Genomic DNA, 57,245 nt, shown 5'->3' with positions numbered 1-57,245 from the left:
GAGGAGCACGCGGAAGAAGTGCGCCGCGACGAGGAGAAGATTGCGCGCCACAGTGTTTGACAGCTACGCGGTTCTCGCGTTGTTTTTCGGAGAACCCGGCACGGACCAAGTCGAAAATCTGCTCCACGAGGCTGCCACCACCAATCGGCCCGTGCTGATGACCGCGATGAACTGGGCCGAAGTGCTCTACCAGATGCGGCGCAAACGCGGCAACGAAGGAGTCGCGACAGCTAAGTTGTTCGAGGCGACGATGCCCTTCGACGTCGTCCCCGCTGACCGTGATCTCGCCGAGCTTGCTGCCGAATACAAAGCCGCGCACAAGATGTCACTCGCCGACGCTTTCGCCGCCGCCCTGGCCAAGCAGAAAAAAGCCGAACTCGTCACCGGCGACAAGGAGTTCAAGCCATTGGAGCAAGAGCTAAGGAAGATTACATGGCTTAAGTAGATGAAACGCTGGGCATGAATAACAAACAAAAAGAAGAACTGTGTCTTGCCCTGATGCGTGCAGACAGTGAAGCGGCGCTTGTTCAAATCCTCACCGACGCGGGTTATTGGCAAAGCAAACGATGCTGGCGACTTTACGGAGACAGGGAGAATAATTTCAGCACAATCGGCAACCAACAAAATCGGCCCGATGCCGCCCTAGTCGAAAAGTTGGTAAATTCAGTAGATGCCCGATTAATGCATGAGTGCCTAGCTTGCGGGATAAACCCACAATCACCGGCCGCGCCACAGACAATTCGCAACGCCATCTCCCAATTCTTTGAGGATGGTCGCACTAGCGGCAGTGTTTTCGGTGGGCAGGTTAAGACTTGGGATAATGAAAGGCGGCGGGAGGTTGCCCGCGGAATCACGCTCGCCGCAACCGGAGTTAAAGGGCAAGAAGGTGACCCCTGCCTAACAATTGCTGACGAAGGAGAAGGGCAAACACCACGTAATTTTCCAGAGACGTTTCTCTCTCTTGAAAAGTCTAACAAGCTTCGCATTCCTTTTGTTCAAGGGAAGTTCAATATGGGTGGGACAGGCGTTTTGGAGTTTTGCGGACGGCAAAATCTTCAATTCATTTTGAGTCGACGAAGTCCACGCATACTTAATGGGAATTTCAATCATCCAACCGATGACGAGTGGGGATTTACTGTCGTACGTCGTGAAGACCCTTTAGGAAACCGCCGAAGCTCATCATATACTTTCCTGGCTCCCGTTGGCGCAGATGAGAAGCCTCAACAGGGGGAAGTTCTCACGGTCGCTGCAGAAAAACTACCGTTCTTCCCGGACGGAGCAGTGCCTTATGCGCGCGAGTCTGAGTGGGGAACACTGATCAAGCTTTACGAGTATTCACTTCCCGGTCATCGCACCCATATCCTACGCAAGAGCGGCTTACTCGCCCGCCTTGAATTGCTGCTTCCCGAACTTGCATTGCCAATTCGTTTGCATGAATGCCGCCCCGGATACGGTGGCCACGCGGGTAGCTACGAAACAACGCTTACCGGACTCAGCGTACGCCTAGATGAAGGCGGGCGCGCAGAGAATCTTGAAATGGATTTCCCTGTGTCCGTCGAGATGACGTGTGCTGGCGAGCCAATGACCGCAACCATTTTTGCTTTTAAAAAAGGTCGTGCAGAGACCTACCGCAAGTCTGAAGGTATTATTTTCGCGGTAAACGGTCAGACACATGGATACCTCACGGTGGAATTCTTCCGCAGAACAAAAGTCGGACTTTCATACCTTGCTGATTCGATACTCGTAATCGTGGATTGCACCGGCATTACTGGGCGCGGCCGCGAATTGCTGTTTATGAATAGCCGCGATCGCCTGCGTGACGGTGATCTTCGCAAGCAAGTCGAACAAGAACTTGAAGATTTACTAAAAAACCAATCGGGCTTGAAAGCCCTGCGTGAACGACGGCGCCGTGAGGAGATCGAATCTCGCATTGAAGATTCGAAACCTCTTGAACAAATCTTGGAAACGTTGCTTAAACATTCCCCGACGCTGGCGAATCTTTTCCTATTTGGAAAGCACGCGTCGAATCCTTTCAAGCAGATTAAGGCCGGTTCAGAAGATAAGCCCTACGAAGGCAAAACATATCCCACCTATTTTAAGTTCAAGGGGAAAGACCCTGGCTACGAATTGAGCCGAGAGGCGCACGTCAACATGCGCTGTCGGATTGCGTTTGAAACCGACGCGGTGAACGATTATCTCGGTCGCAGCATTGATCCCGGTACATTCACTCTGTTTGTATTCGACGGCCTATTGCGACAACAGGCAAAGAATTTGGGCTTCGCGAGTAATGTGAATCTCCAAAACGGGATTGCGACTTTAAGTGTCAAATTCCCTGAAACCTGCAAGGTTGGAGACAAGCTTAGGTTTATCGCAGTGGTGAACGATGCAACCCAAGCCGAGTCCTTCGAAAACAATTTCTCTATTCTGCTTCAGAAAGCAACCGAGGCATCGGGAGGTAAGGGGGATAGGCAAAGGCCTCCAAAAGAAGATGATGGAGAGGATCGCGAGATGCCTGGCGGTCTTGAGTTACCCGAATGCATTCGGGTCACAGAAGAACAATGGAATACTTACAATTTTGACAAATACACCGCACTTGTCATCAAGGACAACGGGAAGGGAGCTGACTCGCAGACCAGCGAATCAGTGAAAGTCATCTATGATTTTTTCCTCAATGCAGATAATGTCCATCTTCAGCGATTTCTAAAGTATGAGTTGAGATCTGGTGATGACAACAGGGTGGCCAAGTCGCGTTTCGAGTTGGGAATGCTGTTAACAGGATTAGCAATAGCTTATCAAGACAGCCTTGACCGCAAGCACGAAACAGCCCAGGACGAAGCCGGAGAAACCATTCTGAAGGAAAGCGTCGAACAGCGAGTAGCTAGTGTCACAAGAGCTTTCGCACCGTTTCTGCTACCAATGATTGACGCGCTCGGCGCGCTGGACTCTGATAGCGTGCACGTGGCAGATACGTCCGGCGAATCCACTTAGTGAATCGTCAGGCCAGTTTGTGAAACAGAACGACTTCTTTGCTACTTGCGATTGTACCTTTCCGATTTGCGTACCATTTACGATTGGGAACGGAACGCCATAATCTACCATCGTCCGAATTAGCTAATTCAGGAATCCTTTTCTCGGTAAATCCGACGCTTTCCATCGTACGAAGGTACATCGGTAGTTGCCATGTCGGATCGGAAAACGCGACCATTTGAACAACCAAGGTTTTCTGGCTCGCAACCCGTGCTACAGATTTGAACGCTGCACTCAATTGGTCGAAGTAGGTCTTAAGCCCTGGCTCATGCCGATCTCCGAACGTATAGAACGATGTACCGCTACCATCTTTGCCGTTAGCTATCCAGTACGCCGCTGGTGTCTCCTTCCGACCTTGAATCTGCCACCGATGATAGAGGATATGCACGCCGGGATACGGCGGTGAAGTGAGAACGAGGGTCGGTGTGGAATGGGCTGAGAACGCAGGATCGAATTCGATGCCGACGACTGACCGAGGCAAGCAAGTGGCCGTTGTTTCCGAACGTCCATGTTTACGGACGGCATGTGCATATTCCCTCGCACCGTGGCTCATCGCATTCAAATCGCTTAAGAATCTCCTGCGGAATTCCACGGCTTTCGGGATCTCTTTGCGACAGTCCAAAGCCCATTGCGCAGTCTTTAACAATACGCATCGAGCGAAGCAGCGTTGTTTCGCAGTTCGCAAATCGCGGAGCCGTCCGAGAGCCAGCTCCAATGTCTTACGAATTGGCCATGTTCTCCTACCAGAAATGTTTCGATGATATCCATCTGCAGCCCACCGATTCGCAGGGGCTGGCGGATTGTGAAGGTTCAATTCGGGCATCAAAGCGTACGCCCAAACGCGAACCTCAAGAAGGTCGGCATCTGACAAAACCGTCGTCTTTGCTTCGGAAATAAACACCGCAAGGCTGTTTATGTCTGTGCCGATAGCTCTTCTGCCTAATGCACTCGCCTCCACGAGCGTTGTCCCGCCGCCCATGAACGGGTCGAACACGGTCTCGCCGGGTTTTGTGAATGCCTTAATCGCAGCTCGTACAAACTGCGGAGAAAATCTGGCAGGATAACGATAATATCCGTGACTAAGGCCCACCACCGGCTTTTTGCTGTGGACGGCCTCTAAAAATACGTCACGGGTAGATGCCTCCAGCATGGCGTCCCCCATTCTTACCTCCTTGTACTACTAATTGTAGCACACCTGTCAACGGGCCGCTTTGCCAGATCACTTGGGGATCGGCGTGTGGCGCGCGTTCTGGGCGAAGAAGATGGCCGGCAACATCGCACGTGACCGCTTCGTGAACCGTGAACTGCGCAAGGCCGGTTGGCGCGTCATCCGCATCTGGGAACACAGCCTCCAAAATCCCGTCGGTGTCATCGCGCGGATCGCGAAGGCACTTAAGAGTTAGCCCGCCCCTCGCCGCAAGCGGCTGCAACCCGCCTCAACGCAGGCTGGTAACCACTGGTGTGCAGTGTCAGGTGTACTGGACACGCGTGTCCATCTTGTACAGGTCGTTGGACATTCACGTAACGCGGATTCCGTGACCGCGAAAAAAAACGCGGCGGTTACCTCTCTTCACAACCCACGCATCGAACGGACGTTACGGCGTCCACTACTGGTTACCTCCGGCGCCTTGTATTTCTTGGCACGGGGCCCGCTAATACCAAACGGCAAGTAGACGAGGTGAGCTTGGAGTTGCGATAGCAACACGGGCACATCGAGCGGTTAGGGTATCGGTATAGGGGTCGGTAGTGGGATCGGTTGAGGGAAAAGCTAACATGATGAATATTCCGTTTCGATGTGCCCCCGCAGTCACCCTGCGGGTTTGGGTCGCCCTGGTTGGTCTGGCAATGGCCTCCTCCTCCATGACGTCCGTAAATGCCGCGGTGAGCTTTAGCGGAACCGCCGCAGGCAACGGCGCCGGCCAGACCAACAAGGCGACCGTCACTTTCGATCTCACCATCTCGGGTACGACCACCAACCTCCTCGTGACGTTGACCAACCTCGGCACCTACAAACCCAATGATCCGCCAGACATTCTCACGGGCGTCTTCTTCACGATCCCGGGCGATCCAACACTGTCAAAGATTTCAGGTGTGTTGGCCGCCGGTAGCGTTGGCGTGGAAGACGGCCATAATTTGACGGTCCCTGGCGGTGTCGTCGGTGGCTCCTGGGCTTATAAAGCCGGGTTGACCGGCACTCCGCTGGGCGCGAACGAAGGAGTTGCCGCGGCCGGCTTTAATCCCCTGTTTGGTTCGGGAGACCTTTTCCCGGGCGCCATGCTGACGGGGGATGACGGCGCGCCCGACGGAATCGGCGGAGGATTGACCACGTTGGTCGACGACGGCAGCCAGTATAATGGCGGCACCTCAGGGCGGCCCTACATCAAGAATAGCGTCGTGCTTACGTTGGGCGCTGTTCCCGCCAGCTTTACGTTGGGCGGGATCACGAACGTGAGTTTCGCTTACGGATCGGCGCCCGACCAGACGTTCCCAGCGACAGCAGTGCCGGAGCCGGGCCCCATGGTGCTCGCGGGCGTGGGCATCGTGTTTGTGATTGCGCTGGGTCGTAGGCGGCGCTAACACAATCACTGATAGGGTGGCGCTGCCGCGCTGCCGATGCCGCGAACGTTCTGTTTCCCTTTTGGAACTCCTTCCAGCAGTTGACCCTGCAATGAAAACGTTATCATTTGAACTTTTGCGTCGCTTTTGGAAGTCGAGCGAGTGTATCATCAGCGGGGATCAGGGAACCGGTTCACGATGACTGCACCACGGGCTTTCGCCAATTCTTTCATTCGAATCAAACGAGTGTTTTTGACTTCAGCCGTCGGCGGCTCCTTGCTTCTCGGATTCCTCGGGGCGTGGACACCCATCGCGTACGGCCAAACCTTGTCGCTCGTCTGGAGTGATGAGTTCAACAGCGCCGTAAACTCCAACGTCGATACCACCAAGTGGAAATTCGACACCGGTGCCGGCGGCTGGGGCAACAATGAGTTGCAGACGTACACCAGCAAGACCAACAACGCGTACGTCGCCGGCGGCTTCCTCCACATCCGCGCGCAAAGAGAGAACACCAGTCCCGTCACCATAAGCTCCGCCCGCCTGAAGACCCAGGGCCTTTTCGCGACGCAATACGGTCGCATTGAGTGGCACGCCAGGCTCCCCGCCGGCGCCGGCATGTGGCCCGCGCTCTGGATGATGGGAACCAACATTAACACCCAACCCTGGCCAAAGTGTGGCGAAATCGATGTCGTGGAAAATGACGGGGCCAATATATTTTTCGACCAGGGAAGCATCCATTCCGGCGGGAACCTGGGCGACTCGACGGGTATTTTCAACTTCACCGGTGGCGACTCGGTCACCAACTTCCATGTTTATGATTTGGATTGGGTATCCAACTCGATCAAGTGGTCTGTCGACAACGTGCTTTACGAGACCCAAACCAATTGGACCACCTCTGCTTCGGGCAAGTCGTATCCATTCCCCTTCAATCAGGGTTTTTTCCTGCTGATGAATCTCGCGACTGGCGGGAATTTCGTTAACAATCCGAGCACGAACGCCGTCCTTGCCAGCCTGCCCAACGAATTCCTCATCGATTACGTCCGCGTTTACCAGTTCGTCCCGATAGTGAACCCCTTGATCGTGGCGATCTCTCCTGTCACCGGCTGCGCAACGGGTGGCACACCGATTACTGTTAGCGGGGTGCATTTCAAAAACGGTTGCACCATCAGCATGAACGGCGTGAACGCAACCGGTGTCACCTTCGTCAATTCCAACACGCTGACGGGCGTTACCGGTCCCAACCCTCCGGGCACCTACACCGTCATCGTCAAGACTCCCGGCCTACCGCCGACCTCCCTCACCAACGGATTCACCTACGCCAGCCCGCCCCTTTTCGAGGGCCCAGACAGCGTCACCCCGGCGATCGAAGGTGCGACACTGTCTTGGTCCGACGCGTCAGGCACGGACCCGTTTACCTACGGCGTATACGAAGCGACCAATAGCGGCGGGGAAGTCAGTCCTCTGCTGACCACCAATGCGTTGTCGGTATTCATTCCTCTCTATCCCGGAAGTAACAGTCCCATCACCTACTTCTTCAAAGTGAATGCCGTGGACGGTTGCGCGGCCTCCGATACCAATCAGGTCGAGCTGGCCGCCCAGCCGCTCCTCGACCCGACCAAGAGCCAGGTCGGCGACGGGATCCCCAATGGATGGAAACAGCAATACGGCTTGAATCCCTTCGATCCCACCGTGGCCGCTGCCGATCCCGATGGTGATGGAGTATCCAATCTACAGGAGTTTCTTCTTGGAACCAGCCCGATCGACAGCAGTTCCCCCTTCCGTGTTGCGGGGATCACCTTGCAGGGCCCGGACGCGCTTATCACGTGGTTGAGCGTCGGCGGAATGACGAATGCCGTGGAGTCCACACCCGATCCCGGTGGCAGCTGGTCCAACATCAGCGGAAGCATCGTCATTACGGGCACCGCCCTAACCACGACGAACTATCTCGACGCGGGCGCCGCCACCAACACTCCCGCCAACTACTACCGCGTGCGGCTGGTGCCGTAGGCCTCAAGCTAAAAGCAGAATTTTCCCTTGAGGGTAATGGAACCGAAGATGTCGTTGTGGAACTGGCCCTTGAATTCCTCGGTGCGGATGATGTGCTCGTAGGTAAGCTCGATGTGGCTGCAGAATTGTAGCGCGAATCCAAAACTGACGTCACCGACGAGGGGGTTTTTGTCGACGCTGGGACCGCTGCTGTTAAATGAGTTGCCGTCGAGGGTGATGTCGTGGCCGACGGCGCGACCGTCGACGCCGCCGAAGAGGTAGCCGAAGAACGGGGGCGTGTGGCGGGTGAGGCCGCCGTTGACCGTGGCAGGCGAGTTGATGATCTGCACGCCGAAATCCTCCGGCAAATTGTAGCCGAGACGCATCGTGGCGCCGGCGGTGGCGAAGATTTGCACGTTCCCGAGTTCGCCGCCGATACGCGGGATGACATCGATGTATTTGGCCGTGGCGGTCGTGGGGGACCAGCGCCAGAGGCGGGCGTACTTCAATTCCAGGCCCGGTTCGTTGTCGAGTTGGTTGCGCCAGCCTTTGGGGATGTCCTCGGTGCCAAAGTAAAAGTGGTGGACAGCGATCTGGGATGGCCCGGCGAGGGAGTAAGGGCCGACGACGCCAAGGTCGATTTCGAAATTCTCCATGACGGCGAGGCTGGGGGCGAGTTCGCCGCGGCGCTGGTAAGCGACGCCGGTGTACAGCCAGCCGGCGTAGGGTCGGTCGTTGGTGATGGCAGCGCGGGAAAGAATGTTCGAGGGAGTGTAGATGTTCTGGCCAAGCATGATCCAGCCGAGGTCGCCTGCTTGCGGGTTGATTCCCCAGGCGGGGAGGAGGCGGTCGAGCCGGGCGGTCGTGTTGGTCATGAAATCGTCGCCGCCGAAGAGGGAAATTTTCAGGCCCTGCGTGTAATGACGGTCCTGATGCGGCCCGAAGGGATTGGAGAGTGAATCATTCTCCTCGGTGATCGCGAGAAAGCCGGTCTGGTCTTCGGTCGTGGCGGAGGCATTAAGGAGCCGGCCCGCGCTGATGAGGAAAAAGGCAATCAAGCTGAAAGTCGCACGGCGTCTGGGGCGCAGGGCCCGCAGGAGTTGATACATGGGGGCGGAGTGTACAACAGGGCAACGGTGATACAACCTTTTTCGGATTGCGAACGGCGTCGTTATTTCCTGCCAAGAATGGCCCGCGCGGCGGGACTGTCCTTCATGGGAAGTTTTGTCCGGCGGATCCCATCGAACTTGAACAGAGCACCGGCGACGGCGGGGGCCGTGGGCACGAGACCGATTTCGCCGACGCCCTTGGCGCCGTAAGGGCCGGCGGGTTCATTCTCCTCGATAAAGATGCATTCGATCTCCGGCACATCCTTCGCGCGGAGGATGCCGAGCGAGCGCAAGTCTTTGCTCACGATCTGGCCGTCCTTGAGTAGCAATTCCTCGGTCAACGCGTAGCCGAGGCCCATGTGGATCGAGCCTTCGATCTGGCCCGCGAGCAGCAACGGGTTCATCACTTTGCCGACATCATGCGCCGCCACAACTTTCTTCAGCCGGCCGTCGTCGTCAAGGATGACGACCTGCGTGGCGAATCCGTAGGTGATGTGCGTCTTCACGTCTGGGCCGGTGTAGCCGAGCGGATGCGTGTCCTTCACGACGAACTCGCCGTACCATTCCTTGCCCGCCAGTTTCTTCAGGTCTTCTTTCGTCGCGCTCTTCGCCTCGCGTCCCCCGCCTTTCATCAGCGCAGTCAGGTCGGGCTTGAACTTCGCGCACGCCGCCCGCACTGCCTGGCACCCGAGCAACGTCCCGCGCGAGCCGGTGGTCTGGGCGCAGTCCAGCGCATAACGCGTATCGGTGACGACGCGCACGAGGCGCGGGTTAAGGCCCGTTTCTTCGCAGAACGTCTGGAGTTGCACGGTGAAGAGCCCCTGCCCCATCTCGGTGAAGCCAGTGCGCACGACGACCGTGCCGTCTTCCTCGACGCTGATCATCGCGCGACCACCGTCTTCGCCGCCGTTGCCGATGCCGACATTCTTGATGCCGCAACCGATCCCCGCGTATTTGGCGTTGCGGTAGACATCCTTGACCGCGAGCAATGTCTTTTTGAGACCAACGCTATGCCGAAGCACCTGGCCTGTGGCGAACATGTCACCAACCTCGAGCGCATTGCGCCAACGAATTTCCCAACCGCCGATGCCGACTTTTTCAGCAAGCATGTCGATCACCGTCTCGATGGCGAACGCGGCCTGGTTCGCGCCGAACCCGCGCATGGCGCCGCACGGCGGATTATTGGTGTAGGCGCCGACGGATTGAATATCGACAACCGGGACTTTGTACGGGCCACACGCATGACCACCCGCGCGTTCGAGGACCTTGGTGCCGACGGAGGCGTACGCGCCCTTGTCGCCGACAGCGCGGACCTTGACGCAAGTGAGATGTCCGTCCCTGTCACAGCCCGCCCAGTACTCGAACTTGATTGGATGGCGCTTCGGATGGAAGCGCATGCTCTCCGCGCGCGTAAACGTCGCCTTGACGGGCTGCTTGGTGAGCCAGGCCATCAGCGCGACATGCTGCTGCATCGCCAGGTCCTCCTTGCCGCCGAACGCGCCACCATTACTGACGAGTTCGACGTAAACCTTCTCGTGTGGCAGACCAAGGACGTCCGCAATCTGGTCGCGATCATCGTACACGCCCTGCCCTTGCGAATACACAATGAGTTCCGCGCCGTTGGCAAGCGCCGTGAGCGCAGCCGCCTGTTGCTCCTTCGACAGATTGCCCAGCCGCGCGCTCGTCGCGCCGTTCGTCAGGGGGATTGCCAGGCAGGATTCCGGCTCAAGGAACGCATGTTCGATGTGCTGAGTCTGCACCTTGGTATGGACCTGGTGCGCCGACGCCTGCCACGCGCTCTCGAAGTCGCCGCGGCTGATGCCGGTCTGGCAGAGCTTGTTCAGTTTCGGCGGATGTACCAGCGGCGCATCCGGGGCCATTGCGTCTTCGGGCGCGAGGACAGGCGCGAGGACTTCATAATCTATTTTGATAAGCTTTGCCGCCCGGCGAGCCGTGCGCTCGTCCACGGCGGCGACCATCGCGAGGATGTCGCCAACGCAATGCGTCACCTCGCCTTCGCCGATGAACACGGGCCAGTCCTTGTAAATAAGGCCGACGCATTTTTCACCCGGCACATCTTGTGCGGTGATGATCTTCGTGACGCCCGGCTGACTCGCGGCCTCCTGCGTGTCGATTTTCAGCACTTTCGCGCGCGGATGCGCCGTGAAGACGAACGCTCCGTGCCAGAGCCCCGGCATTTTCAAGTCATCAATGTAGTTCTTGTCGCCCAGGGCCTTGTCGGCACCCTCGAACATGGCAAAGGACGTACCCACGCGGCCCGATTGGTCCAGTTCTGGGAATTTTTCACCCTGGCGGACCCTTCCCGCGAGTTCGACGGCGTCCAAAATCTTCGTGTAGCCCGTGCAACGGCACAAGTGCGGGCCGAGCCAGCGAGCAATATCCTCGCGGCACATCGCGGGATTCTGATCGAGCATCCATTTCGCCCGCATGGCAATGCCGGGGATGCAGAAACCGCATTGGAGGCCGCCCGTCGCCACAAAGGCGCGGGCGAGAAGGTCGCGCTCAGCCGGCGCCAGACCCTCGAGTGTGGTGACTTTTTTCCCCGCGGCGGTTTTGGCCTTGACGACACACGAAAGCACCACCTTGCTGTCAACCATTACCGCGCAACAACCACATTGGCCCATCGGTTGACAACCGTTTTTGGGGGAAACGATATCGAATTGCTCACGAAGAAGGTTCAACAACATCAACTCATCGTCGATCTCCGACGAAACGAGTCTGCCGTTGAGCGTGAACTCGATCTTGGTAGCGGTTGCGACCGGCACAACCTAATCATACAACCTTCCGCGACTGCGGTTAAAGCTTATTTCGGTCCGCCGAGTAGCCGGGAAATACAGACCAGGCCGACAACCATGTGATGCTCGTCTCGATATGGGATCTTGCTGGTTACGGCCCGCGCTTTACGTCCGCTCCGATCGGTCAAATCTTCTTCGCGGTGGAGGAGCGGCACTCCGGCTGCCAGTACGGCTTCATCATCGGCATGCAGGGGTGACGCCAACTCTCGCGGATAGAAATCGAACACTGTCTTGCCGATGACCTCGTCGAGTATGCTGACGCCCAGGAATGCCCGATGGGCGGCATTGTCAAAGACGTAGCGGCCTTTCAAGTCCTTGACGAACACAAGGTCGGGAAGATTGTCAACCAGCGTGTGTAACACGTTGTGCTCTTTGGCCAGCGCCTGCTCGGCCCGCTTGCGGTCCGTGATCTCACGCGAGATCCCAAAAGTGCCGACGATGTTGCCGTCCTTGTCGCGCAGCGGCAGTTTGGAGGTGGAGACCCATCTTTCCGTGCCATCCGCGAGGGGAGAGCTTTCCTCCATGCCGATAAGCGGCTGGCCCGTCTGAATGATCTGCCGCTCGTCAGCGAACGCCTCTTCGGCGTGCTCCTTGGCAAAGAAATCAAAGTCCGTCTTTCCGATGGCTTGCGCGGGATCGCTGAGACCGAATCGCTTGGTCTGCGCGCTGCTGGATCGCAGAAAGCGCCCTTGTGAGTCTTTGAAATAAATACTGTCCGGCACGTTGTCCAACAGCGTCCGCAACAGGAATTGCTCGTGCGCCAATTCACGCGTGCGCTCTTGCACACGCTGCTCAAGTTCGTCGTTCGTCTGGCGCAAAACGATCGCTTCACCACCATACCACGCCGCCACCAGCGCCAGTAGCGTCACCAGCGCCAACCCGACCAGGCTTTTCCTTAGCCCGCGGTCGGCCGCTGTAAATGCGATCGCCGTGGGCATGCTCGCAATCACATAGGCGTCGGCACCCGCATGCTTGCCGCCGATTGGGTAAAACGCGTAGATATGCTCGACGCCCGTGGAGTCGCGCCGTTGTTCTGATCCTCGTCCATGATACGACGAGACCTCTTTGATCTGGGCGGCCTCGACGGCGATGTGCCCGACGCGATTATCCGAGGCACCGGTCTGCGCGAGGACGACACCGCCGCGGTCTACCAGCGCCAGTTCCACACCTTCGGGTGGCAGGGCGAGACTGATCTGCCGGGTGAGGTGATTGAGATCGAGCGAAGCGAACAAGACACGCTGCACCTGGCCGCCGGGGCCAACAATCGGGTACCCGAAGTTGAGCGACGGTCGACCACTTGACCCGCCTGCCTGATATTCGCCAACAGTGAAATCGCGCGTCTTCATCGCCTGCTGAAACCACTGGCGACCGGCGACAGATTCTTGGTCCTTTGACGTTGCCGCGCTGTAGAACATGTGCCCGTCGGGCATCGCCACGCCGAGGTCAGAGTAAAACCGGCTCTCTTCAAGAAGTTTCCCCAGGACCGTGCCGCCGCGCACCGGATCGTCGCCCCGAAGCTCGGGAAACTGCGCGAGTGCGACGAGCAATTGATGCACGCCATCGAAGACACCCGCGTTCTCTGCCGCAGCCAGGCGCGCAATGCGCGCGACATCCTCGTGGGCCTGCGCGATGGCCGCATCACGCTGTTCACGGCTGTTGTAGTAGATCAACGCAAGGGAGGGAACCACGGCAAGCAGAACCACCAACACGAGTCGCACACGCGAACTGCTGCGGGAAATACGATTCATGGCAATCTCCTTATCACGTCACGGGCCTCACCACCACCGTAATTTAGCTTAGCAAACCACCCGGGAGAACGCAATCCTCATTAACTGCCAAACGGAATCAGCCCACAATACGTGTACCGGTCCTGCCGGCAAGAGCCGTGGGAAGAACTTCGGGACACGTGATGAGAGCTTCCACGCCACCTTCCTCGATGAATCGGATGCAGGCCTGGATCTTCGGCAGCATCGAGCCGGGTTTGAAATGGCCCTCGGCAATATACTGCTTGGCTTCCGCAATTGTCAGGCGGTCGAGCGTCTTCTGGTCGGGCTTGCCGAAGTTGAGGCAAACCTTCTCGACGGCGGTTGAAATCACGAGCAGGTTGGCGCCAATTTCCTTCGCGAGGACAGCGGAAGCGAGATCTTTGTCAATGACGGCGGCGGTACCATGGAGATTCCCTTGTTCATCCTGCACCACGGGGATCCCGCCCCCACCCGCCGCAATGATGACATAGCCCTCGTTGACCAGGTGTCGGATGACTTCCGCCTCGACGATCCGGACCGGCTTTGGGGACGGTACAACGCGCCGCCAGCCACGGCCGGAATCTTCGACCATCGTCCATTTCTCAACACGCATCCGGTCTTCGGCATCTTCCTTCTTGTAAAACTGACCGATGGGCTTGCTCGGTTTCTGGAAGGCGGGGTCGTTCTGGTCCACCAGCGTTTGCGTCACGATCGTCGCGACCGACTGTTTCCGGTGGCGCCGGCGGAACTCGTTCTGCAACGCCTGCTGGATTTGATAGCCAATGGCTCCTTGCGTGTCCGCTCCGATGGAATCCAGCGGCACTTCATGAAGGATCCCTCGCGAATGTTCGCTGCGCAGCAGGATGAACCCGACCTGCGGGCCGTTCCCGTGGGTGATGACAACACGAAAACCTTCCTCGACCAGGTCGGTGATGTGGCGCGCGGTCTCAACCACGGCCGCATACTGGTCGGGCACGCTCATGTGCTGATCGTCTTTGATAAGGGAATTGCCGCCAATGGCGATGACGATGGTTTTCATAATCCGGGATTCGAATGCCGGTAGGTTATCCCTTGACATAAACTTTGCCCAGTGAATTGTGTATTCCAACCGCAAAAATTGTTGCAAGACGCGGAATGTTGACTAGAGTGCATCCCTTGCAGCGCGTGAGATTCGCTGGGGTTTACGGAAATGAATTGTCGCATAACCTTCATGGTGTTTTGGGGAATCATGGTTTCGGCGTGGCTCGTGCCGTGCGCGCGGGCCACCGATGAGAAACAGGGTCCCTTCTTTGCTATTACAGAGGAGAATGACCTTTTTTCGAATCCGTTGACCGCGGACCATACCGATCGGCATTACACACAAGGCACGAAGTTGACTTACCGGGACGGGGACGACGAACTGCCGCAGTGGGTCGCCAGCATGAGCGCCGCGTTCCCTCCCTTGTGGATCGATGCCTCGACACAAAACGTCGGCTACGTCTTTGGACAGAACATCTATACGCCACAGGACATCCTGACTAATGCGCTGATCAAGACGGACCGTCCTTATGCCGGCTGGCTGTACGGCGGCATGTTCCTCCAACGGCGCGGCGACACGGGCGATGCTCGGATACCGGTACTGGAGAGCTTCGAAGTCGATCTCGGCATCACCGGCCCCGCCTCGCTGGCCGGCGCGACGCAAGTGAACTTTCATAACTGGTTTCTCGCCAGTGACGTCCCGAGAGGCTGGCACAATCAACTCGATAACGAGCCGGGCCTGCTGCTGAAATACGAGCGCTTATGGCGGTTGTCGCTCAACGACCAAACCGCTCGCTACGTCGACGTGATCCCGCATGTTGGTACGGAGGTTGGCAATATTATGATCTTTGGGGACCTGGGTGCCGCCCTGCGGGTCGGCGTGAACCTGCCCGATGACTTCGGTGTGCAGATCATCGATGCGCCGGCATCGTTGGACGGCGGAATGACACCCCACACATCGCCGTTCTCCTGTTACGCTTTCGGCGGCGTCGATGGACGCGTGGTGGGCCAGAACTTGTTTCTTGACGGTAACACACTCCGCAACGGACCGAGTGTCGACCGTATCCCCTGTGTGGCGGACTTCAGCTGCGGCGTCGCGATAAGCGTGTTCCGTCACCTTGAGGTGAGTTACACCCGCGTGATACGCACCCACGAGTTCGTCGGCCAGAAGAACGCCGACGTCTTCGGTTCGCTGACCGCGAAGGCGATGTTCCGATTTTAACCTGACGCACGGATCGCTGCCGCGATTAGCGGTGTCGAGCGTCATCCCCGTGATCCCCGAACCAAACACCATCGTGTTGGTCGCGGACGGTCTGTTGGACCGTTCGCCTCGACGGGGTAAAGCACGACAACGAAAACCGAGCAGGGCCGTGAGCCGCATCGGTGTACGTCTTCGCGATCAACCGCAGGTCGCAGTGGCGCATCAGCTCCATCGTGGGGCCGGATTCAATACCCGATTTCGCGCATATTCCACTCGCCGCCTTGACTATCCGTCACAGTGTAGCGCGCAGAAGGATCCAGCGTGGGACTGCCGTCCACGAGAAAGCAATAAACGTATCGCCCGCGGGCTAATTCCATACGAAGATTCCAGACACCATCAAGGCCCTTATGCAGGGCACGGGTTACTGGTTTCGCATCGTCCTTGATTAAACAGATGAGCACCTGTACCTCCCGTGCCTGGGGGGCATTAATTCGAAACATCGCATGTTCGGTAATCGAACTGTAGGCAGGTCGCATGACAGGAGATGATCTTAAGTTGGTTTTGGGCTTCCTTCCGGCCTAGTCGGCGCAGGAGGAAGAGCTGTTCGTGGTGGATCATCCTGACTATCGCGAGAGGCTTTTTTGAACTCTTTCATGGCCTCGCCGATACCACGGGCCAACTCCGGCATTTTCTTGCCTCCAAACAGCAAGAAAACGACGATCAGCACAAGGAAGATGTGCCACTCACTTATAATTGCTAATACAGGTGTCATGGGTTTCTCCTGACAAACGGACATACGCTCCGATTGCGGTATTTCTTACACCCCGCGTTGGGCCTGATCGGCTTCCGCTGCCATCTCGAGTAGCAGATCCGTAAACGCTTGCGGCTGGCCGATGAACAGCCCGTCCGCAATGAAGCTGTTGATGACACCCGTGGCATCCAGCTGTCCTGGACCCGTGGGGCGAATGATGGCGCAGGGAGGGAGTTGTGGGCTGATAAACTCGCACGGCTCCGGCATGATGAGGTTGGCCTGCAACGTCTCCGGCTGGCCTGTCGTGAGGTCCGTAAACGTCACCGTTGAATTGTTCACGGGGTCAAAATCGGTCAACGGAGTCGCATTGCCCGCCTTGTCCTGCCAGGTTTGAAAGTGCATGATCTCGGATCCGCCGATACTGAGGAGGATTTGCAGGACTTCCAAGCTGGTGACCTTCTGAGCCAACGTCGCGTACAGGCTGGTGCCACCTTGCTCGATATACGCAAAGTGAAATCCCGCCGTGAAGGCAATCGCTTTGAGGTGGTTGGAAAGCGTTTGCGAGCTCTTACTGCTAAGATGACTCTTGGCAAGGTCGGCATTGCTTCGGGGAATTGCCGTATGCTGCCCCACTGCCAGACTCGGGACCGCTTGAGCGAACGCAGCGCCGAAATCGGGATTTGTTGTACTGCGGTACCGAGTCCACCAACTGGTGTCCACCGTGAGTTGCATAAGGTTCGTGAGTCGTCCGATCTGCCGTGCCCCGGTCGCTGTGCTGCTTGGCAAAGTCCGAAACTCATCGAAGTTGACGGTTGGCGCATTCTTCGACGCCAGGTACGCGTTCAGGAACGTTGCGTGGCTGATCTCGTCATCGGTATTGTCGTGGATGTATTGGGGCATATCGCCGTCAAGAAGTTGAAGGGCTGCCGCGTACAGCGGATTCCCCCCGTTGACTCCTGAGACTTCTCCGTCCTGGGTTCCTCCAAGTTCAGAGTACTGCACCCACAGATCGGTCTCGATGGTCTCAGCCGCAGCCAAAAGACGGAGAACCGCGATGTCTCCCTGCGTGAGACCGCCTGCCCCATCCTGACCGAAGGCCGAAAACGCCTTTCCGAGCAACCCACCGCCTACCGTCGCCGCGCCTGCCGCCACGATTCCATTCTTTAGAAACGCACGCCGATTCGAACGATTCGCTAAGAAACTTCCGGATTCCTTCATTGTTCTCTCCATTTCTCTTCATGCATGTTTGTTGTTGACCCATGAGAGTTTCCTCTCAACGCTCTCTCTATCGTATGACCAACCACACGCGACTTTATGTCCGGTGGAACAAAATGAATCGTGAAGCATCGGGTAGCGTGCCTACCCCAAATGATCTCCAGCAATTTACGCTTCATAACCGAAGAACTCGTCAGTTCGGATGTCGCCCTCGTTCACGCCTGCAATTGCGAGTACCTCCGCTACTGCCGATACGAATCGGGGTGGGCCAGCGACGCAGTAGACGGACGGCGTTTGTTCGCAGAGGTGTTCTTTCACAAACCGTACGCCGACGTAACCTGTTCTTCCCGTCCATGTCTTGCCAGGGTTCTGCGGTTGAGTCATGGTCGCGATGACACGGAAGTTCGGGTTCTCTTTCTCCCAGTCTTGAAGTTCATCAAGGAACGCCGCGTCGTCCGGGGTGCGATTGCAGTAAACCAGCGTGAGTCGTTGCGTCGAGTGTTGCTCCATGGCGTGCTTGATCATGCTCCGAAACGGGGTGATGCCGATTCCGCCCGCGAGAAAGATCGCAGGTCGCACCGGGTCCACATCGTGCAAGAACTCGCCGTAAGGGCCGTTCACTCGCACGCTCGATCCGACAGGGAGATCAGCGAGGCTTCGTTTGAAGGCGCTACCGGTCATGCGCGTGGCAATCATCAAGGATGGGTCGCCGGGCGAGGAGGCAATGGAAAAGTCCCGGGCATTGCCTTTCTTGTCCTTGTACAGGGGATCCAACAAAGTGATACGGATGCACTGACCGGGCTTGAAGACAAACCGTTGCCCGTCGCTCCCGAAACAGAACGCCATCGTCCCCGCGGCGATCTCTTTTTTCTCTCTCAGCGTTAATGTGACTTTTGTCATATTCGCCTCGTTGCACTGTCGCTTCTACCGCACGAGCGAAGCCCAGGCCGAAAAAGAATGAAGCTGGGGAACTTTGTGAATGGGCAACCGCACCAGCTCATATTCTGCCTGCAACCAATCGTCCATGTCATGCCCCGGCTGGCATCCACGTAGAAGGTAAATTCGGTAAGCATGGGCTCGTACTTGGTCTCGTGTTGGGTAATCGATTTTCATGGCACGATCTGTCTCCTTTCTGAATTCGTTTGCACACACAGTTTCCTCGCCTGTCGTAGCGCGGGCATCTCTGGCAGTTGCTCCTCTGATCAAACGCGTTCGTCATGAGTGTCTGGTCTTCTGCCGCGCGGCGGCTTCCGGGTTTAACGGAATTCATGTTAATCTCCGCGGTGCGAGGCGGAATTGATTTTCACCGCGGTCTGACCAGCCTTCGAGCTTTGCCACCGCTTCCAACATGCCGGCCGACCGCCTGCGCGTGGACGCCTGGGAAAACCTCGAAGTAAAGGCGAATTGCGTGGATTGTGCGCGGTCACGGGCGTCCACCGGGAGGGGCCCACGCGCTTGGTGAGTATCCGCACATTGACGCGGTACGTGACTGTCGAAAAGCTGCATCTGATTCTCATGGCCGCACCGATATCGTTAACGAGTGGCTCGCGCTGACGAGCCGCGGCAGCCCATACCACTGGACGTACATCGCCAATCCCAGAAGCAACTCGATCCACCATAAGGCAAGTGTCAGGCGCATCCACCGCTTGTATCGCAAGAAGCGAAGCCGTTTCGGAAGAATGTTGGTCCCCGCAGCCAGAACGACGCAAACCGCGAGCAACTCGGCAATTGTCCCCAACAGGCCATGGACTGCCGCAATGGCGTAGTGCATCTCACCAAGGCTCGCAGGAATTTCCGGAACGATCTGGCGGCGAAATGACGGCACCATGGACTGTGCGATCACCGCCAGGTTCAGTAGCACGACGGCGGACTGGCACCAGCCGTGCGCGCGATAATATCGACGTCGCGCAAGGAGCGCTCCGACGACCAGCGCCACACCCATCGCCGTCTCGATCACCAGCGTGCGATCGGCCGTCAGCGAGGCCGCGGTTCCCAGGAAGCCTTTGCTCACGCGAATGTCTCCTTATTGCACACGGATTCTACCCTTCACGTGCGGACGCTAGGTGACGTTTGTTGTTTCTGGCTCGTCAGGGGCGAAACGATAATCGCCAGCGAGCTGTTGCCCTGGACGTGATTCACATCGGTGACCTGAGGTAGAGCTGTAGGCGACACGTCGTCGGCTCGGGATAAATGACAGTCCCCCGATGGCCGCCACAGTCTCTAGGTACACGACCAGCGATGAGTCCGGATTGGCTGTTTCCGCAGGCCTCGCGATCAACACTACCAGAGCTCCTTCTCGGTCGCGGTCGCGTAAGCCGAGATACAGGTCAAGCCACGCCTTCACATGACGAGGTAGCTCTCCATCGTCACTGACTGCCACCATCAGGATATCGGTATCGGAGGCACTCCGGGCCGCCGCCATGGCGGGTTCCGGCAAATCCAGGTCATCGAAGGCGAATGACTGCGTGTCGCATTCGAGATCCGCAGTCACGTGTTTAATCACGACTTCGGCGCTCCGGGCGCTGTTATCATCATCAAAGACGACGCGGATTTTTAACGGACGCTTAGCGGCTCGCGCTGTCGGATTACCCGGATCCTCAGGTCTCGGGTGCATGACTAGACGTGAATTTTTCATAGGTTGTCTTCTTGCCTTCAGGCTGCTTCCGCAAACGGCTTTAACTGGGAAAGAATGGCCTCTTTACTGGCTGCGCCGATTACTCTGGCGCGGGGACGTCCATCAACGAAATAGAGCAAAGTTGGAATGGATTTAATCCGATACCACCTGCTGAGATTGGGATTGTCGTCGGCGTTGACCCAGACGACTTTCACGCTTCCGGACCACGCGGTCACCACTTCGTCAAGAACCGGCCTGAGAACTTGGAAAGGCTGATTCCCAGGAGCCAGGAACCCCACCAGGACGGGCAGCTTCGACTGGACCACTTCCGAAAAGAAGCTCGCTTCGCCGATCTCGACGATCTGCACTTCGATTTCATTCGAATTCATGGTCTTGCTCACGTGTTAGTCACCCGCCACGTTGACACCGCTTAAGAATCCACCGAGGTGCCCCGTCAGCGCGATCATCACCAAGGTGATCAGGCCCAGAACGAAGTACAGCGGTCCCGGCGATTGTACCGACTGTTTCCGGTCCCGCCACCGCATCGCCCAGAGAAACCAGATCAGCGCCATGCTGGTTACGGCAAAGACCAAATGCAGCCGCAGGACGCCTTTCAATCGCGCCCCGGCAAGTTGCCACTGCCACGCCAGCAGACCCGTGGCGACGGTGGGCACCGACGTAATGGCCGCCCCGGCGAGATTATAAAAGGCCGCAGCTGCCAGTGCCGCCTTGCGCCTCCAGACCGCGAGGACGTCGAACGCGAAGCTCATGATGGTCAGCGCGATCGGGAAGTGGACCAGCACGACATGCTGCGCGTGTTTGGCCAGCAGCGCGCTTTTGGGGTCGAAGACGTTCATTTGGTTGTTTCCGCCGGTAGTACGATGACTTTTCCTTTCATGTGCGGATGCACCGAGCAGTAATAGTCATTCGTCCCGGCAACGGTAAACGTGTACGAAAACTTCTCATCCGTATCCAACGCTGGCGACACGATGGTCGTCTTGTCGACGCTAAGGACCGTGTGCGGGATGTCGTCGCGGTTGATCCAGGTCACCTTCGTGCCAACTGGAACGGTCAGCGTCTGCGGTAGGAAACTGAAGTTGTCGATGGTGACTACATTCGGCGCCGGCTTCTCGCCGGCGATGGATGTGTGGATCACCAACACCATCAGCGCGATGGCACCGGCGTAACCGAGGATTGTTCTTTTCATGTGTTCTTCCTTTCTACGTGACGCCTTCCGTTTCTAACTCGCGAGGGGGGAATCGATAATCGCCAGCGAGCTTTTGCCCTCGATGTAGTTCACATCGGTGATTCCCAACACGCTGCGCAGCTTCTCTGCAGGCACCTTCATGGGACCCGCTGATGGGGCAGTGCCCGGCGCGGGCTGCGGAAAGGCCGTGGACATCGCGGTGTGGAATGTGATGTTCCCCTCGACCTTTTGCATCGTCTGGTGGATGTGGCCATTAAGCACGGTCACCGAGCCGAACCGTTTCAAATAGGACAACGCTTGCGCGCCGTCGTCGGTGCCCCAGCCCCACTCGGGGTAAATGGTCCACAGCGGGATGTGCGCGAAGACGACGATCGGGGTATCACTGGAGAGGCCCTTCACGTTGTCCTCAAGCCATTCCAATTGCTCGGCTCCAAGCGCTCCCAGGCCGCCAGCCTTGAGGTTGAGCACATTGACAAGGCCGATGAAATGCACGCCGCTGTGGTCGAAACTGTACCAACCGTCTCCGTGGGTGTTCTTACCGTAACGTCCGAGATACTGCTTGCCGTTATCGTTAAGAACATCGTGCTCGCCCGGCACGTAGAACACCTGTCCGGTCTTGGCGCTCCTCAAAATCTGGTCCACGGCATCGAATTCTGCCGCCTTCGACAGATGGCTGAGATCGCCCGTGTGCAGGATGAACGCCGGCGGCGTCGGCAGCGCGTTGATCCGGTCGATGGCCGCTTGCAGAGTGCCCACGACGTCCTTATTTGCTTCTTTGCTGAATCCGATGTGACTGTCGCTGATCTGGGCAAAACTCAAGGCCCCTTTGGGCTGCGCCAGCGCACCTTTGAGTGCGCCCGCACCCGCCGTGAGCTGGGTGATGGTCTCCGACCGCAGAATTCCTCCCGTTACGGTAAAAAGCACTCCTGTGCCGACCCACGCCATGCATTTGAGGAATCCACGACGATCGATGCCGTCATGATTGTGATCGTGAATAATTTCATCTCGCATAAGTTTGTTCGCTCCTGGTTTTAAGGTTTGTTGCGCATTCACCAGTACGACCACCGACGTCAGCAGTTATTCCCAACAAAGATCGCCGGGAATAAAACTTCCTCTGGTGGTTCTTACCCTGAATGGAGACGCCAGAATTGACCGTGAACATGACCTCCGCGATTCCACTTGCCACGCTGGCAAGTCTGCGGCACTTTGAACGTCAGGCACGCTCCTGCTGTCACACGGCGGTGGGTTCCAGCCTGACACTGATTGCTCTTCTTATGTCGAATGACGCGGAGATGGCGGACACAACGGACTTTGAGAGTCTGGTGGGTCGTTTTTATCGCCCGCTCTACCAATTTGCCTTCAGCCTGGCCCGCAATGAAGCCGAGGCATGTGACCTCACACAACAAGCGTTTTACGTGTGGGCGACCAAGGGCCACCAACTCCGTGACGTCGCAAAGGTGAAGACATGGTTGTTCACCACGCTCCATCATGAGTTCCTCAAGACGCGGCGCCGCCAGACGCGTTTTCCGCATTACGAACTTGAGCAGGTGGAACACGAGTTGCCGACGATTTCGCCGGCAACAGTGAATCAACTGGACGCCGACGCGGTCGTCGAAGCGCTGGGGCAGGTCGAGGAACTCTACCAGGCGCCGCTCGCACTGTTTTATATGGAAGAACACTCGTACAAGGAGATCGCAGAGATTCTCGAAGTGCCCATCGGCACCGTCCAGTCACGGATCGCCCGCGGCAAGATGCAACTCCAGAAGATTTTGATGGACCGTGCCACCACACCCGGCGCGGACCAGGAAGCGAAACAGCGTGGATAACCAGGAAGCCAAAGAGATTCTGTCGCTATATCGGGCGGGCCTCGACGAAGCAAGCGATCCGTTCTTTGCCGAAGCGCTCGCCCAGGCCCAGCGCGACCCGGAACTGGGCCGCTGGTTTAAGGAACAGTGCGCCGCTGACGCCGCGGTGCGCGAGAAGTTTCAGCAAATCGTCGCTCCCGCGAGTTTGCCACAGCAGATCCTCTCAGAGCGCAAAATCGTCCGGCCGGCAATTTGGTGGGCACGCCCTGCCCTGTGGGCTGCAGTGGCCGCCACCATTGTACTGGCCGTACTCGCCAGCTCCCTGCTGCGGCAACCGGAAACACCGACCTTCCAGTCCTACCGCAAGAACATGGCGAAGCTGGTTTCGGGTGAGTACAAGATGATGCTCGAAACAAACGACCTGGGCGCCATCCGCCAATTCCTCGGCAAAAATCACGGGGCAGTTGACTACGTTCTAACAAAGGAGATGGAGAAGTTGCCCGCGGAGGGTTGCGCCCTGATCTCCTGGCACGGCCAGCAGGTTTCGCTCGTCTGTCTCGACCGTGGCCACGATGATGATTTGTTCCTCTTCATCGTCGATCGCTCGGCATTGCCCGACCCGCCCCCCAGTCCGTCAGCCCAGTTCGTGCGTGTCAACAACATGGCCACCGCCAGTTGGACTTCCGGTGACAAGACCTACGTTCTCGCTGCCAAAGGCAACGAAGACGACCTGCGGAAATTCCTCTAGCCGCAAACGACGGAAAGCGGTATAGCTCGGCGCATGTTCGAGCATCGACAAGACCCACTCGCGCCTCGGCCACGGTACCACCGCCGCCTGCTCCGCCACTTCGGAATCGGATTGGGGCTGGTGGGTGCGAGCCTGGGGATGGGAGTCATCGGATATCACCTCAGCGAAGGACTCGGCTGGTTGGATGCGCTGGTTAATGCCTCCATGATTCTGTCCGGCATGGGGCCCGTCAACGAACTGCATCACGATGCCGGCAAGTGGTTCGCCTCGTTCTACGCGCTGTTTAGCGGCGTGGCCTTCATTACCAGCGTCGGCGTGATGTTCGCGCCGGTGGTGCATCGGTTCCTACACAAATTCCATCTCGAAACCGGTTCGAAATAGGATCTCCGGAAATCAACTTGCAGGTAATGCGTTGGCACGCTTTCGCTGACCCAGTCGAAGCACGAGATAAGTCACGACGAGAGCGTTGGCCAGTAGCAGGCAGATGCGCACGACGGTCGTATGTCTTACCAACGCGTAGATTTCGATCGGGATAAAAGACGCGGTGATGATCGACGTGAGGTATTCCGCCCAGACTTTTTCCATCAGCAAACCGACGCCTTCCGTCGACAAAAGCGCTGAGTAAAACAGCGAGGTCGTAACGACCAGTGGTAGGTCGCGCTTTTGTACCAAACCAATTTCCACCAGCCAGTATTGGACGAACTTGCTGTCCGTATCGACCTGGAACACATGGGCCCAATGACGAATGACCTCCGTCGCGTCCTTGTGAATCAGCGACAGCGCTCCCAGGCCAAAGGCGAGCAACAACGCCCCCTTCACAAGTTTGAAAACTCCGATGACGATAAAACCAACGTCGTGATGTCTTCGCGTACCCATACGAGGCCGCGACTATCGCAATAATTCTTGTGAACGTCGAGCCAGATGACTACGCTCGCGATTCTTATGGAAACACTTCAGGGCAAGACGGCCATCATCACCGGCGGCGGTAGCGGCATTGGCAAGGCCATTGCCACCGCGCTGCTGCGCGAGGGCGCCAATGTGGTGATTGCCTCGCGCCGCGCGTTGTCCGTCGAGAACACCGTGACTGTCGCCTGCGATGTTCGTAAGAAAGCCGATGTCGTGAAAGTGGCGGAAACTGCGAAGCAACGCTTCGGCGGCATCGACATTCTCGTCAACAACACCGGCCTCGGCGTGGGCAGCAAGGTCGTCGACTGCTCCGAGGAAGATTGGCACAAGGTGCTCGACACAAACCTGACCGGCACATTCCTTATGACGCAAGCCGTGTTGCCGGCGATGATCGCGCAACGCTCCGGCTACATCGTCAACATCGCCTCGCAAGCCGCCAAGCACGGCTACCCCCAGGCCGGTCCCTACTGCGCATCGAAGTTCGGCATCATCGGCTTGTCAGAGGCGCTGCAGCACGAAGTGCGGGAATTCGGCATTCACGTCCACTGCCTCTGCCCCGGGCTCGTGCAGGTTCCCCCGCCCCAAAACGAAGGTGAAGTCCGCCAGGGCGTCCTGCAAGTCGAAGACCTCGCCTCGACAGCGCTATTTCTCCTGAAGCTACCCCGCCGAGTCAACATCGAGAACATCGGCCTGTTTCACTTCTAAGCGGCCCAATCCAAAATCACCTCACGGCCGGCCGCCCATTACCAGTGACAGGATCGCTTTTACTGTGTGCAACCGATTCTCCGCCTGGTCGAACACCACGGATTGCGGGCCGTCGATTACGGCGTCCTCAACTTCCGCGCCGCGGTCTGCGGGTAGCGGGTGCATGTAACACGCTTCCTTCTTCGCCATCTTCATTCGCTTCTCGGTGCAGACCCAGCTCTTGTATTTATTGAGGATTTTCATGCCCGCTTCTTTGCGATCGGCTTCGGGAACGCCCTGGTCGTTGAGATACTGGTGGCAACCCCACGATTTCGGATAGCAGACAATGGCGTCCTTGAACCCATCATCCATGTCGTGAATGATCTCGAACTTGGTCCTGTTTTCCTTGGCGAATTTCTTCGCCGCCTCGACGGTGCGCGGCATCAAATTGAATTCCTTCGGATGCGACAGTGTCACGTCCATGCCGAAGCGCGGCAGCAGCCAGATCAATCCCTGCGGCACGCTGAGTGGACGCGCATACGCGGGCGCATACGTCCACGAGACGAGGCATTTCACGCCGCGCAAATTGTTACCGTACTTCTCGCGCATCGTCATCAAATCCGCAATCGCCTGTAACGGATGATCCACATCATCCTGCAAGCTGACCACGGGCACCGAAGCATGCTCGGCCACTTCGCGGAGGTACTTGTTGCCAACGCCATAGAAACAGTTGCGGATCGCGATACCGTGACCGTAACGCGACAAGACCTTGCCGGTATCCTTCGGTGTTTCGCCGTGGGAAATCTGCATCTTGTCTGGTGTCAGGTCGTGCGCGTGACCGCCGAGCTGCGTCATCGCGGCCTCGGTCGAATTGCGCGTGCGCGTGCTCTGCTCGAAGAACATCATGAACAGTGTCTTGTCCTGCAGCAGACGGTGCGCTTCGCCCAGCGCAAAACGTTTTTTCAGGTCGCCGGCGACCTCGAGCACCGTCTCGAGTTCTTCCTTCGTCCAATCCGGCGTCTCAATGTAGTCCTTGCCTCGTAACAATGTTTGCATAGTGATTTCCTTAAAGGAGTTTCAGTTATTCGCGTTCCGTCCGTCTGGCTAGAACGCCCAAAGGCAAATTCCCGCCACGGCAATCGCCGCGCCGGCCCAGCGCACTACCGGCAATCTCATGTTCTTCACAGCGTTCGCCAATGCGATGCCACTCGCATGTAGCAGCACCGTCGCCAGTGCGAACCCCGCGCCGTACGCATACCCAACCGCATTGGCCGGCATCTCGGTGCCGTGTGAATGCCCGTGAAAAAACGCAAAGACGCCCACAATCGCCATGCTCGCCGCCAACGGAAACCGCGCGGCCACGGCAATCAAAACTCCGAGCATCGACACCGAAAGTAAAATCCCCTGTTCCGTAAACGGCACCCGCAGCCCGCCCATCGCCAGTGCCCCGCCGAGCATCATCACGCCAACGAAACTCGCCGGGACCATCCAGCGCGCCCGACCGCCAAGTTGCGCCGCCCACAAACCGACCGCCACCATCACCAATATATGATCGAGCCCATGCAACGGATGCGCAAACCCGCTGCCAAATCCATGCACGTCATTGGGGAGCATATGGGCCTGAGCGCCCACGCCGGTGAGCAGCAGAAAAGCCGCCGAAATCCAAAGAGAACGCGAGATCGTCTTCATGCCTTCCACTCTATTTGTCATGCCATTCGCCTGTCAAGAAACTTGCGGAGAACCATCTCTTCTTGGTCTGTTCAGTATCGCATGTTGGGCCTTGGACGCTTCACTATTCATCACAGTCTCTCCGGTTCGTCATGCTTGAGCTTGTCCAGCCGAGTCTGCGAGACGCCGCGGTCGTTTGCGGCAACCATCTCACACTACACATATAATCCTTCTAACAACCAGAGCATCTTCCCTATTCCAAGTGCTCCCAATCGATAGCGCCAGCCTCTGAAATCGTTCTAATTCTGCCCGAAACACCCTCAAAACACCCTCCCGGTGGGTTCGTTTTGGAAAACGAACCCACCGAAAAAACCCTCTCCTCTGTTGCACAACTCATTGCAGACCAAATCCATACACCAGTTCTTCACGAAAAAATCGGTGGGTTCGTTTCGCAGAAACACATGTTTTGGAGATCTCTCCCCTTGGGGAAAGCCGAATCGGCCAGACGCTACGAGCCTCCGCGCCGTAATTCGGAGCAAAGGATTGAGGTGAGGGGTGTTTGCCCCCTCGTGAAGTAAGCTCTCTCTTCATAAAACCGCGCCGACTATACCGCTCCCACAACGCCGTGTCCAGCAAAATTATCAATTAGCGATATTCGTCAGGCGGCGCCATCGACGCACGGCTAAAGTGGCTTGAGTGCAAGCAGCAGCGTCCACGAGGTTCCGGATTCCCCCACTTTTCGAAAGCCTGCGGACTCATAGAGCTGCCGCGCAGAGTTCAGGGGGCTGACGCTCAGACTAAGAGCCGGGAAACCATCTGTGCGGGCCGTCCCTATGAGGGCGTCAAGCAACCTCCGCCCAAGTCCCTGGTGCCGATAATCCGCTCTCACCGCCATTGCTACTTCCGGTGTGGTTGCATCCACAAATCCATAGGAGTGAAGCTCGGGTGTCCAGAGCCGAAACCACGCGGCCCCCGTCCGCACACCATTCTCTTCTGCGATGATCGCCCGATCTCCGCGGCGTGTCCAACCGGCGAGCAGCTTGATGAACTCCGGGTCGTCGCGAAACGAGGCGAATGAAGGACGCTTGGTGGATGGGTCCCAGAAGAATGCCTCAAAGAGCATCTCTTCGAGGAAGTCCAGGTCCTCCGCCTCCTCTTGCCGAAGTTGCGTCATGTTTTTCCGCTCCACACCGGTCAGGTCTGCGAACCTCATTAAACCGTTGACCGTACCGGGAGGAAAGCACAAAAGGCGTCCACGTTGGCCCACTGGACCAAGTCCGCTTGAATTGAACCTACGTCAGTGATACAAGCGTCAATGAAATGGACGCCTTAAATAGCGCCTTCTGACCATGCAACAACTCATCGCAGGCGTTCACAAATTCCAGCAGGACGAACTCGGCAAGTACCGCAAACTCTTTCGCCGTCTTTCGCGGCAGGAACAGAATCCGCATACGCTCTTCATCACCTGCTCGGACTCGCGTGTCCTGGCGGAGTTGATCACGCAGAGCCAGCCCGGCGATTTGTTCGTTGTGAAAAACATCGGCAACATCGTCCCCCGCGCGGACGTCCCGGGCCGAAATTCAACCGCCGCGGCCATCGAGTTTGCGGTAAACATCCTCGGCGTGACCGACGTCGTGGTCTGCGGTCATTCGCAGTGCGGGGCGATGACGGCTCTACTCGACGGTTTGCCGGATTCGCCGGAAATACCGCATCTAAAGGAATGGATCGCCACGGCCGCTCCCGTCCGCGAATTGATGGACCGCCACTACCAGCATCTCACCGACCGCACCGAACGCATCACCGCCGCCGCCGGGGAAAACGTCCTGTTCGCGCTGGAGAATCTCCACACCTACCCCGCCGTCGCGGCACGCCTGGCCGCCGGTACCCTGCGCCTGCACGGCTGGTTCTTCGAACTCGCCACCGCCAAGCTCTTCGCCTACGACCTTACTACCCAACAATTCCAACCCATCGAGCCGGAGCCATGACAAAATGCATGGTCGTGGATTACAGGAAATATGGGCTGCAGGATCAGGGGCAGAGACTGCTGTAGTACTTACCCGTTTGGTATTGGTAGAAAGCCAGGCGCTTGTCGCGCGCCGCTTGGAAGGTCGGGTTGGTCAACAGCAACCAGCAGTACTCAATCCGCCCCATCAATCTCGTGCGAAGTTTGATCTTTTTCATCCGGGTCTCCTTTGTCCAACGAAAACAAGGATAAAGAAAACGCGGTCGTCCGTATATTGGGCAGGCAGATGAATCTGGCATCGGACAAATGACCAAGCTCCCTCAGTAAATCGCCCTACCCCGCCAATCCCCCGTCACCAAAAGTACCATCCTCGGTCAAGCGGAAGCGGCGTGCGAGGCGAGTTCTCCTGCATCTCAACAGAATGCCCCAAGGGTGGTCGCACAGGTTCGAGTCCTATGCGAGGAGTCCTATTTTGTGCTTTCCTCATGGTTCGAGAGAGCGTCTAATGGGTTCGCCCACTCGATTGTTATGAAACTCACCCTGATTCGGGTAGCCGGCATTATGGTTTTGTTGGCTGCGGTGGCGATCTATTTTCTCCTTCGTCCTACCATTGAATACGAGGCACTCGGCGGAGGTTACGAATTGAAGGTTGTCAGGACTTTTTTTAGTCCGGTAGGCTCAAGCGTAGGTTGCCAGCTTTATTACAAGACCCCAGACGGGCAACACGTTCCCCTGTGCGCATATCTGTGGACTGTCCACGTTGAGAAGGAGCTTGCCATCTACACGTGCGACTCGGATGAGAAGATTTTCGTTGTCAGGGCGGGGAATTCTGCAACTAACGTCACCGAGGCCGTTTTGAGGTACGGCTGCTTCATGCAAACTGGTGATGATGGTTCTCAGAGCATCTTACGATCAGGAGTACACTGGACGATATATGAATTCGAGAGACACGGAGACCAATATAAGGTTATGGCGGGAGGCGGTAACACGAATCTAGATTTTTTCATAACGCTGCGGGAAATCGAGTTCATCAGTGGCCTCAATTAGGCGAAGCGAGTCTTGGCCAGCGGGGGCAAGCCTCGGAAGTTCAAACCGCAAGGTTCGCAAACCGTCCAAAGCGGGGAGGCAATTTCCCATCCGTCCGAATGCGACGTAGGCCAGGATGATCGCCCGAAACAGCCGTCTACTTCACTTCGTGTGCTTCGTGTCTTCTTCGTGTAATTCGTGAACCAAACTAATCACTTCGGCTCCGGCCCCTGCACGGACTGCACCAGATCAGCCGGATGCAACCATTTCGCGAACGCGGCTTGCACTTCTTCGGCTGTCATCGTGCTGCAACGTTGCGCGGCGCGAGTCGGTTCGTCGAGCGGGAGGTCGCGCGTGGCGAGCGAGAGCAGCGTGGATGCGATGCCGCCCACGCTGGACTCGGTCAGCGGAATCTCGCGTAGCCACTGGGCTTTCGCTTGCTGCAATTCGTCCGCGGTCACCGGCTTGGTCTGCATGTCGTTCAGGTTGCGCTCAATGATCGCGCGGGCCTTCGAGACGTTCGGCGGATCGCAGCCAAATTCCACTTCGTACAACGCCCGCGTCTTGCCGACATCGAACCCTGACTGCACGGCGTACACCAGCCCGCTGTCCTTGCGCAGGTCGCGGTATAACCGGGTCGCGTAGAATGCGCCGCCGAGCACGAGGTTGCCGAGTTGCAACGGATAGTAATCCGGGTCGTAACGGTTCAAGCCGAGCGTTTCCGCCAGTACCGCCTTGTCCTGCACCCGGCTCTTGTCGGGAACCGCAATGACCGACGCCACATTGTTGGAAACCGGCGGTGGGACCGTCTCCGGTTTCGGCCCGGTCGCCGTCCAATCACCAAACCATTTTCCGATAACAGTCTTCGCCTGGTCGGGTGTGACGTTCCCGATCACCACGATGGTTGTCAGGTCGGGACGGAAAACATATTGATGATAGGCGCGCACATTGTCCAGCGTCAGCGCGTTCACACTGTTCGTCGTCGCCTGCCGCAGCGCCGGGTCGCCTTTCGGAAACAGCGCACCCAGCAACGCCCGCTGGCTCAAATAATCCGGGCTCTCCAACGCTCCCACTACGCCGTCGGCAACTTGCTTGCGGACCGTCTTGAACGCCTCTTCAGGCAGGGCCGGATGCAATAAGTTGTCCGCCAACAATTGCACGCCACGGTCCAGATACTTGGTCAGGACATCCACCTCGAAGCTCGTGCCGGCCGACTCGTTCGCGCCGATATCGTCCAGCGCCTTCTGAAAAGCGACGCGGTCCAGCGACTCGGTGCCGAATGAGAAGAGTTCAGCGAGCACCTGGTCCACGCCCTCCTGTCCCTCGGGCATCTCCAGGCCCGCATGGTTGCGCACGCGACCGTAGACATTGACCGTGTCGCTGATCGTTTCGGGCTGCACGATGAGTTGTAGCCCGTTCGTCAGCGTGGTCACCACCGGATGCACCGTGGATTCCGGAACCGCGGGAAGCTTTGCCAATTTCGCCGCTGCCCAGTCCGGCAGCGGCACCGTCGCCGCCTCCTTGGACGTAAACGACTCGTGTCCGCCGTAGGTCGAGGACGAAGTCGCCTTTCCAGAAGCCTCGGGCGTCATGACGGTCACGATGGCGTGATCCAGATCGAGATATTTGCGGGCGACGCGATTGACATCGGATACCGTCACGCGCTTGATTTCCTCGATGTCTTCGTCGGGCGAACGGTGATGTTCCAACGCCAGCGCCGCCGACCACGACATCGCCAAACCTTCCACGGAGTTCTTCTCGAACTCCGCATCGGCCACTTCATGCCGTTTCTCCGCCTCAACCAAATCACGCGGGAATCCATGCTTCACGTATTGCGTGAGCACCGCGCGCATGTCTTTGATCAAAGCCTCGCCATCTCCCCCCTTGGGAAACGCACACATCGCATAAGCCAGGCTCGCCTTCGGCAACGAACCCAATGCAAATTCCGCCGACAACGCCTTCCCGGCCGGCACCAGCGCATACAAATCGCCGCGATGACTCGACAACACGTCGCCCATCACCTGCGCGGCAGCGGAGTCGTCGCTGTCCGTCCCCGGCAGCCGGAACGTGATCACCGCCATCCCGTACGACAAATCGCTCGTCATGTGCAGCGTGTCAGGCTTGACCGCCTGCAAATGCACCTCGGGACGACGCGCCAGTTTCTTCGACGGAATGTTTTCGAACAGGCGTTTCACGGAAGCCAAAGTCGTCACCGGGTCCACGTCGCCGACAATCACGAAGATCGCATTATTCGGCGCGTACCAATTCCGATAAAACCTTTGCAGCATCGCGCCCGTCGTCTTATCGAATGACGGTCGCGTCCCCAACGCATCGTGCGCGTACGGCGTTCCCTTGAACACCGCTTCCAGTAGCTTCATGTAAAGCAGGTACGAAGGATTGGAGAGGTCCTGGGCCACTTCCTGTTCGATTGCTCCCCGCTCCTTGTCCCACAGCTCGTCCGTTCCAAGGATCCCGCGCATCCGCAACGACTCGACATGCAACGCCAGTTCGAGGTCGTCGGCCGGAACCGTGAAATTGTATTGGGTGACGGTCTGCTGCGTATTGGCGTCGAAGTTGCCCCCCATGGCGGCGGAAATATGGGCCAGTTGGTCCGCCGAAAGACCCGGGTTGCCGCGAAACATCATGTGCTCCAGCGCGTGGGCCATCCCCGGAAACCCCTCCGGCGCCTCATCCGACCCGACCTCGTAATTCACCACCGTCGTCACCACCGGCGCCAGCGGATTGCGTACGATCACCACGCGCAACCCATTTTTCAGCGTCGCACGGAGGATGTTCCTGTCAAAAGTGAACTGGGCGTTGGACTGTCGCGGAGATAGCGCGAGCAGTAGGACTAACAGAAAATGAAGTCTTTTCATTTGTATGGAGGACAAAGATCGGACAGTGAATGACATTGCCCCGTTCGAAAGTCAACTCCGCCCGCTGTAGAAATCACGGGGCGCTAACATCAATCCGGTAGAATCGCCCCGGCACATTCGTCGCGCCACCAGGATCGGTAAACGTCAACATTCCGTCGTTGCCGGATTGCGAACCGCCCATGGCCAGCCAATTGGTCGGCGCGAGCGATGGCGTGACCTGCATCTGATATGTATGCCCCATGACCGAGAGGATTTGCACAACGAAATCGTTACCGGAAACAAATGTTTGCGCTACCTGGACGCTGCTGGCGTCCAGCACGACACCATTATTAATGAACCCACCATGGAAGTTGGTCGTGCCGCCATTGATGAGATCGATCACGCCGTTGTTGACCACCGGGCCGTAGAACTCCAGCGAGCTCCCATTGATCGCGCGCATCGTTCCGTTATTCGTGACACTTCCCGTAAACGTGAGCGTGCCGCCGCAATCCGCCAATACTGTGCCCTCGGAATCGACAACCACCGCACCGTTGATCGTGCCGCAGCCGGTCAGGAAGGAAGCATTGCGAACCTTGAGTCCGTCGGCGAACGAATGCGTACCGCCGAGCAGATGATACGTCGCCGTGCTTGCGCCGTCACCCACGACAAACTGCTGTGCGTTGGTCACAAACGCCGCCCTGCCGTTCAGCGAGCCGGCATTAAGCGTGACGATGCTGTTGGCGCCGTTCGTCGCGATGAGTTTGTCCACCGTGACCGAGCCGCCGTTGATAATCAGACTGCCAAGTCCACCGGCCGAGCTGACGACGAGCGCGGCGTTCCCGAGTGCGTTGGTGACGAACAAACCTCCGCCGGTCACGCGGACCACATTGTTCGTCCCGACAGCTCCAATAAATGCGTTGCGCGCGACGACCGAGCCGCTGGCAATCTCCAGACGATTGCTGTTGCCCGCGTTGCCGATGTACAACGTAGTGGTGTTTCGCCAGGCGGAGTTGCTCCCCGTGACTATCACCGTGTTGTTGCTGGCAGTCGCGTTGTACCCAACGGCGCCGATCCCGTCATCGGAGACCACTCCGCCGTTGGTAACGACCAACTGGTTGGCCGCGCTGTTGTAACCGATGTAACAATCAGTGCTGTGCCATACCGAATTACTGCCAGTGACTGTGACCGTGTTGTTGCTGCTGCTCGTATTGACACCCACTTCAGACACGTAACCATTGAGCGTGGCGCCGTCGGCGACGATCAACTGATTGCTCCCGCCAAAGTAGCCGAGCCAGAAATAGGAGTAGTCCGTCCAGACCGAATTTGTTCCCGTAACCGTGATCACGTTGTTGCCATTGGCCGCCGGATTGCCGCCGACAGTACTGACGAAGGCGAAGTTCACGAACTTGCCGCCATTGGTGATGATCAACTGGTTGCCCACGCCCGCGCCGATTTGGAAGCTAATCTGATTGGTCCAGACCGAGCCGTCGCCCGTGATCGTCATCATGTTGTTGCTGGCAGAAGTGTTATTGCCAAGGTATACGCTGCCGGTGACCAGCATGCCGCGGTTGGTGACGATCGACTGATTGGCCGCACCGGTGTTGCCGAGGTAGAATGTGCTGGCCACATTCCACGTCGAGTTGCTGCCGGCCACGGTGCCGGTTGCGTTCGGGCCGTCGATGTTGCCGTTGCTGCTGAACACTTGTCCACCGTTGGTGACGCTCAACCGACAGCCCGGCACGGCGGTCAACACGCCATTGCTCCAACTCGCGCCGACACCGCTGACCGAGGCATTGCCAACAGTGCTTGTGGCGACGCCGGTCGTGTCAAGTTGGCCGCCCGACTGAATGCGCAGCTCGCCATCGACGGTGAATGCGCCCGTGCCAAACGTTCCAACCTGCACGGTCGCGTTGCTGACAATGGCGACCGCATTCGTACCGATGCTCAGGTAAACGGAAGTGAACGGCGTGCCGGCCGGTGTATTGGCAATGCCCAACGTGTTGGTCACGCCGGTCGGGCCGGACAGAGCGATGTTGAAGTTGTTCACGCTGCTCGGGGCGGAGGAGAATGTGCTCGCGGTGACGGTAACGGTCTTGGTGGTAGCGTTCGTGATGAGCACCAGCGAATCGGCGGACGAGGGCGGCACCGTGCGCGACCAGCGTGCGCCATTTTCCCAAAGATCATTGCCGGGGAAGCTCCAGCTATTCGTGCTACCGCTCGAGGAGAAGATGCCCGCATGGAAGATGGCGGTGCCGCCGGTGAAGTTGGTCGTGCCGAAGTTCAGCACCGGGCCGTAGAATTCAATGATGCCGCCCCCGCTCGCGCGGAGCGCGCCGTTATTCTTCACGATGCTGGAAAATGTGAGCGTGGCGCCGTTGATATTGGCGTCGATCGTACCGTTGTTGAGGACGCCGCCGGTCACGGTACCCGATCCAGTGAGGAAGTTCCCCGTGCCGACGTTCACGGACGAAGCCTGCGCGAGGCCGTTGGAAAGGCGGAGCAGGTTGTTGAGTCCGCCACGCGCCCCAACAAAGATATTTGCAGCGGCAACTTTACCAAGTAGCGCCGCTGTGAGGCGGTTGCTGTGCGAACCGTCGCCGAGGGCGAACGAGCCGGTATTGTTCCAAACCGACCCAACGCCGGTCACCGTTCCGAAATTGTTGCTGCCGTCAATGCCAACGGTCGACGCGTAGCCGAGGCTGGCGGTGTAATCGACCACCGCGCCACCATTGCTAATCATCAGGCTATTTCCGTGGCAGGTATATCCGACGTATAGGAAATTATTCTGATTGCTCCAGACAGAGCCCGCATCGGTGACAAGCGCGGAGTTGCTGTTGCCGCCGCCGGTAACCAACGGATAGCCGATGTAGCCGCCGAGATGACCGACCGCCACACCGCCATTGCTGACCACCAATGAATTCCGGCTACCGCCGCCGCCGACATAAAGATACTGGTCGTTGTACCAGATCGAGCCGGGGTCGGTCACCAGCGCGAAATTGTTCGTCCCGAAATTGCCGCCAACGTAGCCCAGCAGGCTCTCAAGATAACCTCCATTGGCAACCGTGAGCGAGTTGCTGCGACTGGAGTACCCGATGTAGAGACTGCTGACGTACTGCCAGGAAGAGTTGGTGCCGGTGACCAACACGGAGTTGCTGATGCTGTCGGCGAAATAGCCGAGGTAACAACTGGAACCGTACGGATTGATGCCATACGCCTTCGCGCCGTTGGCGATCGTCACCGTGTTGCTCGCGCCGTCCTGACCGATGTAGAGGAGGTCATTCACCCACGTCGAGCCGGGACCGGTCACCAGCACGGAGTTGCGGTCGCTGGTCGCCGCGTACCCGATCTCGCAGTAGCTACCATCGTACACCGCGCCGCCGTTGCTGATCGTCAACGAGTTGCCCAATCCGTTCAGGCCGACGTAAAGCGCGGTCGTGTTCGTCCACGTCGAACCGCTGCCGGTGACCAACACTGAATTGGTACGTCCAGTCGTCTGGTAGCCGATGTAGCCGTAGGCGTTGGAAACCGCGCCACCCCCGGCGACCGTCAGGACGTTATGGGCGCCAAATGATCCGACGGTGATGGAGTTGGTCGAGGCCAATGTTGAGCCGTGGCCGGTGACGATCAGTGTGTTGTTACTGCCGGGGCCGTAGGAGCCCACCTCAAGGGCACTGCTGAACACCACCCCGGCATTCGTGATCGTCACCTGATTGACCGAGCCGGAGTAACCGACATAGAAGAAAGACGTATTGATCCATGCCGAATTCATCCCGTCAATGACGGCACTGTTGCCGGTGGCCGGGCTGAGCAGACCCAGTCCGCCCGCCGTACCGTATACCGTTGCGCCGTTGGCGATGACGAGCTGGTTGGCCGCCGCGGCGTCGCCGACGACGAGCTCGAACGTATTGCTCCACAGCGACCCATTGCCGGTGACGGTCACGAGATTGTTGCTGCTCGATCCGTTAAAACCGATGATGCCGTAGTTGCCAGAAACCTGACCGCCGTTGGCGATTAGCAGCGTGTTGGCCGCACCGGAACTGCCGATGTACAGGTAGTTCGTATTCCGCCAGGCGGAACCGGGGTCCTGGATCGTGGCAGTGTTGTTACTGCTGGAGATAAACGAGCCCACAAGGCCGTCGCCGCTGAACATGGTCGCACCATCCGCCACGACCAGCTGATTATTCGCGGCCTTGTAGCCGATGTACGCGATGCTGCTGTTGCTCCAGGCGGAGTCGCTGCCGGTGATCAACGCCGAGTTCTGTGAACTCTGGTTGGTGAATCCCAACGCGCCAACCGTGTCAAAGACCACGGCCCCGTTGGAAACGATCAATTGATTCCCAAACCCGCCGTAGCCGACGATGATGTTGGTGTCGTTGAGGAGCGCGCCGCTGCCGGTAATCAGAGCCAGATTGTTGCTGCTGATCGGATCAAACCCGACGCGGATCTCAACAGCGCGCACCGTTCCGCCATCCGCGACAACGAGTGTGTTGGAAGAGCCGACATAACCGGCGTAGATGAAATTCGTGCTGCTCCACACGGCACCCGCGCCGACGACTGTCGCGGTGTTGTTGCTGGTCACCCGGTCCGAACCAATAAAACCGGTGCCACTGAAGACTGCGGCGCCATTCGACACGACGAGTTGATTGTTCGCGCCCACATATCCGACGTAGAGATAGACCGTGTTGCTCCATGTCGAGCCGGCGCCCTCAATCCACGCTGTGTTAGCCACGCTCGAATTCGTGTAGCCAATTGTGCCCGCTTGAGCCAATGCCTTGCCGCCGTTGGTCACAATCAACCGGTTGCCAACGCCGGCATAACCCGCAAACAAGTTGATGCCATTGCTCCACACCGCACCGCTGCCGGCAACGACGGCAATATTGCCGGTGCTGCTGGGACCGACGCCGATGTAACCGGAGAGCGCATTGGCGAGACCGCCGTTCGCAATCTCCAGCCGGTTCGAGTAGCCGAGATCGCCGACATAGAGAGTGTCGGTGTTGCGCCACGTCGAGCCGATGCCGACGACGGTCGCGATGTTGCTGCGGCTGATGTTGGCGTCGCCGATGGCGCCTTTTCCGCTCCAGAGCAAGCCGCCATTGGTCACGACGAGCCGGTTGTTTTGGCCAATGAAGCCGTGCACGACGCTGAAACTGTTGCTCCACATCGAGCCCGGGCCTGTGATCGTCGCGACATTCAGGTTCGCGTTTGAGCCGATCAGGCCGACGACGTCCGAAACGACGCCGCCATTGGAGACGATGAGCTGGTTCGCGCCATCGACGTAGCCGATGAAAAGATTGGTTTTCACGCGCCAGACGGACCCGGTATCGCTGATCAATGCAACATTATTGGTGCCGAACAGATTAAAGCCGAGGTAGCCGTTTCCGCTGTAAACGGCACCGCGATTGGTTACGATGAGCCGGTTGTTCCCCCCGTCGTTGCCGAGGTAGACATCAAAGCGGTTCGTCAGCATCGAGCCCAGGCCCGAGATGAGGACGGTGTTGTTGCTGCCGCCCGGCACGTAGCCGACAACGCACGAGCCGTTTGACAGCACGCCGCCATTGATGATTTGCAGGGTGTCGAGAAACGTGTTGCTGCCGATGATGTAAAACGTCCCGACCCAATTGCTGGTCACGCCGCTGATGGTGTTGGTTTGGAAGTTCGCGCTGAACTGTGCGCGGGCAACGGTCGGGATAACCAAAGACACCGCGAGAATAGATAGCAACCCTGCCCCACGATACGCGCGTCGTTTCATCATGCCCCAGCCCAGACTACGACCCTTGCTTCTCCGTGCATGAGTAAAACATTGGCGTATAACGCTGTCGAGAATTTTTTGAGAATTGGGACAGAAATTTTTCTACAGCCTGTAGAGAGCAGGATGGTATACGATACTAATGCTTGGCGTTTTGAAGTGCGAATGATTAATCTTGAATCAACCCCGGTCCTCAGGCTGCGCGTCTCTCAGAAGGCCGAATCGATTCTGCGTTCGGGCCATCCCTGGCTTTTTTCCGACAGCATTCGCGAACAAAACCGCGACGGTAAAGCAGGAGACCTAGCCGTCATATATGATCGGAAAGACCGTTTCCTCGGGATCGGCCTGTTCGATCCTGAGGGACCGATCCGCGTCCGCATGTTGCATGTCGGTAAGCCGCAAAAACTGGACCGCGCCTGGTGGCAACAGCACGTGACCGCGACACTCGACCGACGGCACAACCTTTTTGATTCTCAGACGAACGGCTATCGGCTTTGCAACGGCGAAAACGACGGCTGGCCGGGGCTCGTTTTGGATCGTTATGACTCAACCCTGGTCCTCAAAATTTACACGACGGCCTGGATTCCACGCCTGGAAGAAATTGTGGGCATCATCAGCGAACAAGTCCCCAACGACCGCATCATTCTACGCATGAGCCGGAATATTCTGGACAAATCGCAGCCGTTCACCGAAGGCCAGATCGTTCGCGGAAAGCCCCTGATCGAGCCGGTCATTTTCCTGGAGTCGGGACTCCGCTTCGAAGTCGATGTGGTCCGCGGACAAAAGACCGGCTTCTTCCTCGATCAGCGCGAAAACCGGCACATCGTCGAATCGTTGTCCCAGGGCCGACGCATCTTGAATGCCTTCAGCTTTTCCGGCGGCTTTTCCCTGTACGCTGCCCGCGGCGGAGCCGTCTCTGTCATCGACCTGGACATCAGCCAGCACGCCCTGACCGCCGCGAACCGTAACTTCGAATTGAACCTCGGCCAGTCCTCCATCGCTCGCTGTCATCATGAAACCGTAAAAGCCGACGCCTTCGACTGGCTGGACTCGGCCCCACCAGCATCCTTCGATCTGATCATTCTCGATCCGCCGTCGCTGGCGAAGCGGGAATCCGAACGCGAGCAAGCCATCGGCGCTTACGGGAGATTGACGCGAAGCGCCATAAAACTTTTACAACCCGGCGGCATTTTGGTGGCCTGCTCCTGTTCCGCGCATGTTTCGACCGAAGAATTCTTGGGATCAGTTCGAGAAGCTGCCACCGAATCCGCCCGCCCCTTCAAGGAACTCCAAACCACCGCCCACCCCGCTGACCACCCGGCCGCCTACCCCGAAGCGCATTACCTCAAGGCAATTTATCTGAGGTTTTGATTTCGGTCATGTGATTGACTGTCGGCACGCAATAGACCGCCGACTTTGCAAGCTGACTCCCCGCGTAATTAAACTCCGCAGTCGTTTTGCAACAATAAAAACCAATGAGGCCACGCACAATAACACAAGCATCGCGCGAAGGTGCGTGGCGGCCGGCAGGGTGATCCCGATACCGGTGGCGAAAGCCACATACGCCGCCACACAGGCGGGACACTTGGGAACCAGTGCCAGCGTAGCGCTCGGAACAATCCAGCCAGCGATCTCCCCGCCACGCCGTAGACGCGCCGGGGGCCGGCGAGCGTTGTCGCCGGCTCGCGTCTTGATTTGGCAGCAGTGGCGAACGGTCACGCGCGCGCCTCCGCTGTGTGGCAACATGAGCCGGCGTTTTGAGGAAGCGCCTCGTATTCGTCGTGACGGCGCCACCAGATGCCCGCCTCGTTGCGCCCCTTGGGTGCGCGGTCAAGCCACTGGTACATGCCCCAGAGGCCGTCCAGTCCGCGCGCATAGGTCGAATAGGTGTGGTAGACAACGCCGTCTTCGAGCACGAACGCGCTCATGCCCGGCCTCTCGCGCGTGTACGTGGCCACGTCGGTTCCAGTCATGGCCGCGTGCTCGGCGACAGGCCCCTCGCCGCGTTTCGTCAGTGAATCGCCGATCCCACTTTCTGCCCACGCCGGCTCGCGCCGGTAGTTGTATTCGACGGTCCCATTGCGCTGTTGCTCCTCGGTGAGCGAGACGTTGAAGTCGTAGTTGAAGTCCCCACCAAGCGAGGACGCCCAGGGGAAGCTCCACCCCATCCGCCTCTTGTACGCCTGCAGCTTCGCGAGGGGCGCCCGCGACACCGCCGAAAACGCAACGTCGTGGTTCTCCAAGTGGACAACGATGCCGTTGAACCCGTCCGCGATCGACGAACAGGATGGACAGCCCGCTGTGTAGTCGGGTCCGAACATGAAGTGGTAGACGAGAAGCTGCGAGCGGCCCCGGAAGAGGTCTGCCAGCGAGGCACTCCCCTCGTTGGTCTCGAATCGATACTTCTTGTCAACCCGAACCCAGGGCAACTCCTGCCGCCGTCGAGCCACCTCGTCGCTGCGCCGCGTTAATTCCTTCTCCTCCTTGAGCAACCCGAGCCGGGCTGCAATCCATTCCTCTCGCGATACGATATTTGCTTTTGTGCTCATTATTACCTTTCGTTATGGGCCGATCCCGCGCCTGCGGGACGAACCGCTGTCAGTTTGTATTCAGTTTCAGTGATACGACGAACGAGCCTCGATTTTCGGACATGCATAGCGTCATTTTTTCTCCACAAACCCCGCGAAGCTCTCCACAATTTTGTCCCATCCCTGCGCGTGACTATCCCGGCTCTCCACCGAGGCAAACCGGGTATGAGTCATCACAAACTCGGTCTGTTTGCCCCGTTTGAGAAACTCTACCGTGATCAGCGACGTCTTCCCCTCCACCTCACCAAACTCCGCCCCGCTGCCGTCTTTCTCCCAATCCCACGTGTAAACCAGTCGCTCCGGCGCCTTCACCTCGCGGAACTCCCCCGCTGCCGTGAAAAACTCCCCGTCCGGCTTCTTCATCTGGATGCGATACTTCCCGCCCACCCGCAAATCCACGCTTGCCAGCGGAACCACCATCCCCGGTTCCGGCCGCATCCATTGCTGGATATGTTCCGCCGACGTCCAGGCCTTGAACGCCAGCTCCGGCGGCGCATTCAGCATCCGCTTCAAGATTAACGTCGCGTCATCCGGCTTCTGTACTTCATTATTTATCGTCGTCATGTTTGTTTTCCTTCGTTTGTAGTTTGTCCAAATATTTCTCGAACTGATCCAGGTTCGCCTCCCAGAATTTCCGATACCGGTCGATCCACGCCTGCGCCTCCTGCATCGGCTTCGCCTCCAGCGCCAGCGAATGCACCCGCCCCTTGCGCCGTCGCTTCACCAACCCCGCCTTCTCCAAAACGATCAAATGCTTCGACACCGCCGCCAGCGACATCGCATGCGGCCGCGCCAGATCCGTCACACACTCATTGCCCTTCGCCAGTTGCGCCAAAATCCGTCGCCGCGTCGGATCCGCCAACGCCCCAAAAGTCCTGTCCAACACTTTCGAATTATATTCAACCATATGGTTGAATATTAAACAAAATAAAAATGAATGCAAATAAAATCTTTAAATTTTTATTGGCCCGCAAAATCAGCGACCTCGCTTCAGTCTTGTGTGTCATTTCCCCAGTGCCAACATGCGCTCAATCGGAACGAGGGCGCGCTTGCGAACTTCCTCTTCGAGAATGATTTCGGGAGATAAAGTCTCCAAGGCGGCGACGGCTTTCTCCAGCGTGTTCTTCTTCATGAAGCTGCATTCGTTGCAGTGACAGGAGTCGGTAGGGCCGGGGATGAACACCTTATCCGGCAACTCCTTCTGGAGGCGGTGCAACATGCCGGCTTCGGTGACGATGATGAACTCACGCGCGGGGGAGTTCTTGCAGTAGCTCACCATTTTCTCCGTCGAGCACACTTCGTCGGCCATCATGCGGACGGCTGGCAGGCATTCGGGGTGAGCGACGATTTCTGCGTCGGGATACTCCTGCTTTAAACGGAAGATGGCCTTGTGGGTGAAGAGCACATGCGTCGAGCACGCGCCCGGCCACAAGATCATCTGGCGTCCCGTTTGTGTCATCACCCATTGGCCGAGGTTCTGGTCGGGAACGAAGAGGATCTTTTTGTCGGGTGGAATCGAGTTGACGACTCGGACCGCATTTCCTGATGTGCAGATAATGTCCACCAGCGCTTTGACGGCGGCAGTGCAATTGATGTAGGCCACAATCACGACGTCGGGATGCGCCTCTTTCCATTTCGCCAACTGCTTCGCGTCGCAGGAATCAGCCAGCGAGCAGCCCGCTTCGAGGTCGGGGAGAATGACCGTCTTGCCCGGGTTGACGATCTTCGCGGTCTCGGCCATAAAATGAACACCGCAAAAGAGAATCACATCGGCCGCCGTCTCCTTCGCCTTGAAGGAAAGCCCCAACGAGTCGCCCACAAAATCCGCCACGTCCTGCAACTCCGGCACCTGGTAGTTGTGCGCAAGGATGACCGCGTTCTTGAGCTTCTTCAGCTCGCGAACGCGTTCCTGCAGTTCGGTGGTGTCAGCCGTGGTAATCATCGTTGCCATCGCCATTCCAAGGTTAGCGGAATCACCCACATTGTCAACGCAGGTATGAATCCGTTGTAGCCGAGAATACGATTCGCGGCAGCAATGGCACTCGCACTCACAGATTCCAGTTTGGCACCGTGACCGGAATCAGATATTCTCCCCTCGTGCGGTCTCACTTCTTAAAAAGAATCGTCCTGCTCCTTCTATTCCTCGCAGTCGCATTCGTGTTCGCCTACCTTTGGGGTTTCTACTATTATGACCCGTTCAAGCCCGACGTCCGCCATAAGATCTTCGGCAATCAGAAACGCCTCGACGATTTTCTCGCCTCGCAACAGGTCACCGCGCAACGTCTGCATGACAGAAGCGGCGCGTTGAATCCGTGGGTCCTCGAAAGCTATGACAAGGGCATCATCGTTCCTGTCGCACCGGCCCAATACCACGTCGTACAACAACTACTTCCTCAGTCAACCTCCTATCCGTGGGGTAGAGCCAAGGCTTGCCTTCCTGACTATGGCGTTTTGCTCACATTCAGCAACCAACAACGCGCTGTCCAGATTGCCATTTGTTTCGCGTGCCAGCAGATTGGTGTGTTTGACAACGATTCAGTAGCGCCTGTGAATACCACACGTGACTTCGACCCCATCTACACCCGACTCGTGGCCGTCGCCAAGGCCATTTTCCCGACCGACCCCGAGATTCAGGCCCTCAAGTAGCAACACCTCAAAAACCTCGTGAGCACTTGCCGGTTCGCTAAACTTCGGCGATATTCGCGACGTCATTTGAACATGCCCCGCGGAGCGGGGTCGAAGATTATAACTTTATGAATACATCAGCATCTCACTTTACGAATTCGCAACCGGTCCGCTGGCTCACCATCGGGCTGGCCCTATTTCTGACGGCTGCGTCTCCTGCCCTCTACGCAGCCGCCACTCCGGCGGCAGCATCCAATGGCGATATTGATCTCGCGCGGCGCCTGGAAAGCGCGTTCGAGAAAGTCGCTGACCAAATGAGCCCATCGGTCGTCGTCATCACGACCTCAAGCAAGATAGGTGGCGCCGCGGAGTCGACAGAGGGTGATGACGGTGACAACAGTCAGCAGTTCGAGGGCACGCCGTTCGAGTTTTTCTTCAAGCACCTGCCCCAGGGCCATCCACGCAACATTGACAGACAGGGTTCCGGTATCATCCTGCGCAAGGATGGGTATATTCTCACCAACCAGCACGTCGTCGACGGCGCCGACACGATCACCGTCCGCCTCAAGGACGGCACCGAGTACAAGGACGCCAAGGTCATCGGCACCGACGACCATACCGACATCGCCGTCATCAAGGTGGACGCGAAGGATCTGCCGGCCGCAAAGTTCGCCAACAGCGATGAGGTGAAGGTCGGCCAGTGGGCCATCGCGATCGGCGCGCCGTATGAACTGGACTACAGCTTCACCGTCGGATTCGTCAGCGCGAAGGGGCGCCCGCCGATGGGAGACCCGGGGATTGTGGCGACCATCGACTACATCCAGACCGACGCGGCGATCAATCCCGGTAATTCCGGCGGACCGCTCTGCGACATCGAAGGTCGCGTCATCGGCATCAATACACTGATCCGCGGCCTGAGTCGCGGCATCGGCTTCGCCGTCCCGATCAATGTGGCGATGGATTCGGCCGAGAAGCTCATCAAGGACGGCAAAGTCACGCGCCCATGGATCGGCATTAGCATTGAGGCGCTTTCCGAGAACAAAGAACTGGCGGAATGGGCCAAGCCCTTGAAGGACGGCGTGGTCGTTAGGGAGATCCACGACGGCACGCCCGCCAAAAAGAGCACTCTCAAACCGGCGGACATCATTGTGGCCGTCGATGGCGTGGCCGTCAAGGCGCCGCGGGACTTGCAGCGGCAGATCCTCCGCAAGGAAGTTGGCCAGAAGGTCATGCTTGACGTTGTGCGCGCCGGCAAGACCGTCCAGGTTGCCTTGCAAACCGGCGAAATGCCCGACACGGTCCAATACGCGGCGCATGAACACACCCGCAAACCGAAAGCGGAAAGCGCGTTCGGCCTGACGGTACAGACCCTGACCAAGGACCTCGGCGAGCAGTTGAAGTTGGAGGATGCTGCGGAAGGCGTCGTCGTTGTTAATGTCGCCGACGGCAGCGCGGCGCAGCAGAAAGGCCTTCAACGTGGCGACGTGATCACCGAGGTTGACCGCGCCCCGGTCCATTCCGCGGAAGACTTCAAGACTGCCATCGACAAGATTGACCCGCAAAAAGGCGTGCTCCTGTACGTCCAGCGCGGCGGCACTTCGACTTTCGTTGTGCTGAAGGACTCCAAATAGGATTTGTTGTTCTCCAGTCGCGAGACCTCCCCCGACTAGCCACGGGGGAGGTTTTTTTGGAAACACTGATGGCACAACCCAACTTGGCGCGCCACACGCATCGGCAAGAGTTGGCCACGCTTACAGCCGCTATTTCCGCTGGCCGATAATGCGACTGATGCAGACCAGGCCGGCGATCTTGCCCTCCTCGTCTCGATAGGGAACCTTGCTGGTCGAGACCGGGGTTTTCTCACCGCGGTGATTCGTGAAATGCTCTTCGCGGTCCAGCACGGGTGTCCTGGCCTCCAGGACCGCCTGGTCATCGGCGCGAATCCGTTCCGCCAGTTCACGGGGATAGAAATCGAAGGCCGTCTTGCCGACAACTTGCTCGGCGGTGCGCACGCCGAGGAAATGGCGATGGGCGGCGTTGTCCACCACGTAGTGGCCCTGTGTATCCGTGACGTAGACCAGGTCGGGCAGGCTGTCAATCAAGATGGGGAACAGATGATCGGTCATCACGCGCTCAGTGACATCGCGGCTGATGCCGACGAGCCCCACCACCGTGTCGCGAGCGTCACGCACCGGCACTTTGGTCGCCGTCACCCAGCGGGGCCGGCCATCGGCGTGACGAATGCGTTCCGTCTTGCTGATCAAGCCCTGGCCCGATTCAAGAATCCGCTGCTCATCGGCGAGAGCCACTTGCGCCTGCTCCGCCGGGAAGAAGTCGGCGTCGCTCTTGCCGATGGCTCGATCGGGGGACGGCAGACCCAATACCTTCGCCTGGGCGCGGTTGATGCGGATGAACCGCGACTGTGTGTCTTTGAAGTAAATCGTATCGGGTATGTTGTCCATGAGCATTCGCAGCAGCAACTGCTCGTGGACCAATTCCTTGGTGCGCTCCTGCACCCGCTGTTCCAGTTCATCGTTCGCCTTGCCCAGGACGATCATGTGGCCGCCAAACCACGCGGCGGCCAACGCCAACAACGAGACGATGGTCAGTCCGAGAAAATTATGCACCAATTGCTGGTTCGCGTCGGCCAGCGCAATGGCCGTGGGAATGCTGACGCTGACGTAGGCATCCGCTTTGCCACGCTTTGCGCCGACCGGGGAGAACGCGTAAATGCGCTGGACACCGTCGGCGTCCACAATCTGGCCGGTTCCCCGTCCGCGATACGTCGCGACGGACTTGAGCAGGGAAGATTCGGGCGCTTGCCGCCCGGGGGCTGCGGCTGTGGGAGGAGAAGAGGCCAGAACGGTTCCCTGACGGTCCACGACCACCAGCGACGCGCCTTCGGGCATTATAACGAGGCTGGCGCCACTCATGTGCTTTGGATTCAGCGCGGCGAACACGACCGATTGAACGCGACCGGCTTCCTCAATGGGATAGGCGAAATCAATGGAGGCCTGGCCGGTGACCCGGTCAACCTGGCTCTCGCCAACGGTGAATTCCCGCGTTTGAAGCGCCTGCTGGAACCAGCTTTGATCCGCAACCGTGACGGGATTGGCCAGGGGTACGGCGCTGCAAATGACGTTGCCCTCTGGCGAGGCCACGCCCAGCGTCGAATAGAACGTGTAGATCGTCAGCAGCTTCGCCATGACCGCGTCGCAGGCGGCGGGGCGACCATCGCGGATTTCACGGGTCTGCGCCAGCCCGCCCAGGAGTTGCTGGGCGCCTTCGATCATGCGCGAGACATCCGAGGCGGTGAGGCTGGCAATCCGCAAGAGGTTGTCATGCGCCGCCTCCGTGGCGACCTGGCGCTGCACTTTGGCCGTGTACAGAATCAACCCCAGGGAGGGAATCACTGCGAGAAGAACCAGAAAAACCAGACGCACCCGCAAACTACTGAGTGAAGTTGCTTTCATCGAACCGTACCTCCGGAGTTGTGATTCGGTTGCGTTCAGCCCGTCGGGGCTATATTGCCAATAGCCCTGGAATCCGCAAGGCAATTGCGATACACCGGATTCACAGCGCGCGGCGGCATCGGTGGTGGGCTTGTCAGATAAGGACGTTCTGCTACACTGGCGCGCGATGAAAGTTGCCCAAGGGGCGTTACAACGGCGTCTGAAGAAAATTCGTTGCCTGCTGCTGGACGTGGACGGCGTGCTGACCGATGGCAAGTTGCATTTCACGAGCGACGGGGAAGAGTTCAAGACGTTCGACGTGCAGGACGGCCATGGGATCGCAATGGCGCAGCGCGTCGGGTTGACCGTCGGCTTTATCTCGGGCCGGCCGTCAAAGGCGACGGCGCGGCGCGCGGCGGATTTACACGTGAAGATTGTGATGCAGAAATCCTCGAACAAGATGGACATGGTTGAGAAGGTCAAGCGACAGCACGGATTTACGAACGACGAGATCGCTTTCGTCGGTGATGAACTGGTGGATATACCGGTGCTGCGGCGCGTGGGCCTCGCCGTGGCCGTGCCGAACGCGACCGACGAGGTCAAACGCGCGGCGCATTATCGGACGCGGCGGCAGGGCGGCGACGGCGCGGTGCGCGAGGTGATCGAGATGATTTTGAAAGCGCGCGGTTCCTGGGAACGGGCGATTGCCAAATACATGGCGTTGCTCGCCGCTCTGCTGACCCTCGCTTCCCCGCGGTTGCTCGCGGATAGCGGCGCGGAGCCGTCCCCGTCGACGGCAAAAAAACCCGCCGACACCGGCTCGGGCTACATTGAAAAGTTCGAGGTGCCGCAACGCGACGAAGACGGGAATCTGAAGTGGAAACTGATCGGCGAGCGGGCGGTGATTCGCCCGGATGGGATGATGGACATCCAAAACGCGCGCGCAGAGTTTTACACGACCAACAAGCTGGATATGGTCTTCAGTTCGCCGACGTGCCTGCTCGACCGCGCCAACAACCACGCCACCACGCAGGACCACGTACGCATCGACCGCGAGAACATGGTGTTGACGGGCATCGGCGGCGAATGGAACGGCACGACATCCTCGATGGTGATTCGCAGCAACGTTTGTGTCATTATTTCGAACGGACAACAGGTCTTTGGAGAGCCACCGAAGCAGCCATGAAAAGAATTTTTGTCACAACAATGGCCAGTGTCATCGCGATCGGACTGGGTGTAGCAGCGACCGTCTCGGCGGCTAACGCCGCAGACGCGCCCGCTGCGGAAGCGACCTCGCCGGCACCGGCAGCAGTCAAGTCCCCTCTCCCTGCAGGCGGTTCGACGAATGAGCCGACGATCATCACCAGCGAACAGTTGCACGGGGACTACGCACACAATGTCGGCACATTTGAGGGCAACGTGCTGGCGGTTGACCCGCGCATGACGGTGCGCGCTGACAAGATGACCGTATTTTTCGGCGGCACAAACGTCGTGACCACCACGGGAACCAACACGACGCGCTCGATCCAGAAGATCATCGCCGAGGGCGGTGTGGTCATTAATACCCCGGACAATAAGAAATCCAACAGCGACCACGCGGAGTACACGGCGGCGGACGGTCAGGTCGTGCTCACCGGGCACCCGCGCGCCGAATCCGCCGACGGCGTCGTCACCGGCAAGAAAATCACCTTCTGGCGCGACTCGCAGAAGATGGACGTCGAAGCCGAGCCCGGAGCAACCAACCGGACCAAGCTACTCATCTACCCCGAAGAGCAGCGGAAGCAAAACAACGAGGCAAATCCGAAGCCTAAAGAGTCGACACCGTAACGTTCCGCGTCAGTAAACGAATGGGATGAGCGTTGTCGGTACAGACTGTTGAAACTGCCGGTATTCATCGCCGAACTCCGTCGCCAGTAAGTTCTCTTCGCGACGGAGTTTGATGATGAGGGCGACGGTTACGATGACCAGGCCGAAGAACGCGTCACCCGTCCCGGCGGTCACGGCGCTGCCTAGCATACCAGTGAGCCAACCCGTATAAAGCGGGTGGCGGACGAACCGGTAGGGACCGGTCGTGATGAGTTTGTGTCCTTCCTTCAGGACCACGAGCCCGCTCCAGTAACGTCCCAGATGAATGCGCGCCCAGATCGCGAAAAGGCAGCCGGCGAACGTGGCGAAGATTCCAAGATAAACAATCCAGTCACCCCAACTCGTGCCGTAGAGCGGACCGCAAATGAGGAAGCGCCGGTGCCGTTGGAAAATAAGCAGGAACGCAATGAGCATCGGAATGCCATGCTGCCAGCGAGTCCGGCGGCTTTCTGGCGAGCGGGTGCGATGGGTAAATGGTGCGGCGATGAACCAGACGGCGAGGAGCGCCAGCCAGATCCACCAAGCGACCATCAACGGGGTGACTGATTTCACAAGCGCATCGAGTATTGCCGCCGCCCGACGAAGGTCAAGCCTTCCTCACGGCGACAGAGGCGCTTCCCGCTCACGCTCATTTCGGGAAATCCTTCTGCCGCACTTGTCAGCGGGGGCGATTCTGTTACACTGCGACGCAGTGAATCGAAGTGACACAGCTTTCTTATGAGTGATGCCCCCGACAACAACGTTCTCTTGCGCACGCAGGGGCTGATCAAGATTTACGGGGGGCGGCGCGTGGTCGATGGGGTGGACATCAACGTCAAGAGCGGCGAGATTGTCGGGCTGCTCGGGCCGAATGGCGCGGGGAAGACGACCTCGTTTTACATGACGGTCGGACTGGTCAAGCCGAATGGCGGCAAAGTATTTTTCGATGGCAAGGATGTGACGCGGATGCCGATGCACAAGCGGGCGCGGCGCGGCATCGGCTATCTCTCGCAGGAGGCGAGCGTATTCCGCAAGCTGACGGTCGAGGAAAACATCCTGGCGATTTTGGAGACGCTGCCGTTGAACGCGGAGGAACGGAAGTTTCGTCTGGATTATTTGCTGGAGGAATTGGATATTCAGTCGCTGGCCAAGAACAAGGCGTACACTTTGAGCGGAGGCGAACGGCGACGATTGGAGATCACACGCGCGCTGGTGACCGGGCCGAAGCTGATGCTGCTGGACGAACCGTTCAGCGGCGTGGATCCGATTGCGGTGCACGAGGTGCAGCAAATCATTGCCGGATTGAGGGACAAGGGGCTGGGCATCCTGCTGACCGATCACAACGTCCGCGAGACGTTGCGCATCGTGGACCGCGCGTACCTGATCGTTCACGGCAAGGTGGTGCGCGAGGGCACCAGCGATTTTTTGATCAATGACCCGCACAGTCGGGAGATTTACCTGGGGCCTGATTTCAGCATGTAGCCGGTCGGGCCGCCGCAAGCTGGAGGACGTTTTATGGAAATGACAGTGACCGGTCGACACATCGAAATCACGCCGTCGATTCGCGAGTACTCGGCGAAGAAACTGGACCACATCGGGATCGACTTCCCGCGGGTCCTGAGCGCGCATTACATTTTGGAGGTCGACAAGTTCCGGCACATCGCCGAACTCGTGCTCCAGTGCGGCAACCATCTCACCATCGAGGCGCGGGGGGTGAGCGAGGACCTGTATGCCTCCATCGATAGCGTGGTGGACAAGGCCACGCGCCAGATGCGGAAATATAAGACGAGGATGCAGCGCCATCGGCCGCGCAAGGCCGAGCTGTTCCACGTCGTCGAGCAGGTGTTGACGCACGACCTTCACGAAGACGAAGGGAGCGCGCGGCTCGTGCACACGGAGAAGTTTGCGGTCAAACCCATGTTTGTCGACGAGGCGATCCTCCAACTGGAGATTTCCGAGACTCACTTCCTCGTGTTCCTGAACGCCGAGTCGGAAAAAGTGAATGTGGTCTACCGCCGCAAAAATGGCGATTTCGGCCTCATTGAGCCGACCCTGACCTGAACATGCAGACACCCTCCATCCCCACCGTCACGGTCGAGCGCTTCTACCTGAATCACGCGGAGAAGTTGCAGCTCAAGCTCATCGCCGGCGGCGCGGGACTGTCCCGCAAGATCCAGGAAGGCTCGGTGAACCGACCCGGTCTCGCGCTGGCGAAGTTCTTCCGCTACTTCGCCATGAAACGCGTGCAGGTCATCGGCGGCGCGGAATGGGTGTTCCTGAAATCGCTCGGTGAAGAGGAAGCCGCCAAGCGCATCGAGCGGATGTTGCGGGCGAAGATCCCCTGCCTGGTTTTCGCGCGCAACGTGAACCCTCCCCTGGCCGTCCAACAGAAATGCGACGAGTACCAGGTGCCGCTGTTCAAGACCAAGATGGTCACGATGAAGTTCATCAACGCGGCGACCATTGCGCTGGAGATGGAGTTCGCGCCGCAAGTGAGCGAACACGGTTCGATGGTGGACATCCTGGGCATCGGCGTGCTGATTCGCGGCGAGAGCGGTATTGGCAAAAGCGAAAGCGTGCTGGCGCTGCTGGAGCGCGGCTACAGCCTCGTCAGCGACGACATCACCCGCATTCGGCTGTTCGAAGGCCGTGAGTTGGTGGGGACCTCATCCGAGACAACGCGTTACCACATGGAGATCCGCGGTCTGGGCATCATCAATGTGCCGGCAGTCTTCGGCGTTGCCAGCGTGCGTCCGGAAAAGAACCTGAATCTGGTGGTCACATTGATGGACTGGGACAAGATGCAAGAGGAAGTCGATCGCATCGGCCTGGAACGACAAGCGTACACGATTCTCGGGATCAATGTGCCGCATGTGATCATCCCGGTCCGTCCGGGGCGCGACATTGCGCGGTTGATCCAGGTGGCGGCCCTGGACCAAAAACTGAAGAGCCTCGGCCACAATGCCGCCCGCGAGTTCAACGAACGGCTCATCGAGCGGATGCATACCGCGCGCTAGAATTGAACGAAAATACAAGAATCCATGAATCTTACACGCAAGGGCGGCAGCGGTTCGGAAGCCAAAACGGCAAGCAAAGAGGTCACCGTGATCAACAAGCTCGGCGTTCACGCGCGCCCCGCGGCGCTGTTCGTCAAGACCGCCCATAAATTTACCAGTCACATCACCGTTGAGAAAGACGGTGAGCAGGTTAACGGCAAAAGCATTATGGGATTGATGATGCTGGCCGCGGGCCAGGGTTCCAAACTCCTCATCACCGCCGAGGGCGCGGATGCCGAAGCGGCGGTGCGCGAGTTGGAGTCGTTGTTCCTGCGCAAGTTCGACGAAGAATAATCACAAGATCGTATGGCCGAACGCACCTACCAGGGAATTGGCGTATCGCCGGGCGTGGCCCGAGGCAAGATCTATGTCTATAGCATTGCCGACGAGGTCGTCCCGGAATATGACATCGCGCCCGAGGACGTGCCGAAAGAGATTGCGCGCTTCGAGCAGGCGCTAATCAAGACGCGCGAGCAATTGCACGAACTCCAGGGGCGCATTGCCACCGGTATCGGTTCCGGCGCGACCTCGACCATCCTCGAGGTGCATCTTTCCATCACCGAGGACCCCGCGCTCATCGAGCAGGTCGTGAAGCGCCTTGAACAGGACCACAAGAATGTGGAGTTCGTCTTCAACGACGTTTCCCACAAGTACATCAAGACGCTGGCGGAATTGTCCGATGAGTTTTTCCGCGAGCGGGCAGCGGACGTGCATGACGTCGCGCGCCGCATCCTGCGCAACCTTCTCGGGCGCGATCATCGCGCACTGACGGATCTACCACCTGACACCATCGTCATCGCCCACGACCTGTCTCCGTCGGACACGACTTCGCTTGACCGCCAGCACGTTACCGGCTTCGCCACGGATGTCGGCAGCCATACGTCGCACACGGCGATCGTCGCGCGCTCGATGGGCCTGCCGGCCGTTGTCGGCCTGCGTAATCTCAGCCAGTTCGTCCACGACGGCCAGTCCGCGATCCTGGACGGCTACAGCGGCACGCTGATCATCGAGCCGACCGAGCAAACGCTGTTCGTTTACGGCGAGTTGCAGGTCAAACGCCACTCGGTCCAGGAGCGCCTGGATGCATTGCATGATTTACCGGCCCAAACACTCGACGGCCACCGCGTTATTCTTTCCGGCAATATCGAATTGCCGCACGATGTGCAGGGCGTCGTGGCGGCTGGCGCGGAAGGCATCGGGCTTTTCCGCACCGAATTCCTCTATCTCAACCGCAAGGATTACCCCACCGAAGAGGAGCAATACGAAAAGTACGTCGAGGTCGCGCGCGCCGTAAAGCCGCACTCGGTAATCATCCGCACACTCGACATCGGCGGCGACAAGTTCCGTAGTGAGGACACGACGCCGCCCGAGGTCAACCCGTTCCTGGGTTTCCGCGCGATCCGCTTTTGCCTCGCGAATGTCGACATTTTCGAAGCCCAGTTGCGCGCCATCCTTCGCGCCAGCGCCGAGGGGAACGTGCGGATCATGTACCCGATGATCAGCGGCGTGGCGGAAGTGGTGCAGGCCAACGAAATCCTCCGGCAGGTGATGGGCGACCTGAAAAAGGAGGGCATACCGTTCGACGAGCAGATCCATGTCGGCGCGATGATCGAGATCCCCTCCGCCGCGCTCACCGCCGAGATGATTGCGCCGGAAGTGGACTTCTTCAGCATCGGTTCCAACGACCTGATCCAGTACACCATGGCGGTGGACCGCGTGAATGAAAAGGTCGCCGGCCTCTACGAGCCGACGCATCCCGCCATCCTGCGGCTGATCCGCGGTGTCGTCGAAGCGGCGCACAACAACAACATCTGGGTGGGTGTTTGCGGCGAGATGGCGGGCGAGCCGCTGTTCACTCCCCTGCTCCTCGGCATGGGAATCGACGAGTTAAGCGCCGCGTCGTCGAGCCTGTCGCGCGTCAAAGAGGTTATCCGCCGCCTCACACTCCGCGAGGCGCAGGAACTCGCCGCCGCGTCGCTGCATACGAATTCCGGCCGCGAAGTGCTGGCCATGCTCAACGCGCTGTTGCAGCGGGTCGATCCCGATCTCTTGGGGTAAGCCCGCAGAAACTCCTTGTCCGAGTCGCGGATTATACAATCCGGTTATACCCCCTGACGAAGAACAAGCTGGTCGCGAGTTCGCGTAGAGCAAATGCGTAACGTTCTGATTGAATTGAGCGAACGGCTATAAACAACCATTCCGTTGCTTAATCAAAACGTGAGGCAACAAACACAGATATATGTCTGGGTTTAAGCGCTCAAGGGGCAGAGAATGTCTTCCAATGAAAACATTCGATCATTTTGCTGGCTCATCTGAAGGCGGCATGCCTCCGGGGTTTATGAGCCGACGTTCGTTGATGAAGTGGCTCGTCACTGCGGCGGCTTCCGCGAGTGTTGGGGGTGCGCTGGCAGCGGTGGATTCGACGCCGTCTAATACAACACCTCCTTTACCGTCGGTAAAGCCGTCGCGCCAGGCAGTCTATATTTCTCCGACTGCCAGGCGTCACGGCAAATTTGCCCAAATTGCTTTCAAAATGGCGAGCGAAGACACCGACGGTCTGCTGGGGAGTACGGAGTTGGTTTTGGAGCCCGGGACAATTGGCGCAGTTCCGCATCTCCACCGCGGTTTCGATGAAATCTGCCGGGTGTTGGAGGGGACGGTGCATATCCTGGTGGATAATCAAGTCACGGCCGTTCCCGCCGGCGGCTGGCATCTGCGCCCGCGCGGTCTGGTTCACGCCTTCTGGAACAGCGGGCCGGGGCAGGCACGGTGTGTGGAAATCTATGTCCCCGCCGGCCATGAACGCTTCATGAATGAGCTTGCAGATTTATTTGAGAATGGTCCTCCTGCGCGAGACGCCGTCCTCGCATTGGCCACGCACAACGATATCGAGTTTCATTTGGAATTACTCGATGATCTGATGAAGCGTTACAACGTGAAACTTTGAGATGCCCGCGTAGCCTCACAGCGTGCTGGAATAGGCCAACCGCCAGTTTGCGTAGAGCAATTCGACGTTGAGAGACACGCTCAACGTCTTTTCTTAAGTGGATACCTGCGAAAAGTCTGAACGTCACCGCTCTCGGATTTCGCGCCGTGTCGGTCCGTAGCAGTCTCCGCAGGTAGCATGACACAAGGACGAATCAAAACGCCCTTGGCCGTCTCCTCGGCGACAACCTGACACCCCACTTTCAATCCCAACCGTTGCCTCATTCCTTTCGGCAATGTCAACGTCCCACGCGCGTTCATGTTAATGACTTTAGTCATAAATTCAGTATTTCATATTTTCTGAATTGAGGCAAGGACGAGGGATGTGGTTACATTTGGATGGATTCTAGTGAGAAAATGTTGGCCGGATGGTGGGAGCCAAGAATAACTGAGATTGGACACACCGACCATGGGCATACCCCTCGCCACCGGGCGGTATCCACATTGATTGCGCCTTCTATTCCACTACCGCGGGCTTGCCTTTTGTTCCGGCATGGTTAAGCTTTCGGAGCATTCGGCGACATGAGTGCACCACCCCAATTTCCGAACGACGCAAATGGGGCCGTGCTGCGTCGAATGTTTGATGGTGGCGACGATCTCTCGAAGCCGCGAATGCTGGATTTCTGTTTTATCTTCCCAGAGCGGCATCAGGCACTCGCTTTTGCTGAACTCGTTAATGAACGCGAGTTTGAGGTGCGTATCTCCTATTATGAAGCGCGTGAGATGTTGGGAGACTAAAGTGTGTAGGCACATGATCCCAACTCACCAAGGTGTTACTGCACTGGAGTCAGTATTGGCTGCTCGTGCAGAGTCCGTTCACGGCGAGGCCGATGGCTGGGGTTGCATGATGGTAAAGAGAAAGGATGCCGATTAACAATCCAACAAACTTATGAAAGCCGCATATTTTTTTCTTACGCTGGCGGTCCTCTCATTGAACGCATGTTGCACCACGAGCCGCACACATCAGGGATCGGCGAAGTCTGATCCTGAGACGGTGTTGGTTACGTATCACGTCAAGCCTGGCAAGGAGGCGGAGTTTCAAGCGGTGCTTTCGCGCGCCTGGCAGGTATATCGGGCGGAGCATTTGGTGTTTGCCGAACCACACATCATCGTTCGGGATACGGAGGAAGGCGGCAAACCTCGCTTCGTCGAGATTCTTACGTGGGTGAGCCATGCGGCACCCGAGCACGCGCCGGACGCTGTAAAGAAGTTTTGGGAGCAGGAGCAGTCCTTATGCGAAGCGCGGAACGGGCATACCGGCATTGAAGGCGGAGAGGTTGAGATTGTTACCGGGAAATGATGACTGACACCGATACTCCAATTCTAGAGGTCGCCGTCCTGAGCGTTCGAGCGTCGGCTTGCGATGAATTCGAAACCGCGTTCCACGAGGCATCGGCGATTATCTCTTCCATGCCGGGTTACATTTCACACGAGTTACGGCGGTGCGTGGAGATTTCGAATCGATACATCCTGCTCGTCCATTGGCGGAGTCTCGAAGACCACACCATTGGCTTTCGACAGTCCCCTGAGTACCAGCGCTGGCGAAGCCTGCTGCATCATTTCTATGATCCATTTCCAACAGTCGAGCATTATGGTCCTTCACTCCCCGCAAATGCCTGATAAGGGCGGCAGCAATTGAGATTAGGGAGAGAGGAGATTGCCAATGAGCAATGACGCGCAGAGAATTAAGAATCAAAAGACCACTATCGCGCCCATGCTCTCGGTCCGAAATGGGGTGAAGGCGATTGAGTTCTACAAGGCGGCATTCGGAGCCGACGAGTTGTTTCGCATCGACAGCCCTGACGGAGCGGTGGTCGCCCAGTTGTCCGCGGGCGGCGGCGAATTCTGGCTGGCTGACGAATCTCCGGAACACCTCAATTTCAGCCCCCAGTCTCTCGGCGGTGGTTCGGTGAGGATGGTGATGACCGTGGAAGATCCGGATGCCGCTTTTGAACGGGCTGTGGTAGCGGGAGCCACCGTGGTTTGGCCTGTCAGCGATCAGTACGGTTGGCGTCTGGGACGAATCGTCGATCCGTTCGGACACCATTG

The 57,245-nt window shown here is 58.1% G+C and carries 56 protein-coding genes (1 of these 56 running past the window's edge); 28 read left to right on the top strand and 28 right to left on the bottom strand.

Annotation, left to right across the window (positions count from 1 at the left end):
- The 3 genes in view from VNL17_12190 to VNL17_12180 are tightly spaced (at most 14 nt apart) and all read left to right on the top strand, a layout consistent with a single transcriptional unit that may run on beyond the window.
- Positions 1–60, top strand: the 3' end of a protein-coding gene (locus tag VNL17_12190) for an AbrB/MazE/SpoVT family DNA-binding domain-containing protein (GenBank protein ID HXI84836.1). Its footprint begins 210 nt before the window's first position; only the last 60 of its 270 coding nucleotides appear in the window; its start codon lies off the left edge, out of view; it ends in the stop codon at positions 58–60.
- Positions 53–445 (top strand): PIN domain-containing protein, encoded by a 393-nt coding sequence (locus VNL17_12185; protein ID HXI84835.1) that lies wholly within the window; start codon positions 53–55, stop codon positions 443–445. Before VNL17_12190 ends, VNL17_12185 begins: the two co-directional genes overlap by 8 nt.
- A gap of 14 nt (positions 446–459) precedes the next feature.
- The gene (locus VNL17_12180; protein ID HXI84834.1) at positions 460–2,988 is read left to right on the top strand and encodes a hypothetical protein; all 2,529 of its coding nucleotides are present in this window, start codon (positions 460–462) and stop codon (positions 2,986–2,988) included.
- A 7-nt stretch (positions 2,989–2,995) separates the two neighbouring features.
- On the opposite strand, the gene VNL17_12175 is transcribed toward VNL17_12180, so the two are convergent.
- On the bottom strand, positions 2,996–4,177 hold the full coding sequence (locus VNL17_12175) for a DNA methyltransferase (protein ID HXI84833.1): 1,182 nt from the start codon (positions 4,175–4,177) through the stop codon (positions 2,996–2,998).
- Positions 4,178–4,238: 61 nt separating this feature from the next.
- Between VNL17_12175 and VNL17_12170 the strand changes: the two genes are divergently transcribed.
- From VNL17_12170 to VNL17_12160, 3 genes are all read left to right on the top strand, one after another.
- Positions 4,239–4,430, top strand: coding sequence for a hypothetical protein (locus VNL17_12170; protein ID HXI84832.1), 192 nt, complete (start codon positions 4,239–4,241; stop codon positions 4,428–4,430).
- Between the two features lie 370 nt (positions 4,431–4,800).
- Positions 4,801–5,604 (top strand): XDD4 family exosortase-dependent surface protein, encoded by an 804-nt coding sequence (locus tag VNL17_12165; protein ID HXI84831.1) that lies wholly within the window; start codon positions 4,801–4,803, stop codon positions 5,602–5,604.
- A gap of 177 nt (positions 5,605–5,781) precedes the next feature.
- The gene (locus VNL17_12160) at positions 5,782–7,590 is read left to right on the top strand and encodes a family 16 glycosylhydrolase (protein HXI84830.1); all 1,809 of its coding nucleotides are present in this window, start codon (positions 5,782–5,784) and stop codon (positions 7,588–7,590) included.
- An 8-nt stretch (positions 7,591–7,598) separates the two neighbouring features.
- On the opposite strand, the gene VNL17_12155 is transcribed toward VNL17_12160, so the two are convergent.
- From VNL17_12155 to arcC, 4 genes are all read right to left on the bottom strand, one after another.
- Positions 7,599–8,678, bottom strand: a complete 1,080-nt coding sequence (locus tag VNL17_12155) for a lipid A deacylase LpxR family protein (GenBank protein HXI84829.1) — start codon at positions 8,676–8,678, stop codon at positions 7,599–7,601.
- Positions 8,679–8,740: 62 nt separating this feature from the next.
- A complete protein-coding gene (locus tag VNL17_12150; GenBank protein HXI84828.1) occupies positions 8,741–11,464 on the bottom strand; it encodes a molybdopterin cofactor-binding domain-containing protein in 2,724 nt (907 codons plus the stop codon).
- A gap of 38 nt (positions 11,465–11,502) precedes the next feature.
- Positions 11,503–13,242 (bottom strand): PAS domain-containing protein, encoded by a 1,740-nt coding sequence (locus VNL17_12145; GenBank protein HXI84827.1) that lies wholly within the window; start codon positions 13,240–13,242, stop codon positions 11,503–11,505.
- 97 nt (positions 13,243–13,339) lie between these two features.
- Positions 13,340–14,278, bottom strand: coding sequence for a carbamate kinase (gene arcC / locus VNL17_12140; GenBank protein HXI84826.1), 939 nt, complete (start codon positions 14,276–14,278; stop codon positions 13,340–13,342).
- Positions 14,279–14,428: 150 nt separating this feature from the next.
- Here arcC and VNL17_12135 point away from each other — a divergent pair, with 150 nt between their 5' ends.
- Entirely contained in the window at positions 14,429–15,478 is a 1,050-nt protein-coding gene (locus VNL17_12135) for a lipid A deacylase LpxR family protein (GenBank protein HXI84825.1), read from the top strand.
- A gap of 224 nt (positions 15,479–15,702) precedes the next feature.
- Here VNL17_12135 and VNL17_12130 read toward each other — a convergent pair whose 3' ends face one another.
- The 10 genes from VNL17_12130 to VNL17_12085 form a co-directional block, all read right to left on the bottom strand.
- Entirely contained in the window at positions 15,703–15,993 is a 291-nt protein-coding gene (locus tag VNL17_12130; protein ID HXI84824.1) for a hypothetical protein, read from the bottom strand.
- Between the two features lie 14 nt (positions 15,994–16,007).
- The gene (locus VNL17_12125; protein ID HXI84823.1) at positions 16,008–16,229 is read right to left on the bottom strand and encodes a twin-arginine translocase TatA/TatE family subunit; all 222 of its coding nucleotides are present in this window, start codon (positions 16,227–16,229) and stop codon (positions 16,008–16,010) included.
- Positions 16,230–16,274: 45 nt separating this feature from the next.
- A complete protein-coding gene (locus VNL17_12120) occupies positions 16,275–17,426 on the bottom strand; it encodes a hypothetical protein (GenBank protein HXI84822.1) in 1,152 nt (383 codons plus the stop codon).
- A gap of 165 nt (positions 17,427–17,591) precedes the next feature.
- The gene (locus VNL17_12115) at positions 17,592–18,323 is read right to left on the bottom strand and encodes an FAD-dependent oxidoreductase (GenBank protein ID HXI84821.1); all 732 of its coding nucleotides are present in this window, start codon (positions 18,321–18,323) and stop codon (positions 17,592–17,594) included.
- Between the two features lie 613 nt (positions 18,324–18,936).
- On the bottom strand, positions 18,937–19,434 hold the full coding sequence (locus VNL17_12110) for a hypothetical protein (GenBank protein HXI84820.1): 498 nt from the start codon (positions 19,432–19,434) through the stop codon (positions 18,937–18,939).
- 48 nt (positions 19,435–19,482) lie between these two features.
- Positions 19,483–20,058 carry a hypothetical protein gene (locus tag VNL17_12105; GenBank protein HXI84819.1) on the bottom strand — a complete coding sequence of 192 codons (576 nt, stop codon included), beginning with the start codon at positions 20,056–20,058 and terminating at the stop codon, positions 19,483–19,485.
- Positions 20,059–20,075: 17 nt separating this feature from the next.
- Entirely contained in the window at positions 20,076–20,426 is a 351-nt protein-coding gene (locus VNL17_12100) for a thioredoxin domain-containing protein (protein ID HXI84818.1), read from the bottom strand.
- A 15-nt stretch (positions 20,427–20,441) separates the two neighbouring features.
- The gene (locus VNL17_12095; GenBank protein ID HXI84817.1) at positions 20,442–20,894 is read right to left on the bottom strand and encodes a DUF2231 domain-containing protein; all 453 of its coding nucleotides are present in this window, start codon (positions 20,892–20,894) and stop codon (positions 20,442–20,444) included.
- Positions 20,891–21,202, bottom strand: coding sequence for a cupredoxin family copper-binding protein (locus tag VNL17_12090; protein ID HXI84816.1), 312 nt, complete (start codon positions 21,200–21,202; stop codon positions 20,891–20,893). Before VNL17_12090 ends, VNL17_12095 begins: the two co-directional genes overlap by 4 nt.
- Positions 21,203–21,277: 75 nt before the next feature.
- Positions 21,278–22,255: a metallophosphoesterase gene (locus VNL17_12085; GenBank protein ID HXI84815.1), complete on the bottom strand. Its 978-nt coding sequence runs from the start codon at positions 22,253–22,255 to the stop codon at positions 21,278–21,280.
- 149 nt (positions 22,256–22,404) lie between these two features.
- Between VNL17_12085 and VNL17_12080 the strand changes: the two genes are divergently transcribed.
- Genes VNL17_12080 through VNL17_12070 form a run of 3 tightly spaced genes read left to right on the top strand, consistent with a single transcriptional unit; the run spans position 22,405 to position 24,178 of the window.
- Positions 22,405–23,070 (top strand): RNA polymerase sigma factor, encoded by a 666-nt coding sequence (locus tag VNL17_12080; protein HXI84814.1) that lies wholly within the window; start codon positions 22,405–22,407, stop codon positions 23,068–23,070.
- Entirely contained in the window at positions 23,063–23,797 is a 735-nt protein-coding gene (locus VNL17_12075) for a hypothetical protein (protein ID HXI84813.1), read from the top strand. Before VNL17_12080 ends, VNL17_12075 begins: the two co-directional genes overlap by 8 nt.
- A gap of 33 nt (positions 23,798–23,830) precedes the next feature.
- The gene (locus tag VNL17_12070; protein ID HXI84812.1) at positions 23,831–24,178 is read left to right on the top strand and encodes a hypothetical protein; all 348 of its coding nucleotides are present in this window, start codon (positions 23,831–23,833) and stop codon (positions 24,176–24,178) included.
- Positions 24,179–24,190: 12 nt separating this feature from the next.
- On the opposite strand, the gene VNL17_12065 is transcribed toward VNL17_12070, so the two are convergent.
- Complete coding sequence (locus VNL17_12065; GenBank protein ID HXI84811.1) at positions 24,191–24,673, bottom strand: DUF2127 domain-containing protein; 483 nt, start codon at positions 24,671–24,673, stop codon at positions 24,191–24,193.
- A gap of 66 nt (positions 24,674–24,739) precedes the next feature.
- On the opposite strand from VNL17_12065, the gene VNL17_12060 reads away from it, so the two are divergent.
- Positions 24,740–25,408 carry an SDR family oxidoreductase gene (locus VNL17_12060; protein ID HXI84810.1) on the top strand — a complete coding sequence of 223 codons (669 nt, stop codon included), beginning with the start codon at positions 24,740–24,742 and terminating at the stop codon, positions 25,406–25,408.
- A 21-nt stretch (positions 25,409–25,429) separates the two neighbouring features.
- Here the strand turns inward: VNL17_12060 and VNL17_12055 are convergent, their stop codons facing one another.
- The 3 genes from VNL17_12055 to VNL17_12045 form a co-directional block, all read right to left on the bottom strand.
- Positions 25,430–26,443 (bottom strand): ornithine carbamoyltransferase, encoded by a 1,014-nt coding sequence (locus VNL17_12055; protein HXI84809.1) that lies wholly within the window; start codon positions 26,441–26,443, stop codon positions 25,430–25,432.
- 48 nt (positions 26,444–26,491) lie between these two features.
- On the bottom strand, positions 26,492–27,076 hold the full coding sequence (locus VNL17_12050; GenBank protein ID HXI84808.1) for a HupE/UreJ family protein: 585 nt from the start codon (positions 27,074–27,076) through the stop codon (positions 26,492–26,494).
- 661 nt (positions 27,077–27,737) lie between these two features.
- A complete protein-coding gene (locus tag VNL17_12045; GenBank protein ID HXI84807.1) occupies positions 27,738–28,229 on the bottom strand; it encodes a GNAT family N-acetyltransferase in 492 nt (163 codons plus the stop codon).
- A 175-nt stretch (positions 28,230–28,404) separates the two neighbouring features.
- On the opposite strand from VNL17_12045, the gene VNL17_12040 reads away from it, so the two are divergent.
- Positions 28,405–29,040, top strand: coding sequence for a carbonic anhydrase (locus VNL17_12040; protein HXI84806.1), 636 nt, complete (start codon positions 28,405–28,407; stop codon positions 29,038–29,040).
- Between the two features lie 43 nt (positions 29,041–29,083).
- Here the strand turns inward: VNL17_12040 and VNL17_12035 are convergent, their stop codons facing one another.
- Positions 29,084–29,236, bottom strand: coding sequence for a hypothetical protein (locus VNL17_12035; GenBank protein ID HXI84805.1), 153 nt, complete (start codon positions 29,234–29,236; stop codon positions 29,084–29,086).
- A gap of 310 nt (positions 29,237–29,546) precedes the next feature.
- Between VNL17_12035 and VNL17_12030 the strand changes: the two genes are divergently transcribed.
- Positions 29,547–30,065, top strand: a complete 519-nt coding sequence (locus tag VNL17_12030) for a hypothetical protein (GenBank protein ID HXI84804.1) — start codon at positions 29,547–29,549, stop codon at positions 30,063–30,065.
- Between the two features lie 191 nt (positions 30,066–30,256).
- Here VNL17_12030 and VNL17_12025 read toward each other — a convergent pair whose 3' ends face one another.
- Positions 30,257–32,920, bottom strand: a complete 2,664-nt coding sequence (locus VNL17_12025; GenBank protein ID HXI84803.1) for a pitrilysin family protein — start codon at positions 32,918–32,920, stop codon at positions 30,257–30,259.
- 73 nt (positions 32,921–32,993) lie between these two features.
- Entirely contained in the window at positions 32,994–38,651 is a 5,658-nt protein-coding gene (locus VNL17_12020) for a hypothetical protein (protein ID HXI84802.1), read from the bottom strand.
- Between the two features lie 159 nt (positions 38,652–38,810).
- On the opposite strand from VNL17_12020, the gene VNL17_12015 reads away from it, so the two are divergent.
- Positions 38,811–40,016, top strand: a complete 1,206-nt coding sequence (locus VNL17_12015) for a class I SAM-dependent methyltransferase (protein ID HXI84801.1) — start codon at positions 38,811–38,813, stop codon at positions 40,014–40,016.
- Positions 40,017–40,360: 344 nt separating this feature from the next.
- Here VNL17_12015 and VNL17_12010 read toward each other — a convergent pair whose 3' ends face one another.
- From VNL17_12010 to nadA, 4 genes are all read right to left on the bottom strand, one after another.
- The gene (locus tag VNL17_12010; GenBank protein HXI84800.1) at positions 40,361–41,194 is read right to left on the bottom strand and encodes a thioredoxin family protein; all 834 of its coding nucleotides are present in this window, start codon (positions 41,192–41,194) and stop codon (positions 40,361–40,363) included.
- Positions 41,195–41,305: 111 nt separating this feature from the next.
- Positions 41,306–41,797 (bottom strand): SRPBCC domain-containing protein, encoded by a 492-nt coding sequence (locus tag VNL17_12005; GenBank protein HXI84799.1) that lies wholly within the window; start codon positions 41,795–41,797, stop codon positions 41,306–41,308.
- Positions 41,781–42,140 (bottom strand): metalloregulator ArsR/SmtB family transcription factor, encoded by a 360-nt coding sequence (locus tag VNL17_12000; protein HXI84798.1) that lies wholly within the window; start codon positions 42,138–42,140, stop codon positions 41,781–41,783. Before VNL17_12000 ends, VNL17_12005 begins: the two co-directional genes overlap by 17 nt.
- Before the next feature lie 96 nt (positions 42,141–42,236).
- A complete protein-coding gene (gene nadA, locus VNL17_11995; protein ID HXI84797.1) occupies positions 42,237–43,175 on the bottom strand; it encodes a quinolinate synthase NadA in 939 nt (312 codons plus the stop codon).
- Positions 43,176–43,330: 155 nt separating this feature from the next.
- Here nadA and VNL17_11990 point away from each other — a divergent pair, with 155 nt between their 5' ends.
- Both VNL17_11990 and VNL17_11985 read left to right on the top strand, forming a co-directional pair.
- Positions 43,331–43,879 carry a hypothetical protein gene (locus VNL17_11990; protein ID HXI84796.1) on the top strand — a complete coding sequence of 183 codons (549 nt, stop codon included), beginning with the start codon at positions 43,331–43,333 and terminating at the stop codon, positions 43,877–43,879.
- Positions 43,880–43,986: 107 nt separating this feature from the next.
- The gene (locus tag VNL17_11985) at positions 43,987–45,489 is read left to right on the top strand and encodes a trypsin-like peptidase domain-containing protein (GenBank protein ID HXI84795.1); all 1,503 of its coding nucleotides are present in this window, start codon (positions 43,987–43,989) and stop codon (positions 45,487–45,489) included.
- A 129-nt stretch (positions 45,490–45,618) separates the two neighbouring features.
- On the opposite strand, the gene VNL17_11980 is transcribed toward VNL17_11985, so the two are convergent.
- Positions 45,619–47,331, bottom strand: coding sequence for a PAS domain-containing protein (locus tag VNL17_11980; protein ID HXI84794.1), 1,713 nt, complete (start codon positions 47,329–47,331; stop codon positions 45,619–45,621).
- 166 nt (positions 47,332–47,497) lie between these two features.
- Between VNL17_11980 and VNL17_11975 the strand changes: the two genes are divergently transcribed.
- Both VNL17_11975 and VNL17_11970 read left to right on the top strand, forming a co-directional pair.
- Positions 47,498–48,496 carry an HAD hydrolase family protein gene (locus VNL17_11975; GenBank protein HXI84793.1) on the top strand — a complete coding sequence of 333 codons (999 nt, stop codon included), beginning with the start codon at positions 47,498–47,500 and terminating at the stop codon, positions 48,494–48,496.
- Entirely contained in the window at positions 48,493–49,137 is a 645-nt protein-coding gene (locus VNL17_11970) for an LptA/OstA family protein (protein ID HXI84792.1), read from the top strand. The genes VNL17_11975 and VNL17_11970 overlap by 4 nt, the downstream gene beginning before the upstream one ends.
- A 9-nt stretch (positions 49,138–49,146) precedes the next feature.
- On the opposite strand, the gene VNL17_11965 is transcribed toward VNL17_11970, so the two are convergent.
- A complete protein-coding gene (locus VNL17_11965) occupies positions 49,147–49,728 on the bottom strand; it encodes an isoprenylcysteine carboxylmethyltransferase family protein (protein ID HXI84791.1) in 582 nt (193 codons plus the stop codon).
- 165 nt (positions 49,729–49,893) lie between these two features.
- On the opposite strand from VNL17_11965, the gene lptB reads away from it, so the two are divergent.
- From lptB to VNL17_11915, 10 genes are all read left to right on the top strand, one after another.
- Positions 49,894–50,637, top strand: coding sequence for an LPS export ABC transporter ATP-binding protein (lptB, locus tag VNL17_11960; protein ID HXI84790.1), 744 nt, complete (start codon positions 49,894–49,896; stop codon positions 50,635–50,637).
- Positions 50,638–50,670: 33 nt separating this feature from the next.
- Entirely contained in the window at positions 50,671–51,216 is a 546-nt protein-coding gene (gene raiA / locus VNL17_11955) for a ribosome-associated translation inhibitor RaiA (protein ID HXI84789.1), read from the top strand.
- 2 nt (positions 51,217–51,218) lie between these two features.
- On the top strand, positions 51,219–52,172 hold the full coding sequence (gene hprK, locus VNL17_11950) for an HPr(Ser) kinase/phosphatase (protein ID HXI84788.1): 954 nt from the start codon (positions 51,219–51,221) through the stop codon (positions 52,170–52,172).
- 24 nt (positions 52,173–52,196) lie between these two features.
- Positions 52,197–52,505: an HPr family phosphocarrier protein gene (locus tag VNL17_11945; protein HXI84787.1), complete on the top strand. Its 309-nt coding sequence runs from the start codon at positions 52,197–52,199 to the stop codon at positions 52,503–52,505.
- A gap of 12 nt (positions 52,506–52,517) precedes the next feature.
- Positions 52,518–54,269, top strand: coding sequence for a phosphoenolpyruvate--protein phosphotransferase (ptsP, locus tag VNL17_11940; GenBank protein ID HXI84786.1), 1,752 nt, complete (start codon positions 52,518–52,520; stop codon positions 54,267–54,269).
- A 223-nt stretch (positions 54,270–54,492) separates the two neighbouring features.
- Positions 54,493–55,158 (top strand): cupin domain-containing protein, encoded by a 666-nt coding sequence (locus VNL17_11935; protein ID HXI84785.1) that lies wholly within the window; start codon positions 54,493–54,495, stop codon positions 55,156–55,158.
- 560 nt (positions 55,159–55,718) lie between these two features.
- Positions 55,719–55,934 (top strand): ribonuclease E inhibitor RraB, encoded by a 216-nt coding sequence (locus VNL17_11930; protein HXI84784.1) that lies wholly within the window; start codon positions 55,719–55,721, stop codon positions 55,932–55,934.
- A 151-nt stretch (positions 55,935–56,085) separates the two neighbouring features.
- Positions 56,086–56,496 carry a hypothetical protein gene (locus VNL17_11925; protein HXI84783.1) on the top strand — a complete coding sequence of 137 codons (411 nt, stop codon included), beginning with the start codon at positions 56,086–56,088 and terminating at the stop codon, positions 56,494–56,496.
- On the top strand, positions 56,493–56,816 hold the full coding sequence (locus VNL17_11920) for an antibiotic biosynthesis monooxygenase (protein ID HXI84782.1): 324 nt from the start codon (positions 56,493–56,495) through the stop codon (positions 56,814–56,816). Before VNL17_11925 ends, VNL17_11920 begins: the two co-directional genes overlap by 4 nt.
- A 43-nt stretch (positions 56,817–56,859) precedes the next feature.
- A partial coding sequence (locus VNL17_11915) for a VOC family protein (protein ID HXI84781.1) occupies positions 56,860–57,245 on the top strand: 386 nt, incomplete at its 3' end.

Source organism: Verrucomicrobiia bacterium, from assembly GCA_035577545.1.
GTDB lineage: Bacteria > Verrucomicrobiota > Verrucomicrobiia > Palsa-1439 > Palsa-1439 > Palsa-1439.
This window is presented reverse-complemented; position numbering and strand designations above follow the sequence as displayed.

What these genes read in the sequence shown, in the direction of transcription:
- VNL17_12160 (HXI84830.1), top strand. Translation starts at nt 5,782, where the DNA reads ATGACTGCACCACGGGCTTTCGCCAATTCTTTCATTCGAATCAAACGA.
- VNL17_12115 (HXI84821.1), bottom strand. Translation starts at nt 18,323, where the DNA reads ATGACAAAAGTCACATTAACGCTGAGAGAGAAAAAAGAGATCGCCGCG.
- VNL17_11980 (HXI84794.1), bottom strand. Translation starts at nt 47,331, where the DNA reads ATGAAAGCAACTTCACTCAGTAGTTTGCGGGTGCGTCTGGTTTTTCTG.
- VNL17_12070 (HXI84812.1), top strand. Translation starts at nt 23,831, where the DNA reads ATGTTCGAGCATCGACAAGACCCACTCGCGCCTCGGCCACGGTACCAC.
- lptB (HXI84790.1), top strand. Translation starts at nt 49,894, where the DNA reads ATGAGTGATGCCCCCGACAACAACGTTCTCTTGCGCACGCAGGGGCTG.
- VNL17_12040 (HXI84806.1), top strand. Translation starts at nt 28,405, where the DNA reads ATGCAACAACTCATCGCAGGCGTTCACAAATTCCAGCAGGACGAACTC.
- hprK (HXI84788.1), top strand. Translation starts at nt 51,219, where the DNA reads ATGCAGACACCCTCCATCCCCACCGTCACGGTCGAGCGCTTCTACCTG.
- VNL17_12155 (HXI84829.1), bottom strand. Translation starts at nt 8,678, where the DNA reads ATGTATCAACTCCTGCGGGCCCTGCGCCCCAGACGCCGTGCGACTTTC.
- VNL17_12080 (HXI84814.1), top strand. Translation starts at nt 22,405, where the DNA reads ATGACCTCCGCGATTCCACTTGCCACGCTGGCAAGTCTGCGGCACTTT.
- VNL17_12105 (HXI84819.1), bottom strand. Translation starts at nt 20,058, where the DNA reads ATGAAAAATTCACGTCTAGTCATGCACCCGAGACCTGAGGATCCGGGT.
- VNL17_12055 (HXI84809.1), bottom strand. Translation starts at nt 26,443, where the DNA reads ATGCAAACATTGTTACGAGGCAAGGACTACATTGAGACGCCGGATTGG.
- VNL17_12130 (HXI84824.1), bottom strand. Translation starts at nt 15,993, where the DNA reads ATGCGACCTGCCTACAGTTCGATTACCGAACATGCGATGTTTCGAATT.
- VNL17_11970 (HXI84792.1), top strand. Translation starts at nt 48,493, where the DNA reads ATGAAAAGAATTTTTGTCACAACAATGGCCAGTGTCATCGCGATCGGA.
- VNL17_12100 (HXI84818.1), bottom strand. Translation starts at nt 20,426, where the DNA reads ATGAATTCGAATGAAATCGAAGTGCAGATCGTCGAGATCGGCGAAGCG.
- VNL17_12125 (HXI84823.1), bottom strand. Translation starts at nt 16,229, where the DNA reads ATGACACCTGTATTAGCAATTATAAGTGAGTGGCACATCTTCCTTGTG.
- VNL17_11930 (HXI84784.1), top strand. Translation starts at nt 55,719, where the DNA reads ATGAGTGCACCACCCCAATTTCCGAACGACGCAAATGGGGCCGTGCTG.
- VNL17_12145 (HXI84827.1), bottom strand. Translation starts at nt 13,242, where the DNA reads ATGAATCGTATTTCCCGCAGCAGTTCGCGTGTGCGACTCGTGTTGGTG.
- VNL17_11975 (HXI84793.1), top strand. Translation starts at nt 47,498, where the DNA reads ATGAAAGTTGCCCAAGGGGCGTTACAACGGCGTCTGAAGAAAATTCGT.
- arcC (HXI84826.1), bottom strand. Translation starts at nt 14,278, where the DNA reads ATGAAAACCATCGTCATCGCCATTGGCGGCAATTCCCTTATCAAAGAC.
- VNL17_12085 (HXI84815.1), bottom strand. Translation starts at nt 22,255, where the DNA reads ATGCGAGATGAAATTATTCACGATCACAATCATGACGGCATCGATCGT.
- VNL17_11925 (HXI84783.1), top strand. Translation starts at nt 56,086, where the DNA reads ATGAAAGCCGCATATTTTTTTCTTACGCTGGCGGTCCTCTCATTGAAC.
- VNL17_12025 (HXI84803.1), bottom strand. Translation starts at nt 32,920, where the DNA reads ATGAAAAGACTTCATTTTCTGTTAGTCCTACTGCTCGCGCTATCTCCG.
- VNL17_12045 (HXI84807.1), bottom strand. Translation starts at nt 28,229, where the DNA reads ATGACGCAACTTCGGCAAGAGGAGGCGGAGGACCTGGACTTCCTCGAA.
- VNL17_12120 (HXI84822.1), bottom strand. Translation starts at nt 17,426, where the DNA reads ATGAAGGAATCCGGAAGTTTCTTAGCGAATCGTTCGAATCGGCGTGCG.
- VNL17_12000 (HXI84798.1), bottom strand. Translation starts at nt 42,140, where the DNA reads ATGGTTGAATATAATTCGAAAGTGTTGGACAGGACTTTTGGGGCGTTG.
- raiA (HXI84789.1), top strand. Translation starts at nt 50,671, where the DNA reads ATGGAAATGACAGTGACCGGTCGACACATCGAAATCACGCCGTCGATT.
- VNL17_12005 (HXI84799.1), bottom strand. Translation starts at nt 41,797, where the DNA reads ATGACGACGATAAATAATGAAGTACAGAAGCCGGATGACGCGACGTTA.
- VNL17_11945 (HXI84787.1), top strand. Translation starts at nt 52,197, where the DNA reads ATGAATCTTACACGCAAGGGCGGCAGCGGTTCGGAAGCCAAAACGGCA.
- VNL17_12095 (HXI84817.1), bottom strand. Translation starts at nt 20,894, where the DNA reads ATGAACGTCTTCGACCCCAAAAGCGCGCTGCTGGCCAAACACGCGCAG.
- VNL17_11920 (HXI84782.1), top strand. Translation starts at nt 56,493, where the DNA reads ATGATGACTGACACCGATACTCCAATTCTAGAGGTCGCCGTCCTGAGC.
- VNL17_12035 (HXI84805.1), bottom strand. Translation starts at nt 29,236, where the DNA reads ATGAAAAAGATCAAACTTCGCACGAGATTGATGGGGCGGATTGAGTAC.
- ptsP (HXI84786.1), top strand. Translation starts at nt 52,518, where the DNA reads ATGGCCGAACGCACCTACCAGGGAATTGGCGTATCGCCGGGCGTGGCC.
- VNL17_12175 (HXI84833.1), bottom strand. Translation starts at nt 4,177, where the DNA reads ATGCTGGAGGCATCTACCCGTGACGTATTTTTAGAGGCCGTCCACAGC.
- VNL17_12020 (HXI84802.1), bottom strand. Translation starts at nt 38,651, where the DNA reads ATGATGAAACGACGCGCGTATCGTGGGGCAGGGTTGCTATCTATTCTC.
- VNL17_11985 (HXI84795.1), top strand. Translation starts at nt 43,987, where the DNA reads ATGAATACATCAGCATCTCACTTTACGAATTCGCAACCGGTCCGCTGG.
- VNL17_12050 (HXI84808.1), bottom strand. Translation starts at nt 27,076, where the DNA reads ATGAAGACGATCTCGCGTTCTCTTTGGATTTCGGCGGCTTTTCTGCTG.
- VNL17_12015 (HXI84801.1), top strand. Translation starts at nt 38,811, where the DNA reads ATGATTAATCTTGAATCAACCCCGGTCCTCAGGCTGCGCGTCTCTCAG.
- VNL17_12060 (HXI84810.1), top strand. Translation starts at nt 24,740, where the DNA reads ATGGAAACACTTCAGGGCAAGACGGCCATCATCACCGGCGGCGGTAGC.
- VNL17_12090 (HXI84816.1), bottom strand. Translation starts at nt 21,202, where the DNA reads ATGGTGTTGGTGATCCACACATCCATCGCCGGCGAGAAGCCGGCGCCG.
- VNL17_12030 (HXI84804.1), top strand. Translation starts at nt 29,547, where the DNA reads ATGAAACTCACCCTGATTCGGGTAGCCGGCATTATGGTTTTGTTGGCT.
- VNL17_11935 (HXI84785.1), top strand. Translation starts at nt 54,493, where the DNA reads ATGAAAACATTCGATCATTTTGCTGGCTCATCTGAAGGCGGCATGCCT.
- VNL17_12135 (HXI84825.1), top strand. Translation starts at nt 14,429, where the DNA reads ATGAATTGTCGCATAACCTTCATGGTGTTTTGGGGAATCATGGTTTCG.
- VNL17_12165 (HXI84831.1), top strand. Translation starts at nt 4,801, where the DNA reads ATGATGAATATTCCGTTTCGATGTGCCCCCGCAGTCACCCTGCGGGTT.
- VNL17_12065 (HXI84811.1), bottom strand. Translation starts at nt 24,673, where the DNA reads ATGGGTACGCGAAGACATCACGACGTTGGTTTTATCGTCATCGGAGTT.
- VNL17_12010 (HXI84800.1), bottom strand. Translation starts at nt 41,194, where the DNA reads ATGAGCACAAAAGCAAATATCGTATCGCGAGAGGAATGGATTGCAGCC.
- nadA (HXI84797.1), bottom strand. Translation starts at nt 43,175, where the DNA reads ATGATTACCACGGCTGACACCACCGAACTGCAGGAACGCGTTCGCGAG.
- VNL17_12180 (HXI84834.1), top strand. Translation starts at nt 460, where the DNA reads ATGAATAACAAACAAAAAGAAGAACTGTGTCTTGCCCTGATGCGTGCA.